Source organism: Staphylococcus nepalensis (genome assembly GCF_014635045.1).
Classification (GTDB): Bacteria; Bacillota; Bacilli; order Staphylococcales; family Staphylococcaceae; genus Staphylococcus; species Staphylococcus nepalensis.
On sequence record NZ_BMCF01000001.1, the window covers coordinates 1 to 57,671 of the forward strand.

Sequence of the window (57,671 nt, forward strand, 5' to 3'; positions counted from 1 at the left end):
ATGATGTTTGATTAGCTCATAAAATACTAATTTGTGTTATCAATAACACGTTGTTTTTGAATCAACATTTAATGTTGAATTCGGAATTAACGTTGACATATTGCAATTCAGTTTTCAATGTTCATTTATAAATAGTTGCTTTAATAGCTTACCATCTTTGTTTACGTCTTGTCAACAAAGAATTTATTTTTTAAATAATTACTTAACATTACTTTAATAATATTAAATTATTATTTTCTTTTTATCAAGTATATTTTTTACACTTTTTAAAATTATTTTAAATAATGTTATTGTCGTTTTGACGACTTTTTTATATTATCAACTTCTTTAACTAAAGTCAATACTTAATATCATTTTTTGTGATAAATATTATGAGTGCTTGAATCACTCTTTTATCGGTCACAAGAAACTATTCTACCACCATTTATAAAAAATGCAAGAGAAAAAGTGGGTAGAATTAAAATAAATTCTACCCACTTAAATCAAGCGCTTATTTTTCAGTTTTATCGATGATTTGCTGCGCCATTGATTGGTATATTTTTCCAAGTTTATCATCAACTTGATAAATAGATGGTGAGAAGTCTTTTGGGTTCCACGACGGTTGCTCTAATGGTAACTGACCTAAAAGATCCGTTTGCAATTCATCTGCTAACTTTTCACCGCCGCCTTTACCAAACACGTATTCTTTGTTCCCAGTTTCTTTACTTTCAAAATAAGACATATTTTCAATAACACCTAAAATAGAGTGTTCTGTGTGTTTTGCCATTGCACCTGCTCTTGCTGCAACAAACGCTGCAGTTGGATGAGGCGTTGTAACTATTATTTCTTTACTTGAAGGCAACATTGTATGTACGTCTAATGCAACATCACCAGTACCAGGTGGTAAATCTAAAAGAAGATAATCTAAATCTCCCCAACGAACTTCAACAAAGAAGTTTGTTAACATTTTTCCTAACATTGGGCCTCTCCAAATGACAGGAGCGTTTTCCTCTACGAAGAATGCCATAGAAATTACTTTAACGCCATGGCGTTCAACCGGGATAATTTCTTTGCCGTCTACTTCTGGTTTTTTATCAATCCCCATCATATCAGGAACACTGAAACCATAAATATCAGCATCAACTAAACCGACTTTTTTACCCTCTCTTGCTAATGAAACAGCTAAATTAACTGCTATAGTAGATTTACCGACGCCACCCTTACCTGAAGCAATAGCAATAAATTCCACTGGGTTATCTTTTGATAATAAACCTTCTATTGTTTGAGGTTGATCATCACTTTTCCCTCTATATTGTTCAACAACTTCAGATGGTAATTCTTCAAATCTAATTCCAACTGTATTTGCCCCGTTTTCTTTAAGCACTTCCACAATAGCCATTTGTAAATCTAATTGAGGCTGTCCCCCTAATTGAGCCATCGCCACCTTAACACTTACATGATCAATCTCATCTTTTGTTGTTACCTCTACTATTCCATCTGTTTCCTTTAAAGGTACATTGATTATTGGATCTTTAAGTTCTCCAACAAGTTCTTTAACTTGCTCTATCGTTAACACAAAGCGTCCCCCTCTATCTTATAAATATATTTACTTATATTCTAACAAACATAACTTAAATTTGCTTTAAGCACTTTAAAATAAGTTTATATTTAGTATAAATATAATCTTTGTAATACAAAAGAAGTTAGCTCAATGTGTACTAATTCTTAAAAATTGAAACTAACTTCTTTTTTCTTATGATACTTTCCGAGTATTAGCGTTGTTAACATCTCTGTGCTCTTTGATAAACAAGGCTAATATAAAACCGATGACTACAAATATACTTATTACTAAAAATGATAAATCTACGCCTGTTGCTATAGCTTGACGTTGTAATAAATCATTATTTTCTTCGGCGCTCGTTGTCTGAGTATAGGCTTTGGATCCAATTGACATAACAGTAACCATTAAGGCTGTCCCAAGAGAACCTGCCGTCACACGTCCAAAGTTACTAATTGCTGTACCATGTGAAATTTCATTTTTATGTAGTGCATTAATACCTGCGGTGTTTAATGGCATCATTAATAATGAAACAGAGAACATTCTTAACGCGTATACAATAATGAGATACATATATGAAGTATCTGCTTTTAAGAAGCACAACATGATTGAAAATATAGTTAATAAACTAAACCCAGTAATAATTAATGGTCTGGCTCCGTATTTATCATAAAATTTACCTGTAAATATCGACATAACGCCATTGATAATAGCTCCTGGCATTATAACTAATCCTGAAAGAAAAGCCGACAAGCCTAATGCATTTTGAACATACAGTGGTATTAGTAATGCCGGACCTACCATAGACATCATTACAATCATTGATGTAATCGTAGTTAATGTAAACACTCTGTTTTTGAATACAATTAACTTTAACAGAGGATTACTAATGTTAAATTGTCTTTTAATGAAAACCCAAATAATTAGTAAACTAACAACTAATGATATGATAACAATCGGATTACCAAAGCCTAAATTGCCTGCACTACTAAATGCATAAAGCATCATTCCAAATCCAAGTGTTGAATACACTACTGAGCGCTTGTCCAATTTAGTATCTTTTGTTGTGTTGTAACTCTTTATAAAAATGGCTCCAAAGATAAAACCAATTAATGATACACCTACGACAATAATGAATGGCATCCTCCAGCTTGTCACATCAATAACTAAACCTGAAAGCGTTGGGCCTATTGCTGGTGCAAATTGTATAACCAATCCAGCTAATCCCATAGCAAAACCGCGTTCACTCTTTGGAAATAACATAAACAACGTAAACTGCATCAAAGGCATAATAATACCCGCGCCAATTGCTTGAATAACACGTGCTAACATTAAAATGCCAAAAGTTGGAGCTATGGCTGCAATGATAGAACCTAAGAGAAATATACCCATAGCCATCAAATATAATGGTCTCGTCTTAATTCTATCCATTAAGTAAGCGGTAAGCGGTATCATTACACCATTCACTAACATAAATCCAGTAACTAACCATTGAGATTTGCTTTCATTAATATTTAAACCTTTCATTATTTGAGGTAATGCTGTATTTAACAAAGTCTGATTTAATATAGCAATAAAAGCACTAATAATCATTACTGCAACAATCATATTTCTACTTGATTTAGATAAATTTTCTACTGTCATTAAATCACCACTTTTTCATTCATATGCTCGATTATTCACTTTTAATTCAAATCATTAGAGGTAACCAATTATTTATTTTGATTGAGATTTTTACTATCTGGATAAAATACTTCTTTACATATAAATAACATACCCATAATTACAACAATCACCCAAAAATCAATATTTATATAAGTATAATGGATATGCACAATAAAATAGAAAAGTAATGTTGTAACTGTAAACGTAATTAAATGGTACGTGAAGCCTTGAAAATATGCGTTATCTGGTAATTTTTTTCTAAAATAATCCATTAAATTTTCTATAATAAACAAAGTAAAATATCCTAGTACAATGTAACTACCATAATAAATTAAGTTATCGTAAAAACTTTTATTATAACCAAAATATGCTAGATGAAAAAAAATAAGGATTCGACTTAACCCATATAACCCAAATCCTAAAAATGCTAAAAATATAGCCCCTGAAATGATAAAAACCGAAAGTACAATAAGCGTTGTAAATAAATACTTTATATATTTCATTGCTTACTGTCCTCCCTTTCATCTAATCTGCTTCCCATCTCTATGTGTAATGTTTCTCAACTTTATAAAACTATTTCTTATTCTACCATTATAACAACATACAACCAAATGCAAATAAGCAAGTATTAAATTTCACTAAACTTCAATACTTGCTTAATAATTTATATGATTGATGTTTTTCTATTCTAAGATTTAAGTGTATTACCTTGTTGTTTGTAAAGCGTGTTCCATAATACAAATAATATAATTAGAATAACGATACTCAATAATATGACGTTGTGTATTGGTAAATTGATAAACGTAATAGACGCGCCATAGACTGTACCCATAATGGTAGACCCTATTGAGTTCCCCAAACTTTTCGTTAATGTATACAGTGACATCATGCGTTTCATATTTTGCGGAGAGGTTTCTTCTTGTGTAATCACACTGTCTTTAGTATAAACTGTACCGAAACTCACACCAGCTAGCAATAAACTGAAAGCCATAAAAACAGGTGTTTTTGTACCAGCTATTATTAAAATACCACATACCATTAATAGCGTGAAAGCAAAAATATATAATCCTTTTCTGGACATTTTTGCTTCAATTTTATCTAAAGTGAAATTCAATACTAGCCATGCAAATGAAATTGGAAAGATAACAAACCCACTTTGCAATGGAGAAAGACCTAATTCTTCTTGGAGATAAATCGGCATATATAAATTATAACCCATTAACATAATGGCATATAAAAAATCTGTTATAAAAACTAGAATAATTGTTTTATTAAATTCTCTTACAGGGAAAAACGGCGTGCTTACACCTTTTTCATTTTTAATTAAAACAATGCCCATCATAATTGCTATAACAAAGGAAAGTACATTTAAATACCAATAAGATTCGTTCATCACGGCAAACATTAAAAAGAAGACAAATATATAAAACAACATAAGCCCTTTAATGTCCAATTTATGTGAAGCCGTTGTAGTTTCGTGTTCAAAATGAAATGTAAGTATTACTAATATCATTGCCACAATAGCTATAGGAATATTAACAAAGAATAACCAGTGCCACGTAGCAAATTCTAAAATGCCACCGCCTAAAACGGGGCCAATAATACTTGATATACCCCACACGCTACCTACAATTCCCATGATTTTGTAGCGTAATGGAATTTTAAATGCAAGCTTAGGCACAATTTGACTTAGCGCCATCATAATACCTGCACCTAGACCTTGGACGAAACGTGATGCGATTAAAATAGCAAACGTACTACTCATGCCTGAAAAAAGACTTCCTATTGTAAAAAGGACCAATCCTAATAATGTTATGTATATAATCTTAGTACGATCTAATAACTCCCCTACAATAGGATTGGCTATCACAATGGCTATGAAATAAACAGCAAAAATGAGGGATATAGATGCTGTCACATTTAAATCATCTCTTATTGTCGGTAATGCCAATGAAACGATTGACGTTTCAATTGCAGACATAAACATAATTAATATCAATGCAATTACGATGCCTAGCGTTTTTATATTCATAACAAACCTCCTAACATATGATATTTATTTTTAACATGTCCACTAAACCACGCTTCTTCGTTTAGTTCAATAGGTTGTATTCAAATTACGCCTATTGCCCTATAAAAATAATTAAAATTAAAGCGAGAAGTAGAATCAAATTAAAAATTTGATTTCCTTCTCGCCCTCAAAAGTTGACTATATTTTTAATAAATTAAAAACTAAGTCTTTAACCACGCTTCAATTATGCTAACTCAAGTATATAACACGCTTTATTCATTTTTAGTTCTGAAAAACAATCACTTTATAAACGTTTTACATAAAATATAAAATAGCTATAAAATGAAAAACAGAAGCTATTAAAATAAATAAATGCCAAATCATATGAAAATATGGGCGTTCTTTTTGTGCATAAAACCAAGCACCTGCAGTATAAGCTATACCACCCAATAAAATAAATAACATAAAAGTTAAAGTTGTATCAAAAATAATCGTTGGTAAGAATATTACCCCAATCCAACCCATTACAAGATACATCGTCAAACTGAGTTTATGATTCACTTTTTTAGCTATAGATTTATAGAGAATACCCCAAAGTGTAATCCCCCATAACACAATCATTGCGGTCCATCCAATCCAACCACCCACTAACACTAAACATATAGGTGTGTACGTCCCAGCAATAGCGATGTAAATCATACTATGATCAATAATCCTAAGTATAAATTTATGGGAAGAATAATTAGGCATTGTATGGTATACCGTTGAGGATAAAAACATTAGAAAAATACTTATTACATATATTGATACACTCAATGAACCCAACACACCGTGTGTAAAGAAACTTTGTACGGCTGCATATGGCAATATGCATAAAGTAACAAAAGCAGCAACACCATGTGATACTGCGTTACCAATTTCTTCCCCAAACGTTAGAGGTATTATATTTTTAAATGTTTTAGTTACTTTATTATTATTCGCTTCTAATGTTTTAGTCATTAGTGTAACCACCTTTTTCTTAGATCCTATTTAAACGTTTTAAATCAGCTGCAGCAGTTTCTACACTATCTTTTCCTTCTTTGTTTTTCAAAGGTGAAAATTCCTCTTCTCTCGGTACTTGCAATGTCATAAAACTATGAGCATATTGGAAAATATCGAAATAAAACAATTCAAATTTTAACGTAGGTTTTTCAATAACACCAAAATCGTCATCTAATTGTTTAAGTTGTTTAACTGCTAAATGATATGGCAAAGCATTATCTACTACATTATTGATGAATTGCAATTTAAACATATGTATACCTATATTGGCATTGTTTAATTGATTAGCAGTTTCTGGGTCTAGTTCAGAGTATTCAAGCACAGTGTCTTTATGATTCGTTGTAACTAATCTACCTACGCTCTCACCTTCTTTAGGTTGAATTGATTTTGTAGTAACGTCCATGCTATTTTGGAACGCGTAACCTGCAAAGAACAAATCTAGAACTTTGACTAACACATTATCAATATTGTTTAAAAAGACGTATTCAACTCCATTTTCAGTCATATCTTCAAGGTAACCAGCTTTTTTAAGAGATTTAAATACGCCACCGTTACCGTTAGGCGTTTCTAAAATATTGCTATCTACATCTAGAACTAATTTACCCTCTTCTGATAACGCCACAATATTATCTTGGATAAAGAAATGTACATGTGCTTTATCGTAACCAAAGTAATTCTTTTCCTCAAAAAATATTTGTGTTTGCTTGTCGTTTATTTTGCTAGTCATAATATACCAATCAATATAAACGCCCGTTTTAGCTTGCAAATCTAATAATTGGCGTGCTTGCAGTTCAAATAAACTTACACCTTCGATTTCGAATGCACCTTTAGGACCTTTATAACCTAAGCGTGTGCCTTGACCACCAGCCATAAGTACAACTGCAAATCTTCCATTTTGGATTGCTTCTAACCCAACTTTTTCATATTGAGTAATATCCTTTTCAGAAAAAGCTTCTTTTACATCATATTTAACTTCGTTTACTGAAGACACATCATCAATGATTTGTTTATTTACATATAAATCGTTATACAAATCTTGAATGTAAGATAAATCTAGTGCATCGATTTGATTTTCTAATTGTTCTTTTTCATTGTTGCTCATTAATTTTTCAAATTCAATTAGATGTTCTTGATTAAACTTCTCTAATTCTTTCTTATCTAGCATGTCCTCTCTCCTTTATATTCATAATAGATAAAAATAATATCTTATATCTAATAAGAATATATAAATTCACTATGTGTACTTTATATTATTATAATTATAATCACAACCATAACTGCTATAAATTCAAAAATAGGTTGTTAAAAAATGATTGGAATAATACGTAAATAGCGCCTGTAGTAAGCGCACCTGCCAACGACAAATCTACTAATCCTCCGGTTCTAAAAACTAAGGGGAATTTAATTGTCAATGGTATAGGGTATAATAATTTTACACCTCTAGGCGTTAACATATCTAGTATAACATGGGAAAGCAAACCAAAGATAATTGAAACTAAATAATAATCTGGTGTTTGAATAAAATATAATAGGATAATAATTAAAGAAATAAATAATAACGAATGTGTAAACGTCCTGTGGCCGAACAGCGTTCGTACCAATAAACTCAATATTTTAAACCTCCTACCTATTTTACTTTGTGTGTGACAAATATCAGGTAATAAACTTGAAATAACTGCAAGTGTTATAATTGTAATAGATGTAAATAAATCAGTTTGAAAGTATTCTATTGTCATTGCACCTACTAATAAACCGCATGAAGCGTGGGTTTTACCAGTCATTTTCATTTCTCCTTTTCTCGGATAAATTTTACCACAATATCACTACGAACGCGAACATACTTTCGCAAAAATTAAATAGTATGACATAATACAAAAAAGTATCACATAATCTCTTGAAAACGATTGCATTTTATTGTATGCTAAACTTACAAATTATTTAAAGGATGTGTTCGTAATATGGCAATGACAGTAAAAAAAGATAACAATGAAGTAAGAATTCAATGGAGAGTTGCTGACATCAAGATTCCAACTAATGAAATTAAGAATGTTTCACAAGATCAAAATATCCATGCGGTACCTAAGCTAGATAGAGATAAAGTTTCACGCATTGGGTCTACATTTGGAAAAACGAATCGTGTTATCATCGATACTGATGACCATGAATACATTATTTATACACAAAATGACCAAAAAGTATATGACGAAATCACAAAATAATTATTATTTTAAACCTATCGTTGCGCATACAAACAACTAATTAAATAGACGTTAAACATCAGTCTATTGAAAATCATTAAATGTTCTTATCTGATTAGACATACTTGGCTACATTTCAAAATGCTTTGCTATCGCCATATTTTGAAATTCAGTCAGTAAGTTGCCAACAAGAAAAAACCTGAGACCTCACTTTAAGTCTCAGGTTTTTTCTTGTTTGTATAAGTCTATTCAATATATTTTAATAACATCTATCAATGGTATATACTAAATTTATAATTTGAAAGGTGTGTGAATACCATGTATGTTGTAACAAATAGAATAGATGTCAAAAAAGGATTCGCTGAAAAGTTGGCTCCTAGGTTTACACAGGGTGGTAAAATCCAAGATTTAGAGGGCTTCCATCGCATTGAAGTATGGTTAATAGATGATGAGGAAGATTACGATCAAATGTACGTTAATACTTGGTGGCAATCTGAAGAAGCTTTTAAAGGATGGCTAAAAAGTGATGCTTTCAAAGAGGCACATAATAATCAAAATAAATCTGATAATGAAACATCACCCATTTTAGGTAATAAAATTGTTAAGGCAAACGTATTATCCGAACTTAATTAATTAAAATCTCAATATAAACAAACACACATTTACTAATATAGGGAGTTATTTAAACAAACTCTGTTTAAATGTTGACCGTTGCCACAATAACTCCAAATAGTAAAAATGTGTGTTTTTTATTATTAATTAAAGTACAGATGTGCCATTAAAGTAATAATTGGTAAAGCAATAATTGTTCTAATCAAGAATATAACAAAAAGTTTAAAAATACTTACTGGTATTTTTGAACCTAAAATGACGCCGCCTACTTCTGATAAATAAATCAGCTGCGTAATACTTAAAGCACCGATGACAAATAACGTAATATCATTTCCCACACCTTCAATTAAAATGGAAGGTAAGAACATATCAGCAAAGCCAATTAAAACTGTTTCAGAAGCTTGTGTAGCTTCAGGAACTTGCAATAATTCTAAATATGGTACAAAAGGTTTGCCAATAATAGCAAAAATTGGTGTATACGTTGCAATAATTGTCGCTAACGTACCTACACTCATAACAACTGGTAAAATGACAAACCACATATCCATCACTGTTTTAAAACCTGATTTAAAAAATGCTTTAAATCCTGGTGCTTTAATACCAGTTTCTGTAGCCATATCAAATCCGTGGCTTAATGCAGTTTTGTTATCAGGTAATTTTTCTGTTCTCATTTCTTCGGATACTTCTTTTGAATATTCGTCTTTAATCGATCTAAGCGGCCAAATTCTTGGTAAAATCAATGCACAAACAATACATGAAATAATTACTGACAAGTAAAAATAAAAGAAATGGTTTTGCATGTGTACAGTCTCAGCTACTACAATTGCAAATGTTAATGATACAACACTAAATGTCGTCGCTATAACAGTTGCTTCCCGTCTAGAATAAAATCCTTCTTCGTATTGTCTACTTGTGATTAATACGCCTACTGTGCCGTCACCAATAAATGATGCTAAATTGTCTACTGTAGAGCGGCCAGGCAACGTAAATAATGGTCTCATTATTGGTCTGAAAATAGGCCCCAATAATTCTAGTAAACCATATTCCATTAACAATGGTAAAAATAGTGCTGCAAAGAAAAATACAGTCACGAGTGTTGGTAATAAACTTTCAAACACAAGGCCTCCTGTATCAGCAGAGTAAATTGCTTTTGGCCCTATTTTTAAATATGTCATCCACACAAAGATTACAGCTAATATTCTTAAAAGAAGCCATACAATCTTTACATTAAATGCATTGTTCATTAATCCTTCTGGATTTAATTTATTTTTTAAGGCTGTTGAGCATATTAAGGATAGTATACCGGATATTGTAATAATCAATACAATAACTAATGGCATCGCATTACCCAATAAGTCTTTTAATAATCCTGCTAAAAACGCCACAGGTAAAGTCGTTTGCTTTTCTCCATCTTCAGTAACCGTTATAGGAATTAAAAAAAGTATAATACCTAAAACAGACATCAAAATGAATTTTAATCTTCCTCTGATAATTTGTGCTTTATTATATTCATTCATTTCGTTCACCCCTTAGGTGCATATATTTTTATAAACACTTTAAAAAGCAACAGCAATAATTATAACCTATTATGTATAAATATGTAAATCATATTTTTATGTCTTTTTGGTGTCTCTACTTTTTTATAGAAAAAAAGAATTGACCCTAATTTCAATAGAATCAATTCCACTTTATATGAAAGCGCTTACTAAATCAATCTTTTATATGCTTCTTTTATAATCTTCTTAATAAAAATAGGAAATAAGGTACGCCTACTATCGCTACGATGACGCCAACTGGGATATCAATTGGCGGATGAATACCTCGAGCAAGACTATCACTTATCATTAATATTAAGGCACCTAGTAAGCCAGACATAACCGTAATATGTTTGTGTTTATGCCCTACTAACTGCCGCGCTATATGAGGTGCAATGAGTCCTAAAAAACTCAACCCACCAACAACTGATATCGATGCGCCAGCCAATATAACTGCTAAAAACAAAAGGATAGCTTTTACTTTCTTTACTTTTGCGCCTAATGCTATTGCCACATCATCCCCTAATGTTAGGATATCTAGTTGATGGCAATAGTAAAATATAATTGGTAGTGCAATTATAAACCACGGCAATATCACCCAAACGTGCGACATATTATGACCATATAAACTACCAGTAAGCCATACCAATGCTGTATTTGCATCAAGCGGATTTCGAATTAGTAAATATTGGACAATTGCAGTACATATTGCACCGATAGCTAAACCAATTAATGCTAATTTAGACCCTTTTACATTAAATTTGGAAATCAATAAAGTTAAAATCAAGCTAATCATCAATGCACCTATAAATGATCCAAAAGGCAATATAAATAAAGGAGCTGAAGGAAATAGCATGATAATCACGACAGCAAATAAACTGGCGCCTTTTGTAATTCCAATTACATCTGGTGATGCGAGCGCATTCCTTACCACACCTTGTATTAATGCGCCAGAAATTGCAAGACTACTCCCTACAATAAGCGCTAGAAACATTCTAGGTGCTCTATATTCATTAATTATAAAATTATCTTGCATAAAAAGGCTATTCACCGCTTCAATTGGGTTAATTAATACCGCACCAATTGAAAGTGATGCAATTGCCGAAAGTATTAGCAATATTAAAACAAGTATATAGCGAAATGTTACTCCTCCCTTCATAGTCTTTTCACTCCTTTAATCGTGATTGCTAAGAAATAAAACGCACCGATAAACGATGTTACGATGCCAACGGGTGACTCAAAAGGAAAGGCGATTAATCTGCTTAAAACATCGGATAATAATAATAAGTTTGCACCAATTATCATTGTTAATGGAACCATAAATCTATAATCTGTTTTAATATAATATTTAACTATATGAGGCACAATTAGTCCTACAAATCCAATTGGCCCCGCTATGGAAACGGAAGTACCTGCCAATACAATCACTAAGATACCAATCATCACCCGCATCAATTTGACGTTTTGCCCTAATGAAGTAGCCAAATCTTCACCTAATTCCATAATTGTCAGCTGTTTGGATATCAATACTGTGCAGATAAACGCAATGATCAACCAAGGCGTAATACCTAATACTTGTGTCCAAGTAACAGATGATAATGAACCTACTAACCAAAACATAACGGTCGAGGTAGCATCTTCATTTAATAAGATAATCCCTTGCGTCAAGCTTGAAAAGAATAGGTGAATTGCCATGCCGGCAAGTGCTAATTTGACTGGCGTCATACCTCTCGTAGACCCAGATAAAGCATACACAGTTAGCCCTCCAATGAAAGCGCCAATAAACGCTAATATTGTAGCGTACGTAGACAATGCTGGCATAATCATTGTGATGAAAACAATAACAAAAGAAGCCCCTGAATTAACACCAAAAATTTGGGGTGATGCTAATGGGTTTCTAGTCATTGCTTGCATTAGTAAACCAGCTAGTCCGAGCGCTCCTCCGATTAACAATCCAGCTAGCATTCTAGGCATTCGTACATTATGTATTAAAAATGTCTGTTTTGAATCAGAATGTGTTAAAAAATAATCTTTAAAATCATCTAAAGCGATACGAGACGAGCCAATACTTAAGTTAAAATAGATAATGACAAAAAGCGCACACACACTCACAATAAACGTGAGTGCAGTGCGTTTTTTATTTTTCTTATCTTCAGTTCTGGTTTGGTTAATGCTATCTAACTTAGTCATTTACCATTCACCTTACTTTTGTTGTTTATCATTTTGTTCATTTTTTGAGATATCTACTAATTGTTTAGCAATCTCTTCAGAAGAAATAATACCACGCGCACGTGCCCAAGTGTTTCTATCTACAACAGAGACATTATCATTTTTAACAGCATCTAGGCTTTGCCAAACCGGCTCTTCTTCTTGTTTTTTCAAGTTAGGGTCATTTTTGCCCTTATCAACCATGATAAACATACGCCCAGGATTAATATCTGAAAGCACTTCTGAATTCAATTGTACATAAGGGCCTTTTAAATATTTAGATAGATTATCTGTTTCAGTTTTATTAAGCGCATTATTAAAACCAAGTTCTTTTAATAAGTCACCTACATAAGTATTCTCTGGATGTGCTAATAAACCTGATTTTGCAATAACTGTAGCTAATACGGGTTGAGATTTGTCCATAGTAATCTCTTTCTTATACTTATCCATTAATTCATTATGTTCTTTTAATCTATCTTTACCTTTATCTTCTTTACCTACAGCTTTAGAGATTGTTTTAAAAGCTTCTATATTATCTTTATAGTCACTATCGAAACTCGGTAACATGATGGTTGGTGCTATTTTTTCTAAATCCTGTTGTATACCTTTGTGACGATTACTATCGGCAATAATAAGATCTGGTTTTTGATTACTAATTTCTTCTAAGTTTGGTTGCTTACGTGCGCCTACTGATTTATAGTCACCGATTTTATCGCGGATGGGTTTTAATATTCTATCTTTTTTACCATCGTCTGCTACACCCACTGGTTTAATATCCAATGCTGCCAATGCATCAACAAATGAAAATTCAAGTGACACTACACGTTGGGGTTTTTTATCAATATGGGTTGTGCCTCCATCATGTTTAATAGTAACGCTGTCTTTGCTTTTACTTTCTTTGTTGGATTCATCTGAGTCATTACCCCCCACTTTACCACATGCTACTAATAAGAGAGCTGTTAATGTTAAAAATAATAGACCCATCCATTTAGCTTTGTGCTTCATCGTTTTCACTCCTTAGATATGTATCATTACACCTCTAATTTTATTGATAACGATTATCAATGTCAATAAGTTTTTTAATAACATTTGATAAAAACTAAATCTTATTCATTTTTTTTACATTTTTTTCACAGCACATTGCTTCAATCGCTAGATCATTTAAATAAAATCTATTTAAATGCGACATAAACATACTTTGTGCTAAAGCTTTATATCCTAAACTAAATTGTATTTTATCGCCAATCTGATAATGATCATTATTCAGTAGGTCTATCATTAAATGATCACTCGTAGCTCCAAGTACATCGACATTATGATATAAAGGTTTAATGTCGTCTACATTGGTATCTAAATTTCCAATATCCAGAATTGCTTGAAGGTATTGTTGACCATTATTAATATTAATACGTGGTTTGATTTCAACAATTTCTGTATCTAAAATAATAGCGTTTTGATATAGGGTATCTAAATGCTGGTTTGTCGTCGTTTCCACACCCCTAAATAAAGTTTCACCAATTCTTAAATCATTCATTTTACCTAAATCATTATAGAGCATTTGTAATAGCATACTAGAATTGCCACCTGATATTGTTTTGAATTTCAAATGAGAGGCTTTTTCTACCGAATTTACAAACTGGTTAATCATCTCAACATCTTCTTCCGTTGGTGCTATTTCATTAAAACACATAAAGTTAAAAGCTAACCCTTCAAGATGTATGTGATGCATATTAATGATTTCTCTAATATAAGCGAGCACATCATAAGTGAGCACCCCTTCTCTAGAATCTTTCCAATCAACCATTAATAATATCTTGTGTTTTACTTTTTGCTTGCTTGCTATTTCATTAATTTGTCGGATGGTATCCAATTCTGTTTGAATACTCGTATCAACGCATTGCACAATATCTTCTAATTCTTGGTGGTTAGCAGTTCTAATCATCATATAAGTGATATCATCATCTTTACTTTTTAAAATATTATTTATTCTTGCATCAGCAAAATGTGTAAGTCCAACGCTTTTTAATGTTTCTACTATTTTTCTATCTCCAGCTACACATTTGAGAACAGGTGTAAAATGAATGTGATGCTGTTTTAAAAGCGTATTTAAAATGTAAGCATTATATTTAATTTTAGAAAGGTTTACTTTTAATTGCGCCATCATTACACCTCATTACTTATAGGATTATCTAAATCAACTGTTAAATATTTTTTTACTTTGCCTTCCATACGCATACGTAGCAATGCCTTCACATTAATTTTGGGTCCAAACAATGTTTGCCTTAACACTTGCGCATGCGCCTTTTTAGTATCGATTGACTGTTCTATTACTTCACTTACAATCGCAAATAATTCATCTGCATTGACGTTATTATATTGTGAAAAATGATGTATTAATTCTGAAATTTGATTTTGAATCACAGCGTGTTGAAACTTAGCAATAACCGCTTCAATATTCTCAGCAGCTAAACTTTTATTTGTAATCTTAACATTGGGTAATTGTCTTGTTAGAGTCTTTAAATCAATTCTAGAACCCCCTAGATCTCTCACCATAAATTTCATTTGAAAATCTGGTCCTAAACTAACAATAGTATTTTGCATATGTGCTTCTAAAGCAACTCCATAATCTTGTATATAGCCAATTAATGGTTGGATAAGTGTTTCAGCATAGTGACTTATAAATTGTTTAATTGCTTTGTTTGTTACACCTACCCCTAGCCATTCTAAATAACTATCAACGATGACCTGGTTATCTACAGGATTTTTATTTACTAAACTGCCAGTTACTAAAGTAAGTCCATTTGTTGTGGTTTGTGGTTCATAACGCACGATACAAGCTAATTGACGTGCTATATCTTCATTAGTTTGGGCATGTATACCATAAGGTTCCATTGCTACTTTTAACTGTGGGTAAACATTTAACATTTCTTGTAACTCATAACTTAACTTTGGCCCATCCACCGTTGTAACAGGGGAAACAGTTCTTATTGCACTTGTGGCTTGAATATCGACTGGTAACTTAATATGGAATGGCTTATTCATTAACGCCATTGTTCTGAACGATAATGTTGCTTTCGCTTCAACTTCAAATGGTGTAGTTAAAAGACGATGTTCCTCTAACCAGTATACAAATTGTTGTGGAATCACGTTTTCATATTGCCATGGATGCACGAGTATAGCGCGATAATCGTTTAATTCTAAATGATGCGGTTCTAAAAATGCTTTCAATTTATATCTATATTCAGGTATCACGTGGTTTAATATATATTGATCATCTTCTTCCATCGAAGTCGCTACACTATCTTGCTTATGAATAAGCATCACTTTTAATGCAATCGTCTTTTCAAATTCAGGTGCATATAATTTAATTTCTTCATTCGTTAATGGTAATTTCGTTTTGGTTAGTGGATGCGTTGGATGTCCTTCTATGACGAGACTTTCAGAATAACTTAAATCATTAATACCATTATCTTCTTTCATATGCTGTAACCATGTAAAGAAATTAATGGTTACTGGCAATCTTGAAAACTTTAAACTAGCCTGAATCATTGACTGTCTATGGTTAAAATGTTCATAGCTCAATGCAAGTCCTGCACGACTGGACTGTAATTCTTCAGTTAGCCGTTGGCTAATTGGGGTATTAAATTGATTATTTAATACCTCAAGCAATTGTTCTAATGTTTTAATGGAAACAATATTGTCACCTTTTATATAGTGAATTTCACCGTTGAAGACATAACGCATCATCGCACTTTTTCTTAAATAAGATACATTTAACGCTTGCCCTTTATATTGTAATTCTACGTAATTATCAAATTCCTTAAAAAACATTTTTTCTGGAAAAATGTTTTCTTTAAGAACCGCGTTCATTATGCGGTGTTGAATATTCTCATCTGCCAATTTCCAAATATGATGCATCATACAACATTGCCTCCATTTTTTCTTTGTCTATTCATCATGCCAAATACCAATGTGATAATGACAGTACTTAGCCCCATGATGATAAAAGTCTCGATGATACCGATATATTCTGTTAAGAAACTCATTATCATCGCTCCTAATGGAATCATCCCTCTATCCATCATTACAACACTAAGTATCTTCCCTCTATGCTCTGATTTAACACGATGCTGAAAATATATTCTGTTAGTCGTACGTGCCCATTGGCTAAAAAGCCCGATTAAGAATACTGAAATAAAAAATATAATCATATTTGGGCTAATACTTACTAATAGTGAAATACCAAATAATATTGAACTAAAATAATACATTTTTACCATTGATATACTTTCTAGTACTTTAGGCAAAATCATTGTTGCAATAATACCACCAATTGCAGCACAGGTCATTGCAGACCCAAACATGGTTACTTGTTCAGGAAATGTTTTATCTGTTAAAACTGGTAACAATGATGTATATGTAAAACCTGTAGCCATGATAAATAAAGAAGTTAAAAATATTCTAGCCCCGATTTTGTTGTTACTAAAATAGTTGAAGACAAATTTAGTATTCATTGTTTCTTTCTCTTTAACCAAATGCGATGGCTTAAATTTCAAAGGCAAACACATCATCAACGAAATAAAGTAGGCTATAGCTTGGATATTAAAACTTATTTGTGCATTATAACCTGCTATTACAAATCCCGCTATGGCTGGACCAATAGATCGACATATATTGATTATAAATGAATGATATGAGACTGCTTGAGTCGTAGTTAAACGCTCTGTTAAATCTGGCAGAACAGATTGGCGCACTGGTGTTTCTATAGCGCCCATCACACCTCTTCCAAGTGAATATAATAAAAATACTATTATTGGTAACTCCCCATTTAAAAAGATTAAAAAACACAGTAAAGTGGTAAGTAATAAAGAAGTAGAGATGGTTATTTTCAATAATTTTCCTCTATTGCATCTATCTGCTAACGCGCCCGCCCATACACTAATGAGCAAAATAGGTACAAGTCGGAAAAAATTAATGAGTCCAAGGTAAATTGCGTTATGATATAACGTATATACATACCAATTTAAAGTGATATGTCCAATCCAATTTCCTAGAAACAAAAAGAAAGAACTTGGAAAAAAATATCTTGCCATACATTTCACCCGACTTTTTAATTGATAATAATTATCATTATCGATATTATGGATTATACAAATATCTTATACTTTTGTAAAATAATTTTTTTAGAGGTGCTTTATGAATTCAAAAAGTATTAATTATAATTTAATAAATAAAATGACTAATGATGAACAATATGCTTTTGATTATTTATCGTCTATAAATCAAACATGGGCAAATTTATTTCAAGAGGTGTTATTAGAAAGTAGAGATAAAATATCGCAAAGATTGATCTCATCTTTATATCGAGAAAATTTAGTACAGAGTCACCAACACAGCAAAATTATTGATAACAAAGATGTAGGCGCGCCTCAACTATCTGAAGAAAATAAATTATTATCTATTGCTTTCCCTAAAATTAACAAAACCTTGTATGCACCTATAACAGGTACGCACGCTTTTGATCGTCTAGCCGTCACTGGACCGTTTTATTTAGAAGAAGACGACCATGTCGAAAGAGTTTTACATCCAAATGACGTTTTAAACTGTATTTTATCGGTAGCCCCAGAATTAGATAATGCAGCTAGTGCTCAATTCTATGAAGATTTAAATAATAGCGTGGCAAATATGGCGATTGCATTAAGCTACCAAAAATATTTATTAGAGCAGAATAATCAATCCTTAAATGATTTAATCACCAAAGCAAAAGATAGTTATTTAGCCTCTGAACAGTTTGTTATTGAAGGCCACCCGCTCCATCCCGGTGCAAAATTGCGCAAAGGCATGACACCTGAAACAGTTATCAACTATTCAGCAGAATTTGGTCAGTCTATTCCTTTACAATTTATATTAATACATAAATCTATAGCTAAATTTCAGACATGTTCGGGAGATTATAATAATTTAATTTATAATTTATTTAATGGGTTAAAAACTGAAGTTATAAAACAGGTTGGTGCAGAATATATCAATCAATATGTCGTTATGGTTGTACACCCTTGGCAATATGATCATATTCTCTTAAAAGCGTATTCAAAAGAACTAGAACAACAAGAAATCATCCCTATTGAATATCAACAATCGTATTTTGCAGGATTATCTTTTAGAACGTTGATGCCAAAATTTCCTGAAACCTTGCCACATATTAAATTATCAACCAACGTTCACATTACTGGAGAAATTAGAACACTATCTGAGCAAACAACCATAAATGGTCCGCAAGTTACGTGCATACTCAATGATATTATACAAAATGATACATTATTCAACCATATTCAGGCTGATACGATTGACGAACTAGCAGGAATCCACTTTTATAACGTTTCAGATAAAGCAGACCAAACCATTAGAAGTGAACAACTAGGGACCTTATTTAGAACAAACATATATAACTTAATCAAAGAAAATACAATACCTATGGTTCCTTCTGTGTTAGTAGCATCGACAATCTATAATGACGAACCACCCATTGTATCATTAATCACTAAATATCAAGTGGCGAAGAAAATTCATAGCTTTGAGTCAGCTGCTTTAGTTTGGATTAAGCACTATAGTCAAGCGTTAATAGATTTAGTAATACCGCTTTACGTTAAATATGGTATTGCACTTGAAGCCCATCTACAGAATGCTATTGCTACATTTGGAGACGACGGCCTATTAGATATGCTTTATATACGTGATTTTGAAGGTTTACGAATTGATACATCGCATTTAAATAAAATGGGGTACAGTACAGCAGATTTTCATGAAAAATCGTTAATTTTAACCAATCAATCACAAACGGTATTTAATAAAGTCTTTTACTCAAGTATCCAAAACCATCTTGGTGAATTAATTGCTAGTATTGCACAATCAAGTAATCATAAACAATTAGAAAACCAAATTTGGTCAATCGTACGTGACTTATTAACTAAAAAACTAGACGATATTGCGCGTACAATCGATGATCAACAAAGAATAAATCAAATCAAATCAATCTTATTTGCGCCAAAAATAGATTATAAATGTGTAACAACGATGCGTTTAGTGGATGAAGCAGATTACTATACTTATATACAGGTTGACAACCCGTTACATTACAATTAATAAAGCGCCTGAACATTTTATTTCAAATAGCAAAATAAAACTACTGATAAGCATCTGCTTATCAGTAGTTTTATAATTTATATTGATATTAAGAATTATTGTAATCCTTTGTCTTCGTTATTTGAATTTTGGCTTTTTTCATTTTTTTGTGTCCATTCTTTTCTAGTCATCACATCTTCAACACGCATATTTACTTCAACCACTTCAAGACCAGTGATATATTTGACTTGTTCTTTAACTAAGTCAGTAACTTTGCGGAAGATTTTTGGTGCTGATTCACCGTATTCTAAAATAACTTTTAAGTCTACTGCTGCTTGTTTTTCTCCAACTTCAACACTAACGCCTTGTGTCACGTTGCTCGTGCTACCAAATGAACTAGAAATGTTATCAACGAATCCGCCTTTCATTTCTAAAATGCCATTCACTTCACGTGCAGCAATACCAGCAATTTTTTCAATTACTTCGTCAGAGAAAGTTAATTTATTATTGAATTTTGGTTCTTGCTGTTGCTCCTGTTGTTTTTGTTGTTGCTCTTGTTCTTTTTCATTTACTCCTGTTTGGTTATCATATGCTTGTTTAGCTTTGTTATTATCTACTGCCATAATTAATTCTCCTTTGTTTTATAAGATTTTTAATTGCTAAATATTGAATCAATAAGAATTAACTCCATCGATTTAAGAAATTCAGAAAATCTTGTTTACGGTCTTTAGTATACCCGATACCAATTCCAATCAAACATAAAATAATAATTAATATTGTGCTCCAGAAACCTAATGTTAAAAATAATATTGCGATAATCAAGAATGCTAAAAATCCGATTATTCTCCATTTAAATGTTTTAAAAAAATCAACAACTTCTTGTGTAGAATCTTGTCTTTGTTGGTTATTATTGTTAGCCATGATAACCCTCCCTTACAACACACGTTTGCCTGAGGTTTTTTGATCTCTAACATTAACCTCTAATTTTGAAACTGGTAATTCTGTGAAATGCTCAACGTTTTGCTTAATATCATTTCTAATTTCTTCTGTTAATGAACCAACCTGAACATCACCAGGAACAAAGAAATCTGCTTTTAAAGCAATATGCGATTTCTTTTTCTTGTTATATAGTTTAGCTATAACATTAGGTTGTCGAATTTGATCATAATTTACAAGCGTATCGTAAGCAGATTTTTCTACTGCTTTTCTGGATACGTAAATATGTCCATCTTCGTAATCTTTATAAAGTCCAGGTTTTCTATACGTAGGTTTAAACAAGCTAAATACAAGTATGAGACCTATGATAATGAGCAATGCTGCTAAGCCAATAAGTGTTGGTTCAAACCAATTAAATTGATTGAAATAGTTTTGATACTCGCTAATTCTAGAATCTTTAATATACATAAATAGCAAGAACCCAACGATGACTACGATTAATAGGCCAAGTATAAAATTTTTAATTCGTTTCACCTCGTATGACACCTCCTATAGTTAAATTATATGTACATGTCATACATACTTAATACCCCTATTAAAAAACATAGAAACATTTTATATTGAATTTATAATCTATTTGGTAAAATAATTTTTCGTTAGTTGCTATTCTCTGTCTGTGTATTGGTTTGATCGTCTTGATGCGCCTTGCGATATTGTAAATACTTATCATCTGAAATAAACAATTTGTTACTAGGTCTTGGCTTCTCTATAGATAATGATTTAAATAAAGACCAAATCATAAATATGATAACAATAGAAAATGGCAAGGCTGCAATAATTAATAAATTTTGAATGGATTGCGTACCACCAGTATAAATCATAATCATAGCAAATAATGCTAAAATAACACCCCAGCTCACTTTAACAATGCCTGAAGGGTTAATGCTTCCTTTAGAACTCAGCATACCTAACACATAAGTGGCTGAGTCTGCCGAAGTGACAAAAAAGATTATAATAACAACAAGTGTAATGATGCTAAGTAAAAATCCTAATGGGAAATGTTCAAGTGTTGCAAACGTTGCTGTTTCGGTTGCTTCTTTAGCAATATTTGCAATGCCGCTTTGTTGTAAATAAATAGCAGAAGCGCCGAATACTGCAAAGAATAAGAAACAAACAAGCGCGGGTACGAATAACACGCCTAAGATAAATTCTTTAATTGTTCTACCACGAGAGACTCGAGCGATAAATATACCTACAAACGGCGCCCAAGAAACCCACCATGCCCAATAGAAGATCGTCCATTGTTGTAACCATTGAAACTTTTCTCCTCCTGATTGTGGGATACGTAAACTCATATTAAAGAAATTCGCAATATAATCACCAAGTGAATTGGTAAATGTATTTAATATATTTAACGTTGGCCCAACACAGAATAAAATGATTAACACGATGAAAGCTAAGAACATATTGATATTACTTAAACTCTTAATCCCTTTATCAATACCTGACCAAGCTGACCATGTAAATAATATAGTGGCGATAACGATAATTGTAGCTTGTGTCATAAAATTAGAAGGCAAATCAAACAGAAAGTTTAGGCCTTCGTTAATTTGTAGCGCACCAAAACCAAGTGTGGCAGCAACTCCTGTCACCGTAGCAATAATAGCGAGTACATCAATTGCCCCGCCAATGGGTCCCTTCATCATTTTATCTCCTAGTATTGGTCTTAGTGTGGCACTAACCAATCCCGGATATCCTTTATGAAAGTTAAAGTACGCAAATATAAGGCCGACGATGCCATAAACAGCCCAAGCATGTACACCCCAATGGAAAAATGAGAATTGCATCGCTTCATTAATTGCGGTTTGAGAACCAGCTTTATGTATTGGCGTTAATGTGAAGGCATGGCTTATCGGTTCCGCTGTTGTCCAAAACACCAAGCCTATCCCCATACCTGCACTAAATAACATAGCAAACCATGACTTTAATGAAAATTCTGGGTCTTCACCCTCTTCACCTAAAGTTATTGTTGAATATCTAGAAAACAGTAAATAGATTGAAACTACTAATATGGCAAGTACTAATAATAAATAGTACCATCCGAAATGAACTGCGATAAAATTAGTGATATTTTGGGTGATTGTTTCTAATTGTTTAGGTGCAACTGCACCATATATAACAAATAGCGTGCAAATAGTTAATGCTACCCAAAAAACAACTGTTAATTTTTTAAAACGCATATTAAAATGACACTCTCCCTTTGCTTTATGTGACACTTATACCCTCACAATGTTTTATTATTCGTAAATTACATATTTATATACATTTAACGTAATGTTTAAAGTATAATATGCTAGGTTATTTTTTATTTTATCCTATAATTGTGTTTTTACAATTATTAGTGCTTATTCTATTAAATTTAAGCGCATATAATTAATTCATTATTATATAGACTAGAACGCATTTATATTATATTTTCTACACCAATTTCATATCCAAACCTAGGATAACTTAAATAAAAAAAGGCCGAAACACTACTAATGTTTCGGTCACAAATATAATCAGAGAGTAAAATTGAACTTTTTATTCAGATTGAAATAACAAGTTTACCAATCATACTCTGATCTTCTATTTTTTTATGCGCTTGGTAAATATTATCTGCTGTTAAACCATTGATTACTTTATTAACTGTCGGTTTATAAATGCCCGCTTCTATTTTATCAGCAATATCTTTTAAGTATTCCCCATGTATGCCCATATCTTCTGTTTCATTTAATGGACGTGAATACATATACTCATGTGTAAACGTAATACTCTTTGGTTTTAATAAGTTTAAATCTTGTTTATTATTAAATGCTACGATTGTTGCTATGATACCGCGAGGTTTAATTAATTCAATCATTTTTTCATAATACAGGTCTGTATCAAATGTGCAAAAGATATAATCTACTTCACTAATTTCATATTTTTTGAACTCATCTGCTAGATTATTTTTATGATTCAACACAATGTCCGCACCTAATGATTTTGACCAATTATATGTTTCATCACGCGAGGCGGTTGTAATAACATGTAATCCATAATGTTTTGCAATTTGTGTAGCAATACTACCAACGCCACCCGCACCATTGATAATTAATAAAGATTTGCCTTTATTATCTTCAGGGTTATGCGAGATTTTAAAAACATCAAACAATGTTTCAGAAGCTGTTAAACCAGTTAGAGGTAAACTTGCCGCTTCTGTGTCAGAAATATTATTAGGTTTGAACGCTACCAGTTGTTCATCTACAAGTTGGTGTGTTTGATTTGAACCTTGGTAAGCAGGTGAACCCGAATAATAAACTTCATCGCCCGCTTTAAAATATTTCACTGCATCTCCTACTGCTTCTACAACACCTACAGCATCGTAGCCTAAAATCCTAGGTGCTTCATTAAGAGGAGATTGTCTAATTTTAGTATCTACAGGATTGACACTGATAGCCTTTAAACGGACTAATAGCTCACGTTGTTTAGGCTGTGGCATCTCTTGTTCCATTTCATAAAATTGGTTACCTTCATTTAATTTAAATGGTTTGTCTGCACCTACTGCTTTCATACGAGCATCTCCTTCAATTATAAATTATTTGATACTTGAACAACTTGTTTACCAAAATTATCACCAGTAAATAAATTTCTAAAAGCATTAGGCAAATTGTCAAAACCTTCTACAATAGAAGTCTTCGTTTTTATCTTATCTTCGCTTACCCATTGTGCAAGATTTTTACTTGCGTTTGTAAAATCATCGGCGTAATTAGCAACAATAAACCCTTTCATAAGTGCTTGTGATTTTATTAAAATTGGTTGTATACGTGGTCCAAACTCAATTTCTTCGTTATTGTATCCAGAAATAGCGCCACAAACTGGGATTCTAGCAAATTGATTTAAATGTTTCATTACTTCATCTGCTACATCGCCACCAACATTTTCAAAGTAAACATCTACGCCATCAGGCACAGCTTGAGCTAATTGTTCAGAAAAGTCATCAGCTTTATAATCTACGCTTGCATCAAAACCTAATTGCTCGGTTAAATATTTCGTTTTTGTTGTGCCACCTGCAATGCCAACCACGCGCGCGCCTTTTATTTTAGCAATTTGACCCACGACTGATCCTACAGCTCCTGATGCTGCAGAGACGACAACAGTTTCGCCTTCTTTAGGGTCCCCAATTTTTAACAAGCCATGATAAGCAGTTTGTCCTGTCATTCCTAAAACACTGAGATATAAATAGGAAGGTATATCTGTTTGAGTAATTTTATTTATATTTTGTGCTGATACGTTTGATACTTTTTGCCATGGTAACTGTCCCATTACCATATCACCTTTCTCAAATGAATCAGCTTTTGATTGAACGACTTTTCCGACAATATGTCCTGATAATGGTTCGTCCAATTGAAATGGTTGTACATATGATTCGCTATCATCCATTCTCCCACGCATATATGGGTCTACTGATATATAAATAGCTTCTACTTGAATTTCATCATTGTTTGGCTCATCTAGTTCAACAGTTTCATATCTAAAAACCTCATCTGAAGGTATGCCCTCAGGTCGTTTTGCTAATACAATGCGTTCTGTTTTCATTATTTTGCCTCCATTTCATCTTTGCCCTCATTCTATAGATATGTAGTTATACAATCAATCAAATCGCTTATCTGTATTTTTAATATCATGTTATGCTATCTAAATATAACAATGCGTAATTACCTGTTAAGGAGAGTTGGATATGAGATTAAGTATTTTAGATTACGTTCCGATTTTTGAGGGGCGTAATGCAACTCAAGCTATTAATCATTCAATTGAATTGGCGCAATTAGCCGAATCTTTAGAATTTTATCGCTTCTGGATTGCAGAACATCATAAAGTATTTTCAGTAGCTTCTAGTGCTCCTGAAATGCTTATGATGACCCTCTTAGAAAATACTAAAACAATGCATATTGGCAGCGGTGGGGTTATGTTGCCTCACTATAGTGCCTACAAGATAGCAGAAATTTTTAAAATAATGGAAGCACGTCATTCTGACAGAGTTGATTTAGGTATTGGGCGTTCATATAGTTTTAAAAATGTAAATCACGCGTTAAATGAAAATAAAACGGCTCATGTTGATTTTAATACACAAATTAAAGATTTAATAGATTACTTTAATGATAACAGTGAACATCAACGATTTACCGGATTATATGCAACGCCATTCATTCAAACACAGCCTACCATGTATTTGTTAGGCACCAGTCAACAAAGCGCTAAGCTTGCTGCACAACAAGGCTTACCCTTTGTTACAACATTAATGGGACAGAATAAAGATAAAATCAATACTTCTATAAGCTACTATCGCCAGTTATTTAAAACATTATATCCAAAGCAATCACCCTACGTCATTATTTCAACCTTTGTTATCACTGCTGATAATATGCAAAAAGTAAAAGATTTGGAGCGAGCTTTTCATCTTTGGTTACTCCGTATTAGTTATTTAAATCAACCAAAAACTTACCCTTCAATTGCTTATGCAAAACAAAGACAGTCTTCGAATAGAGAATTAGAAAAAATAAAACAAAACGAAAAGCGTGTTATAAGTGGTTTACCAGGTGAAGTATTTTTAAAACTACAAGAAATCGCTACGTATTATAATGCGGATGAAATAATGATTCAACCACATGTATTCGCTGAACAAAATCGAAAAAACTTATTGTACTTATTAGCATCTGAAAAAGATAAATTTGAATCAACATAATGTTTTGTTTCTTAACATCTAATAAATACGATGAAAAAGTGTAGCACAGAAATGAATACAAGCACTGAAGCACTTATATAAACCACTGTTGTTTTCTTAAAATGGGCTCGCCTAAGGTAAACTTATGTATCAATCCCACTCATTCAATACTTTTAGGAGTGGGACTTTACTATTTTTGTTCTATTTAATCTTTGTTATGAATATGAGTAGCGCGGATATTAATGAATACCTCAGCTAAATTGAAATTTATCTTATTTATCGTTCCATAAAAATTCATTTACTCTATCTATCACTTGTACGTTATGAGGTAATTCACTGTGCTTGGCTTTAGGGCCATTAACTTTATATTCTGTATAACCGTCATGTTGGTTTGGTAATAAATATTTGAGTGATTTAGAGGATACATTAGTCACTTTACCATCAGAATTTGTCCCATCTTTCAGATCTCCATAAATATTTAAAACTTTTGAATTTCTAGGATAATGATCTTTCATTGTTAATAAATTTCTATATTTTTCTAACATTTTATTAGGCTTTCCCCTCTTATCTATTTCTATATCCAAATCTAACCCATTGATATCAACTTCACCGTTAAAGTTCCCAGCTAGGCTTACTTGTTTATTTAATTTAGGTAATTGTTGGTTATCACCATAATTTAACATATAGTAACTAAAAGACTGATTTCCCATTGAATGTGCTACGAAATTAAACTTTTCAAAATGGTACATCGCATTAAAGGTATAAATGACATTTTTAATCCATCGCGCATTTTCATACACGTTCTTATTCTTATTATCTTCTAGTATGATTTTAATCATAGGGCGTTTGGCGTTAGGATCTATTATCCCTTCAAATGTCACCTTTCCATTTGGCTTAACTTTTGCTTCAATGATTTCGTTTGTATCGCCTTTTTGAACAGCGGAATTCACCATATAATTCTCTGAATACTTTGCTCCTCCAAAACCATGTAAATAAAAAGTGGGGATTGATTCACTGTCATTTATGTTTTTAATAATTGGTTTATTGAGTACTTGATCTCTTAAGAGAACCATACTGCTAGATAAAATAATTAGCATCATTACTATTAAACATTTTTCTAATATCATACGTTGCTTATTGAATGACATACGCATTACCTCTAATACATTTTTCATTTGTTATACCCGTCATATTGTGACTTATTCAATTTAATCGCTAATAAATAGTTATATGATTAATACACATTAATTGTATAGAATAAAAAAACTTCCCATACAATGATGGGAAGTTCAAAAAATATTAGATATGATACTAGTACACACAATGTATGAACAAAATGTCTTTAATTAAACGCAAATTGCTGAGGCAGTTTACGTACCGAGACTGTATGCGAATACTTTCGCAATAGTTCGGACAAATTAACGTTTTGAGAATTGTGGTGAACGACGAGCTTTTTTAAGACCTGGTTTTTTACGTTCTTTCATACGTGGGTCACGAGTAAGTAATCCAGCGCGTTTTAAAGAACTTCTATACTCAGGATCAGCTTCTAATAATGCACGTGCAATTCCGTGACGGATAGCTTGTGCTTGTCCAGTAAAGCCACCACCGTGAACGTTAACTAATACATCATAGTTACCTTTAGTTTCTGTAACATCGAATGGTTGGTTTAAGTCTAAGATTAATGATTCGAATGGTAAGTAGCTACGTACATCATTGTTATTAACAGTAATGTTACCTTCGCCAGGTACTAAACGTACACGTGCTACTGAGTTTTTACGACGGCCTGTGCCTTTATATTCAACTTGTGCCAATGTAATTTCCTCCTTTTAATTAACCACGTAACTCGTAGTTTTCTGGTTGTTGTGCAGCGTGTGGATGTTCAGCGCCACCATAAACAAATAATTTCTTGCCTTGTTTTTCGCCTAAACGAGTGCTTGGTAACATACCTTTAATTGAAGTTTCAAGTAAACGTTCTGGGTTTTTAGCTTTTAATTCACCAGCAGAAACTGATTTGATTCCGCCTGGATGATTACTATGACGATAATACATTTTATCTTGTTCTTTATTACCAGTGAATTGGATTTTAGCAGCGTTGATGATAATTACATAATCACCTGAATCAACGTGTGGTGTATAAGTTACTTTATTTTTACCGCGTAGAATAGCAGCTACTTCTGATGATAAACGACCAAGTGTTTTACCTTCAGCATCAATAACATACCATTTGCGCTCAATGTTTGCTTCATTAGCCATAAATGTTTGACGCATATAATTGTCCTCCTAGAATAAATAAATGGTTCTTGTCTAATTAAAATGATATTTAAACTTAAATTCATTTATTTTGTTAATTTATTATTTCTACGTGCTTCTATATCTTGTTACACAATAAGATTCCGGGGCTTATCGTGGGGTGATATAAAACAATACCGTTAGTTATCGTATAATTTTTATGCCGTTTTGTCAATGTAATTTACCTATTTTGTGTAGATTTTTTTCGGTGAATTTTAATGTTTTCACCAAAGTCATTCATAAGCGATTGAGGTGATAGATAAATATGTTCTAAATACAATCCTTCAGCAGGGGCAGTGAATGGTACTTTATTACGATTCTTCTCTTCTAATAGTTGAGGGACGCTTTCTGGATTATACTTCCCTTTTCCTACACCAATTAAAAATGCTACTAGTACACGTACCATATTATATAGAAAACCTGAACCCGTGACCACATAATCAAAACCGTATGTAGTTTTTTCTATTCTGCTCTCATACAGGGTACGCACTTTGCTTTCAACTTCTGTTTTTTGAGAACAAAAACCAGTAAAATCATGGGTTCCTATAAACAGCTGTGCAGCTTGTATCATCTTGTCAAAATCTAAATTATCATAGACATAGGCTTTTAAACCACATTCAAACGGATCTTTATGTGCTGATTGATATATCTTATAGCGATAAGTTTTTCCTACACAATCATACCGACAATGGAAAGACTCATCTACAAATGCCACTGAGTTGACATAAACGTCATCAGGTAGCGCACGATTCATAGCGTATTGCCATTGATCGGCTGAAATATTAAGTTCGGAATCAAAATGAAAATACTGCTCAAATGCATGTACGCCACGATCTGTTCTGCTAGTAGGATGTATTCTAACGTGACGTTTATGCATACGTTTAAGTATTTTTTCGAATTGCTGTTGTACTGTTCTGCCATTATCTTGAATTTGGAAACCCAAGAATTGACTACCTTGATATGAAATATTTACTAAAACACGAACCATCCTTTACACTCCTATATGCTTTAATATGAATAATATTATTGCTATTGGTACGATTAACATTAATAACAGACTATCAGCCCATCGCCAGTATAATTTACGATAACTTGTGCGCTTTTTATGCGTTTCATATCCTCTGACTTCCATGGCTATTGCTAAATCTTCAGCTCTTTGAAATGCTGAAATAAATAAAGGAACCAATAATGGGATGAAGGCTTTAACTCTGTTGATTAAGCCACCAGAACTAATTTCTGAACCTCTTGATTTTTGTGCTAATATAATTTTATCTAATTCATTCATTAATGTCGGAATGAAGCGTAAAGCAATGGACATCATCATACTCAATTGATGAACTGGTATTTTAATAATTTTTAATGGCGATAATAATCTTTCAAATGCATCTGTAAGGTCTAAAGGACTTGTTGTTAAAGTCATGATGGTAGATATCATAATAATAAACATTAATCTTAAAACAATATAGATCCCTTCTAATATGCCGTTTGTATCGATAGAAAGGAAGCCGAGTTCAAATATACGCACGCCGCCTTTTGTTAAAAATAAATGCATTAAAAATGTAAAAATGAGAAAAATCCATATTGGTGTTAAGCCCTTAATAAGAAACCATGATTTTATGCGAGAAGCTTTCATTATAATAAAAATGATTAAGAACAACCACAAATAAGTGGCAAATGAATGGGCAAAAAATATTAATATGATAAATAGAAATACAAATATTAATTTTGCACGTGGGTCACGTCGATGAATAATAGTATCTAATGGAAGATATCGTCCTATTATGAACTTATCCCTCATCTGCTTGCCACTCCTTATACATATCAGTAAATTCTGATTCTGTTAATGCGACGTGACCAAATTCAAATTGATATTTTGCTTCCACATCTCTTTGCAATTTAACAATATCTGGCACATCTAAATGCATTTCATTAACATATTCATCAGCACTAAATAATTTTCTTGGGGAACAACTTTCGATTAATTTACCATGTTTAATGATTTTCACTTCATCCACATATTTCGCTACATCATTCATTTCATGTGTAACTAATATGATTGTTTTATTTTGCTCAGTTTGAAGTTGCTTTATCATTTCCATAATTTGTGTTCTACTTTTTGGATCCAAACCAGCCGTAGGTTCATCTAAAATAACGATATCCGGATCCATAGCTAATATAGAAGTGATTGCTATTTTTCTCATTTGCCCACCTGACATTTGAAATGGGGATTGTTCAAGGATATCTCTATTAAAACCAAATTCTAATAATAATTGAAATGCGCGTACTTTAACTTCATCCATATTCATATTAAAATTCTTAGGACCAAATAAAATTTCTCTCTCGACCGAATCTTCAAAAAGCTGTGATTCAGGAAATTGGAAAACGACGCCTACACGCTTACGAATTTGTTTCAAAAACTTATCCTTTGTTTTATGTGTGATTGTAATGTCATCGACCTCTAATGCGCCATCAGAAGGTTTTAACAATCCATTAATATGTTGTATCAATGTGGATTTACCTGAGCCCGTTTGGCCTATAACAGCGTAATACTTTCCTTGCTCAAATGTAGTTACAATATCTGCAAGCGCAAGATGCTCATAAGGTGTTCCTTTTTGGTAAACATAAGTCACTTGATTAAATTTAACAGTCATAATTTGTCTACCAACCCCTCATACGAAATGTAGTCAGTAACACCTAACAGTTGCTTATTCATTCTCATCGCAAATGGTAAATCTAAACCAATTTCCGTAAGCGCATCACCTTGGCTAAAAATGGCTTGTGGCGAACCCGTTTGATATAATGAGCCTTTATTTAAAACAATTAAATGATCAGCACCAACGGCTTCTGACAAATCATGTGTAATAGATATAATCGTTACATCTTTTTCTTCTTTTAAGCGATGTATTAATGAGAGTAATTCTTTTCTACCTTCAGGGTCTAACATAGAAGTGGCTTCATCTAAAACAATAATATCTGTATTCAATGCTAAAACACCTGCTATCGCAACACGTTGTTTTTGCCCTCCAGAAAGCGACTGTGGTTCATAAGTAGCTCTATCTAACATATCAACATCCATTAACGCGTTAGGCACAATGGCTTGCATATCCTCATATGACACGCCATTGTTCTCTAACCCAAACGCCACATCGAATTCTACAGTTGAACCAACAAATTGATTTTCTGGATTTTGAAATACAATCCCTATATGTCGTCTTAGTTCATTTAAATTCTCATCATTAATACAAACGTCGTTTAAGTATATTTGACCTTCAAATGGCTTTTCAATACCAATCATCAATTTAGCTATAGTAGATTTACCCGAACCGTTATGGCCTACTATAGATGTCCATTTGCCTTTAGGGATACGAAATGATACATCATTTAACGCAAGTGGTTCATCGCTATTATATTTAAATGATACATGATTAAATATAATCATGCCTTCTTCTTGCGTCATCATATCAATTGCCTCCTAAATCTATACTTTCTCATCATATATTATCTTATTTTACATGAAAAATTAAAAAGAATCACTGTTTCTTCTCTAATTATTTTTAATTTTCATATTAAATTATACTCCTTCGTCTATATCAATGTACTGTCTTATATAAGTCAAAGTGCTTTATTAAATGCAGGATAGATTTAACATAATACTTTCGTGTTTTTCACAAATATATGCAAGTAATACACTAAACTTATTTTGCTAGTACTGCTTATGTATTTGCTTTAGCAAATTTAATTGTCATTCACAGAACACAAAAAAAACAAATTTTTCAGTTCGCTATTGCATAAGTCTAAAGCAGCACGCTAAACTTTCTTTAGCTAGCACTGCTTATGCATTCGCTTATCGAATGTATTCCTTTTTTATTCTGAAGAATTAAGGTTCTGCAGTTCGCTATTGCTTCGCAATTGCATAAGTCCCCCTAAATTCTGAAGAATTAAGGTTCTGCAGTTCGCTATTGCTTCGCAATTGCATAAGTCCCCCTAAATTCTGAAGAATTAAGGGGGACTAAATAAAAAAGCGCGCACCCCATCTATTTGAGTTCACGCTTTAAAGTTTATTAAGTTTGATGGGGTACTCTGAGCTAGACAATATCTGTATGTGGCAAACATTATCGTTGCACTCATTTGCTTTATATATAGTAGTACGTATATTTAAATTAAACTAATTCTATAATTACTGATTCAGCACCGTCACCACGACGTGGGCCTACTTTAAGGATACGAGTGTAGCCACCTTGACGTTCTGTATAACGTTCAGCAACTTCACCAAATAATTTTTGAAGTGCAGTTTGTGTTGTTTCATCTTCATTTAAGATTTCAACGTTACGCAAAGTCTTAGCTGCTTGACGACGAGATGCTAAATCTCCTTTTTTACCTAAAGTGATTAATTTTTCAACAACACTACGTAATTCTTTTGCACGTGCTTCTGTAGTTTCAACACGTTCACTTATGATAAGTGAAGTAGCTAAGTCACGTAACATCGCTTTACGTTGATCAGAAGTACGACCTAATTTTCTGTAACCCATGAGTTAACCTCCTTTTTTATTAATCTTCTTTTCTTAGACCTAGACCTAAATCTTCGAGTTTATATTTAACTTCTTCTAATGATTTACGACCTAAATTGCGGACTTTCATCATGTCAGCTTCAGATTTATCAGCTAATTCTTGAACAGAATTAATACCCGCGCGTTTTAAGCAGTTATATGAACGTACAGATAAATCCAATTCTTCGATAGACATTTCAAGTACTTTTTCTTTTTGGTCTTCTTCTTTTTCAATCATGATTTCAGCATTTTGTGCTTCATCAGTCAATCCAACGAAGATGTTTAAATGTTCAGTTAAGATTTTTGCCGCTAGAGAAACAGACTCTTGTGGCGTGATTGAACCGTTAGTCCAAACATCTAAAGTTAATTTATCAAAATCACTACTTTGACCTACACGTGTATTTTCTACTGTATAGTTAACACGTTCTACTGGTGAATAAAGTGAATCCACTGGAATTACACCAATTGGTAAATCACTAGTGTTATTTTGTTCTGCTAATGCGTAACCTCTACCCTTATTAGCAACAAGACGGATTTTTAAATGTCCACCTTTAGAAACTGTTGCGATTTTAATCTCAGGATTTAAAATCTCTACATCACTATCATGAGTAATGTCACTTGCAGTTACTTCGCCTTCATCTTTTACATCAATTTCTAATGTTTTGTCTTCTTCAGAATAAATTTTTAATGCTAGTTTTTTGATGTTCATAATAATTGTCGAAACATCTTCTACAACATTATCTATTGCTGAGAATTCATGTAACACACCTTCGATTTCGATGTACTTAACGGCTGCACCTGGTAATGAAGATAGTAGGATACGACGTAAGGAGTTTCCTAGTGTAGTACCGTAGCCACGTTCTAGTGGTTCAACAACGAACTTACCGAATTTAGCATCTTCACTAATTTCAATTGTTTCAATTCTAGGTTTTTCGATTTCAATCATTTACAAATATCCTCCTTGATTACGTCGACTTAAATTATACTGTATTTCTCAGTGACCTGCGACAATAACGATAATATTATACGCGACGACGTTTTGGTGGACGACAACCATTATGTGGTACTGGAGTAACGTCACGGATTGCAGTTACATCTAATCCAGCTGATTGTAATGCACGGATTGCTGATTCACGACCAGGACCTGGTCCTTTAACAGTCACTTCAACCGTTTTTAAGCCATGTTCCATAGCTGCTTTCGATGCAGTTTCTGAAGCCATTTGAGCTGCAAAAGGTGTTGATTTTTTTGATCCTTTGAATCCAAGTGCACCTGCTGATGACCATGATAAAGCATTACCAAATTCATCAGTAATAGTTACGATTGTATTATTGAATGTTGAGCGGATGTGTGCTACACCATTCTCAATATTCTTTTTCACTCTACGTTTACGAGATACTTGTTTACGTGCCATTTAAAATTTGCCTCCTTTACCTATTATTTTTTCTTGTTAGCTACAGTTTTAACTGGACCTTTACGAGTACGAGCATTGTTTTTTGTCTTTTGTCCGCGTACTGGTAATCCGCGACGGTGACGAATACCACGGTATGATGAGATTTCCATTAAACGTTTAATGTTTAAGTTTTGCTCACGACGTAAGTCACCTTCTACTTTATAGTTGTCAACTACTTCACGGATACGACCTAATTCGTCATCAGTTAATTCGTTAACGCGTGTATCTGGTGATACATTAGCTTCTTCCACAATCTTTTTAGCTGTAGTAGTGCCGATACCATATACATAAGTTAAAGAAATAACAATACGTTTTTCACGTGGAATATCTACTCCTGCAATACGTGCCATAATTATTTACACCTCTCTTTTATTAGCCTTGTCTTTGTTTATGTTTTGGGTTGCTACAAATTACCATTACTTTACCTTTACGTTTAATGACTTTACATTTTTCGCAAATTGGTTTTACTGATGGTCTTACTTTCATTTTAATACCTCCCTATATTATGGAGTGACGATTATTTATAACGATACGTAATTCTGCCGCGTGTTAAATCATACGGAGACATTTCTACTGTTACTTTGTCGCCAGGTAGAATACGAATATAATTCATTCTGATTTTGCCACTCACGTGAGCTAAAATCTCATGACCATTTTCTAATTCTACTTTAAACATTGCATTTGGTAAAGTATCTAATACTGTACCTTCTAATTCAATAACATCTTGCTTAGCCATTTATTAACTTCCCCCTTTTTACAATAGTTGGTTATCGTCTAAGATCAACTCTAACCATACGAGTCTATAAGTGTTGTTAATAAGTTCAACAAAAATAAAATGAATTACTATATCGCATTGTCACTCTTTCGTTTATACTCTTGGCATTACATAGACCGTACAAAGTTGATACTATTTTAGATTCTCAAGAATTTCGATTACGTCTGAAGTAACCTCTTTAATATCTTTTGAACCGTCAATGTTTTTCAATACATTTTCATTATCATAGTATTCTAAGATAGGCTTAGATTGTTTAACATTGACATTTAAACGATTTGCAACTGTCTCTGGGTTGTCATCTTCACGTTGGTATAATTTACCGCCGTCAATATCACAAATGCCGTCAACTTTTGGAGGATTGAATACAAGATGATAAGTGGTTCCGCATTTTTCGCAAATTCTACGACCAGTAAGGCGGTTCATTAATTCTTCTTCAGGGACCTCTATATTGATAACAGCGTCAATTGTTCTATCTAATTCTTGCATGATTTCACTTAATGCTTTAGCTTGTTCAATAGTACGAGGAAAGCCGTCAAGTAAGAATCCTTTTTTTGCATCGTCTTCTGAAATTCTATCTTTAACGATGCCCACAGTAACTTCATCAGGGACTAATTCTCCACGATCCATGTACGATTTAGCTTCTTTGCCTAAATCCGTTTCATCTTTAATCGCTTTTCTGAACATGTCTCCAGTAGATATGTGTGGAATCGGGAATTTCTTAACAATTTCACTCGCTTGAGTTCCTTTACCTGCGCCAGGTAAACCCATTAAAATGATATTCATAAGTGCCCTCCTACAATTTATCTACCACCAAAGCCTCTATAATCTTTTTGACTCACTTGAGCTTCAAGACTCTTCATTGTTTCAATCGCAACACCAATTACGATAAGTAGACTTGTACCACCAACTTGAATACTTTGTGGTAAATCCATCACCTTAGTGGCAATGATTGGAAGAATAGCAACGACTGCTAAGAATATTGATCCTACAAAGGTCAATCTGTAGAGAACTTTAGTAATATATTTTTTGGTTTGTTCGCCAGGTCTGATCCCTGGGACATAGCTTCCTTGTTTTTTAAGGTTATCAGACATCTTTTCAGGATTGACTTGTACAAATGCATAGAAATAAGTGAAAGCAATGATGAGTACTACGTAAACGATCATTCCGATATTATTCGATGGATTTGCAACGTCAGATATTTTTTGCGCCCAACTAGCATCAGGAAAGAACAATGTTAATGTTCTTGGTAATAAGAAGAACGCCATTGCAAAGATGACTGGTATAACCCCTGCAGAGTTAACTTTCAAAGGTAAATATGTTGCTTGTGAACCTAATCGTTGTGCTGATTGTTTTTTCGCATATTGAATTGGTATTTTACGAATAGCTTGTAGTACAAATATTGCACCAACTGTTAATAATATCATTCCAACAATTAATCCAATAACTTTTAACCATGCTAATGTTGTATCATCTTGCCCCACAAAGGATTGTTGGTAGAACTGGATTAATGATGAAGGTAATGAAGATAAAATACCACCAAAGATTATAATGGAAATACCATTACCAACACCGAATTGAGTGATTTGTTCACCTATCCAAATTAAGAATGCGGTACCCGCTGTTAACACAACAGCTATCGTTAAATAACTAATTACTGATTGGTCTATAATAAGTTGTCCTTGTAAATAATTATTAAACTGGAACGCCATACCTATAGATTGGATAAATGCAAGTACAATTGCAAAATAACGTGTTACATTATTAAGTTTCTTTCTACCTGCATCACCTTGTTTTGCCCACTCAGAAAACTTCGGAACAATATCCATTTGTAATAACTGCATCACAATAGATGCAGTGATATAAGGCATTATACCCATGGCAAAGATAGAAAAGTTCTGCAAGGCTCCGCCACCAAATGTGTTTAACAAGTCAGTGACACCTTGAGAACCTTGTTGACTGTCAAATGCAGCTGGATTTACACCAGGTGCAGGAATATAAGTACCTATTTTAAAAATAACTAACATTGCGAGAGTAAAAAAGATCTTGTTACGAACTTCTTTTGTAGTAAAGAAGCTCACAAGCGTTTGAAACATTAGATCACCTCGTGTGCTCCGCCTTTAGCATCAATAGCTTCTGCTGCAGATGCAGAGAATTTGTTAGCTTTCACTGTTAACTTCTTGTCAAGTGAACCTTTACCTAATACTTTAATACCAGATTTTTCACTTTTAACTACACCAGATTCTACTAATAAAGCAGGAGTTACTTCAGTACCATCCTCAAATTTATTAAGTTGGTCTAAGTTAACAATAGCATATTCTTTGCGGTTAATGTTAGTAAAGCCTCGTTTTGGTAAACGACGGAATAAAGGTAATTGTCCACCTTCGAAACCTGGTCTTAAACTACCACCTGAACGCGCTTTTTGTCCTTTTTGTCCACGGCCACTAGTTTTACCGTTACCAGTAGCTGCACCACGACCTACGCGGTTACGAACTTTGCGAGAACCTTCTGCTGGTTTTAACTCATGTAATTTCATTTCGGCACCTCCTTAATTATTGTTTTTCTACTGTCACTAAGTGACTTACTTTGTTGATTTGCCCACGAATAGCAGGGTTATCTTCAACAACTACTGAAGAGTTTGTTTTTTTCAAACCTAAAGCTTCAACAGTTTTACGTTGTGTTTCTGGACGACCTATAACACTACGAGTGAGGGTAATTTGTAATTTAGCCATAACTTATTTTCCCTCCTTAATTATATAATTCTTCTACTGACTTGCCACGTAATTTCGCAACTTGTTCAGCATTTTTAAGGTTTTGTAATCCATTAAGTGTTGCACGCACCATGTTGATTGGTGTGTTTGATCCTAAAGATTTACTTAAGATATCAGTGATACCTGCTAATTCTAATACTGCACGAACAGGGCCACCCGCAATAACACCAGTACCAGGAGCTGCTGGTTTCATTAATACACTACCTGAACTGAATTGTCCAGTAATCGTGTGAGGCGTTGTACCTTCGACACGTGGAACTTCAACTAAGTTTTTCTTAGCTGCTTCTACTGCTTTTTTGATTGCTTCAGGTACCTCTTGTGCTTTACCAGTACCGAATCCAACGCGACCGTTTTTGTCTCCAACTACTACTAAAGCGCTAAAACGGAAACTACGACCACCTTTTACAACTTTTGCAACACGGTTAATTGTAACAACGCGTTCTTCAAATTCTTTCGCTTCTTCTCTACGAGCCATGTAAATGTCCCTCCTTTAAATTAAAATTCTAAACCATTTTCACGAGCTGCATCTGCTAACGCTTTAACACGTCCGTGATATAAATATCCTCCACGGTCAAAAACAATTGTTTTCACACCATTTTCGCTAGCTCTTTTAGCAACAGTTTCGCCGACTTTAGCTGACAAATCAACTTTTGATCCAGTTTCGTTAGCTAGATCTTTATCTTGAGTTGAAGCTTGTGCTAATGTTCTGCCATTAACATCATCGATAACTTGTGCATAAATGTGTTTATTTGAACGATAAACATTTAAACGTGGTTTTTCAGCAGTGCCAGCTAGTTTGCTACGGACACGTGCATGTCTTTTTAAACGCACTTTATTTTTATCAATTTTGCTGATCATTTTATTACTCCTTTCTTCTGAAAGTTATTTATTATTTACCAGTTTTACCTTCTTTACGGCGAACATATTCACCTTGGTAACGAATTCCTTTACCTTTATAAGGTTCTGGAGGTCTTACTGAACGAATGTTTGAAGCGATAGCTCCAACTTGTTCTTTAGAGATACCTTCTACAGTTACTGTAGTGTTCTTCTCAACGCCGAACGTGATACCGTCTTCAGCTTTAAACTCAACTGGGTGAGAGTAGCCAACGTTTAATAATAGGTCATTACCTTGCATTTGCGCACGGTAACCTACACCTACAAGTTCAAGTGTTTTTTTGTAACCATCTTTAACACCTTGAATCATATTATTGATTAAAGCACGCGTTGTACCATGAACTGTTCTATCATCTTGAGAATCAGTTGGTCTTACAACTTCTAATGTGTTTTCATCTTGTTTATATGTCATTCTTTCATTCATTGTTTGTGATAATTCACCTTTAGGACCTTTAACAGAAACTGTATTTCCTTCGATAGTTACTGTAACGTCACTAGGGATGTCAATAATTTTTTTACCAACACGACTCATGTTATCGCACCTCCTTATTATTAATAATTACCAAACGTAACCTAAGATTTCTCCACCAATATTACGTTTTCTTGCTTCTTTATCAGTGATAACACCTTCAGAAGTTGAAACTAATGCAATACCTAAACCATTAAGTACTCTTGGTACTTCATTCGCTTTAGCATACACACGTAAACCTGGTTTTGAGATACGTTTTAATCCAGTGATAACACGTTCATTATTTTGACCATATTTAAGGAATAAACGGATAACCCCTTGTTTATCGTCTTCAACATATTCTACGTTTTTAATGAAACCTTCACTTTTTAATATTTCAGCAATTTCTTTTTTAATATTTGAAGCAGGTAATTCTAACTTGTCATGACGCACCATGTTTGCGTTTCTTACTCGAGTTAGCATATCTGCAATTGGATCGTTGATTGTCATTGAATGTTGCCTCCTTTCAGACTTTTTTCTATTACCAGCTAGCTTTACGAACGCCAGGGATTTGGCCTTTATAAGCTAATTCACGGAAACAAATACGGCATAATTTAAATTTACGATATACAGAATGTGGACGACCACAGCGTTGACAACGCGTATATTCACGTACTTGGAACTTTTGTTTTTTTTGTTGCTTAGCAACCATTGAACTTTTAGCCACTTAATTAGCCTCCTTTAGAGATTATTTTTGAAATGGCATACCGAATTGTGTTAACAATTCACGAGCTTCCTCGTCAGTGTTAGCAGTCGTTACGATAACGATATCCATTCCTCTTATTTTGCTTACGCGATCATAGTCGATTTCAGGGAAAATTAATTGTTCTTTAACACCTAATGTGTAGTTACCTCTACCGTCGAATGCTGATTTTGAAACACCACGGAAGTCACGTACACGTGGAAGTGATACAGATATTAATTTATCTAAAAAGTCATACATTCTTTCACCACGAAGTGTTACTTTAGCTCCAATTGGCATACCTTCACGTAAACGGAATGTAGCGACAGATTTTTTTGCTTTAGTTACTAATGGTTTTTGCCCAGTGATTGCTTGTAATTCTTCTACAGCATCATCTAATACTTTAGCGTTTTGTACAGCATCACCAACACCCATGTTTACTACAATTTTTTCTATTTTTGGTACTTCCATTACAGAACTATAGTTGAATTTTTTCACTAAGTCGGATGTAACTTCGGTATTGAATTTTTCTTTTAAACGATTCACAGTGGATCCTCCTTTCAACTAGTTATTAATTATTAGATTTGATTTCTTCGCCAGATTTTTTAGCTACACGAACTTTTTTGCCATCTTCGAATTTATAACCTACACGAGTCGGTTCATTCGTTTTTGGATCTAATAATTGTACATTAGAAACATGGATTGCTGCCTCTGTTTCTAAGATTCCACCTTCAGGATTAAATTGAGTTGGTTTTTGGTGTTTTTTGATAGTGTTAACACCTTCCACAACGACACGGTCTTTTTTAGGTTCAGTAGCTACTACTTTACCTTCTTTACCTTTGTCTTTACCTGCGATAACTTTTACGTTGTCACCTTTTTTGATATGCATGTGTGGCACCTCCTTAAATTTATATATTTATAAATAGTTTATTATAGTACTTCTGGAGCTAATGATACGATTTTCATGAAATTACCTTCACGTAATTCACGCGCAACTGGTCCAAAAATACGAGTACCACGTGGGCCTTTGTCGTCACGAATGATGACACATGCATTTTCATCAAATTTGATATATGAACCGTCATTACGACGTACACCTGATTTAGTACGTACAACAACAGCTTTAACTACTTCACCTTTTTTGACAACGCCGCCTGGTGTAGCATGTTTAACAGTAACGACGATAACGTCACCAATGTTCGCTGTTTTACGACCAGATCCACCTAATACTTTGACTGTAAGTACTTCACGTGCACCAGAGTTATCTGCTACTTTTAATCGTGTTTCTTGTTGGATCATGAGTTAAACCTCCTTTATCTTCACTGTTTATTAAATAATTACTGATTCTTCAACAATATCTACTAAACGGAAACGCTTAGTTGCTGATAAAGGACGTGTTTCTTGAATCTTAACGATGTCCCCTAATTTAGCTGAGTTGTTTTCATCATGTGTTTTGTATTTTTTAGAGTATTTTACTCGTTTGCCATATAGTTTGTCGGTCTTGTATGTTTCAACAAGTACAGTTACTGTCTTATCCATTTTATCGGAAACGACTCTACCTACATAAACTTTACGATCATTTCTTTCGCTCACTTTAGTAACCTCCTCTTTCAATTAAATTATTGATTAGCCTTACCTTGTTCAATTTCTCTTTCACGAGCAACAGTTTTTAGACGTGCAATCGTTTTTCTTACTGTACGAATACGTGCAGTTTCCTCTAATTGACCTGTAGCTAACTGAAAGCGTAGGTTAAAAAGCTCCTCTTTTGAAGATTTGATTTGTGCTTCGATTTCAGAAGTGGTTAAGTCTCTAATTTCCTTAGCTTTCATTTGTTTCACCACCCAATTCTTCACGTTTTACAAACTTAGTTTTAACTGGAAGTTTGTGACTTGCTAAACGTAATGCTTCACGCGCAACTTCTTCGTTTACGCCTGCAACTTCAAATAAAATTCTACCTGGTTTTGCAACAGCAATCCAGCCTTCAACGGCACCTTTACCAGCACCCATACGAACTTCTAAAGGTTTTTTAGTGTAAGGTGTATGTGGGAAGATTTTGATCCAAACTTTCCCGCCACGTTTCATATAACGAGTCATTGCAATACGAGCTGATTCGATTTGACGAGATGTAATCCAAGACGTTGTAGTAGCTTGTAAACCATACTCACCAAATGTTACATAGTTACCGCCTTTAGAACGACCAGTTGTTTTAGGACGATGTTGACGACGATATTTAACACGTTTTGGTAGTAACATTATTATTTTCCTCCTTCACTAGTGTTCTTAGTAGGAAGAACTTCTCCACGATAAATCCACACTTTGACACCTAACTTACCATAAGTTGTGTCTGCTTCTGCGTGTGCATAGCCTATGTCAGCACGTAGTGTATGAAGTGGAACAGTTCCTTCTGAATATTGTTCTGCACGAGCGATATCAGCACCAGCTAAACGGCCAGATACTTGTGTTTTGATACCTTTAGCACCTTGTTTCATCGCTCTTGTAATTGCTTGTTTTTGTACACGACGGAATGATGCACGGTTTTCTAATTGACGTGCAATGTTTTCTGCTACTAATTTAGCATCTAAATCAACTTTTTTGATTTCAATTACGTTGATGTGTACTTTTTTGTTTGTTAATGAATTTAATTTGTTACGAAGTTTTTCAATTTCTGAACCGCCTTTACCGATTACCATACCTGGCTTACCAGTGTGAATAGCGATGTTGATACGATTAGCAGCACGTTCAATTTCTACATGAGAAACTGAAGCTTCTTTTAATGCGTTATCAATAAACTTACGGATTTTTAAATCTTCGTGTAATAATGATGCGAAGTCTTTTTCTGCATACCATTTAGCTTCCCAATCACGGATTACACCGACACGAAGTCCAATTGGATTAATTTTTTGACCCACAGTGTTCCCTCCTTAAGAATTTATTAAGCTTCTTTCGCTTCTTCTTTACCGTCACTCACGACGATTGTAATGTGGCTTGTACGTTTGTTGATCGCACTTGCACTACCTTGTGCACGTGGACGGAAACGTTTTAATGTTGGTCCTTCATTAGCATAAGCTTCTTTAACTACTAATTCATCTGTATTCATGTCGTAGTTATGTTCAGCATTCGCTAAAGCGGACATTAATAATTTTTCAATTACTGGCGATGAAGCCTTGTTTGTTAATTTTAAGATCGCAATCGCTTCACCAGCGCTTTTGCCTCTAATTAGATCTAATACTAATCTAACTTTACGAGGTGCGATTCTTATTGTTTTAGCAACCGCTTTTGCTTCCATTCCAATTTCCTCCTCTACCTGTTAGATACTATCTTCTTGTTTTTTTATCGTCTGCTACGTGACCTTTAAATGTACGTGTTGGTGCAAACTCTCCTAGTTTATGACCAACCATATCTTCTGTTACGAATACAGGTACATGCTTACGTCCATCATAAACAGCGAATGTATGTCCGATGAAATCAGGGAAAACAGTTGAACGACGTGACCAAGTTTTGATTACTTGTTTTTTCTCACTTCCGCTTTGAGCTTCAACCTTTTTCATTAAGTGATCGTCAACGAAAGGTCCTTTTTTAATACTACGAGCCATAGTGGCGCCTCCCTTCTTATTATGTGCGTGCAGCGTTTAAGCCGCACACCCAAATAAGTTATTTTTATTTTTTCTTCTTACGTCCACGAACGATAAGTTTATCAGATGATTTTTTACCGCGACGTGTTTTCTTACCAAGTGTTGGTTTGCCCCATGGTGACATTGGAGAAGGCATACCGATTGGTGCGCGTCCTTCACCACCACCGTGTGGGTGATCGTTAGGGTTCATAACAGAACCACGAACTGTTGGGCGAAGACCTTTCCATCTTGAACGGCCAGCTTTACCAACATTAACAAGTTCATGTTGAATATTGCCAACTTGACCTATTGTCGCACGGCAAGTTGAAAGAATCATACGTACTTCGCCAGATCTTAATCTGATTAATACATATTTACCTTCTTTACCTAATACTTGCGCACTAGCGCCAGCAGAACGAGCAATTTGTCCACCTTTACCAGGTTTCAACTCGATATTATGAATAATTGTACCTACTGGAATGTTTTGTAATGGTAATGCATTACCAACTTTAATATCTGCATTTTCACCGTTTTCAAGTATTTGACCTACTTTTAAGTTTTTAGGCGCAATAATGTAACGTTTTTCTCCATCAGCATAAAATAACAATGCGATGTTTGCTGAACGGTTTGGATCATATTGAATTGAATCAACTTTTGCTTGGATACCATCTTTGTTACGTTTGAAATCAATTACACGGTATTGACGTTTATGCCCTCCACCATGGTGGCGAACAGTCAATTTACCTTGGTGATTTCGTCCCGCTCTTTTCGGTAGCGGTTGTAATAATGACTTTTCTGGAGTAGTTTTCGTAATTTCTGCGAAATCTAAACTAGTCATATTACGACGACCGTTAGTAATTGGCTTATATTTTTTTAGAGCCATTGTCGTTTACCTCCTTATTGGTAATTTATTAGTTAAATAGATCGATTGATCCTTCTTTTAGTTTAACGATTGCTACGCGTCGTTTGTTTGTATAGCCTTGGTAACGGCCCATACGTTTTTTCTTCGGTTTGTAGTTGATGATGTTTACACTATCAACTTTAACATCGAAGATTTCTTCTACAGCAATTTTTACTTGTGTTTTATTAGCACGAGTATCAACATCGAATGTATATTTGTCTTCAGCCATTGCAACTGATGATTTTTCAGTAATTACGGGGCGCTTAAGAACGTCTCTTGCTTCCATTATCCGAGCACCTCCTCAACTTTTTTAGCAGCTGCTTCTGTGATTACTACACTGTCAGCGCTTGTTAAATCTAGAACGTTTAAACCTTGTGCTGTTGTCACTTGAACGCCAGGGATGTTACGAGCTGATAATGCCACGTTCACATCTTCAGATTCTGTGATTACTAACACTTTTTCAGGTTGTTCTAAGTTAGAAAGTACAGTTTTGAATTCTTTCGTTTTCGGAGCTTCAAAACTTAATGTATCTACAACTGTTAAGCTATTTTCTTGTGCTTTAAATGATAATGCTGAACGCAATGCTAAACGGCGCATTTTTTTAGGCATTTTATAAGCATAGCTTCTTGGTGTTGGTCCGAATACGATACCACCACCACGCCATTGTGGAGCACGAATTGTACCTTGACGCGCACGTCCTGTACCTTTTTGTCTCCATGGTTTACGTCCACCACCACGTACTGCTGAACGGTTCTTAACAGCATGAGTACCTTGGCGTAATGAAGCACGTTGTAAGTTAATTGCTTCAAAAAGAACATTGTTGTTTGGTTCGATTGCAAATACTGCATCGCTTAATTCAACTGAACCTGATTTAGTTCCATCTACTTTTAATACATCATAATTTGCCATTATGCATTTCCTCCTTTCGCTCTATTTTATTTATTACCTTTAATTGATGAAGAAATTTCTAAGAATCCTTTTTTAGGACCTGGCACGTTACCTTTTACTAAAATAACATTATTTTCAGTATCAACTTGAACTACTTCTAAGTTTTGGACTGTTACAGTGTTTCCACCCATACGTCCAGGCATCTTTTGTCCTTTGAAAACTTTTGAAGCGTCTGACGCCATACCTACTGAACCAGGTGATCTATGGAAATGAGAACCATGTGACATTGGTCCGCGTGCTTGATTATGACGCTTAATGGCACCTTGGAAACCTTTACCTTTAGATACGCCAGTTACATCAATGATTTCACCGGCTTCAAATGTATCAACTGAGACTTCTTGACCTACTTCGTATTCATCAACGTTAACGTTTCTGAATTCACGAATGAAGCGCTTAGGTGCTGAATCTGCTTTTTTAGCATGTCCTTCAGCTGGCTTATTAGCATATTTGCTTGATTTGCTTCCTTTTTTGTAAGCTTCTTTATCAGCATAGCCTACTTGGATTGCATTATAGCCATCTACTTCTTCAGTTTTCTTTTGTAATACTACGTTTTTACTAGCTTCTACTACTGTTACTGGGATTAAATCACCATTTTCACCGAAAACTTGTGTCATCCCGATTTTTCTTCCTAAGATTCCTTTGGTCATCGAAAGTCCACCTCCTAATTTTTTTATAATTTAATTTCGATGTCTACACCGGATGGTAAGTTTAAGCCCATAAGAGCGTCTACTGTTTTTGGTGTAGGGTTAACAATATCGATTAAGCGTTTATGTGTACGTTGTTCGAATTGTTCACGTGAATCTTTGTACTTATGCACGGCACGAATTACAGTGTAAACTGATCTTTCAGTTGGTAACGGAATTGGTCCAGAAACGTCTGCACCAGAACGTTTTGCTGTTTCAACAATTTTTTCTGCAGATTGATCGATAACTCTGTGATCATAAGCTTTTAATCTGATTCTGATTTTTTGTTTTGCCATAATTTTCCCTCCTTATACGTCTACATTTAAGTGATAGACTTCTCCACGAAAACTATCTCACACAGCGCCATGGCAAAGCGGCCGGGTGTGTCAGTAACCTTTCGCTTCATCGCGTGTTCTTAAAGTCCAACATTAGATATGTTACATGAAAAGCAGTGAGTTTTCAAGCTTTTCTGCAAAACTTTTTTACTTTTTGCCTAACACATACCTTGTTATTATACTTGAATAAAATATTCAGTTCAACCTCTTTTGAAAAATTTTTATACTTTTATTTTATGATAGTCATCGAATGACTAAATGTTATTTTTCTTTTTTAATTTCGTTTATACTATACAATGTCAGGTGGTGAATATTTATGAAAAGTGGTATTCGTACAACGCTTATCGTATTAAGTCTCATTTTAATTATTGGAGAATTTATATATGGCGTTCCCTTTTTAGGAGGCAGTATTATCTTTAGTTTTGGTTGGCAGCCATTGCTTTTGAATGCATTGCTGTATTTTATAATTGTTATTATATTAGTTGCAGATAAGCAAAATACTATTAAACCAATGTTATTAATTCCATTATTAGGTGTGATTGGTTCATTTATAGCATTTGTACCGTTTATCGGTATGATCATCCATTGGATTTTATTCTTTTTAATGTTGTTCTTTATTTTAATTGTATTTTCTACGCCACTATATATCCCAAATAAGCATGCAAAAGTTGTTTATACTCAAGAAAAACAGGAAGAAAAAAATTAGTTATCATATTATTCATACTTTCTAGTTAGGTGAAACATTATAATGTAGAAACTGGTTTTAATACGTCGTTATGTAACTTATATATAAATAAAAAATCCCTTTGCATTCGAATTATCTCGAAGCAATGGGATTTTATTTTTAACCATGAACAAATACAAAATATAATATAAACAATATCATCAAACCGTACATAATGGGATGTACTTCTTTATGTCTTTTAGAAATTAACATTGTAATAGGATAAAAAATGAAACCACATGCAATACCTGTAGCGATTGAATACGACAACGGCATCATGATAATCGTAATAAACGCGGGCACCGCAACTTCAAATTTTTTCCAATCAATTTCTGCAAAGTTAGCCGCCATTAAAACCCCTACTACAACTAATGCTGGCGTAGTAACTGCGCTTGTTACTACTTCCATAAGCGGACTGAAGAATATCGCTAACAAAAAACAGAAGCCTGTAACTACACTGGCAAATCCTGTTCGCGCACCAACAGCTACACCAGAACTAGACTCTATATAGGATGTTGTCGTAGTTGTACCAAAAATGGCGCCCACAATCGTGGCTAATGAATCAGAGAAAAGCGCACGTCCGGCTCTTGGTAATTTATTATCTTTCATGATACCTGCTTGTGTAGCTACGGCAACAAGTGTCCCCGCAGTATCAAAGAAATCTATAAACAAGAAAGTTAAAATAACGATTAAAAATTGAACCGTAAATAGTTGCGCTGGATCTTTAAATGCTTCAAATGCAGCACCAAAGGTTGGTTCAATACTTGGTATCTTACCTACGATTCCACTCGGCGTATGTATTAAGCCAGTTAACATACCTGAGATAGAAGTGATAACCATACCTATAAATATGGCACCTGGAACTCTTACTGCATAAAGTATCACTGTAACCACGATACCAAATATTGTTAGCAATACTGGACCATCTGTAATATTTCCTAGTGTTACTAATGTAGAATCATTATTAACAATAATTCCTGAACTTTGTAATCCTACAAATGTAATGAAGAGCCCTATACCTGCAGATACTGCCATTTTCATTTGAAAAGGTATTGCATTAATAATTGTTTCCCTAAGACCTGTCATAGTTAGAAATGCGAAAACGACACCAGAAAATAGTACGCCTGTTAATCCAATTTCCCATGGTATACCCATAGTTAATACAACAGTAAAAGCGAAGAATGCATTTAATCCCATACCTGGCGCTAAGCCTATAGGATATCTAGCTATTAGTCCCATAAATAGCGAACCAACAAATGCTGCTAGCGCAGTGGCAACAAAAATGGCGCCTTGGTCCATCTTCATGCTTTCGGATACCCCGTCTACACCTGCTAAACTAAGTACTTGAGGGTTAACAGCTAAAATATATGCCATTGATAAGAAAGTTGTTAAACCACCAAGTATTTCTTTTTTATAATTAGTCTCATGTTTATCAAACTTGAAATACTTTTTCACAGTAAGTTCTCCTTTTTTTAAAATACCTACATATTCTAATACCAAACTTACTAATTTACAATAGCAAACACGAACTTTGATATATTTTTATATCTTTTTGTTCGATAAAACTAAAATTTAAGTCCTTTTAATGCGTCTTGGAATGGATTATTTTCTATACCTTCATCATTATTCATATATTTTTTTAGATCTTTTTTATTTACTTTATCAGACTTTTTATTTTTATGGCGTTTATCCATTTGTGCCTGTGTTTCAGTATGGCCACATACACAACGATAAACTGCTTCTTTACCTTTACCAAATAACATCATTTTTTTATGACAATTAGGACAACGTGCGTTCGTTTTTCTTTGGACATTTTTCTTAGTCTTACATTTAGGGTCCTGACAAACAAGCATTTGTCCATTTTTTGTTTTAACTTTAATCATAAATTTTCCACACGTTGGACATTCAGTTGTTGTTAGGTTATCGTGTTTATAATTTTGCTTACTTTCTTTAATTTCATTAACGACTTCATGCGTAAAAGACTTCATCTCAGATATAAATTGATTTGCATTATATTTTCCTTGTTCAATTAATGAAAGTTTTTCTTCCCATTCTGCTGTTAATAATGGGGAAGTTAATTTTTGTGGCGCTAATTCTAAAATTTGCTTACCTTTGGAAGTAACTTTTATTTTTCCATCACGTGATTCAATCGCATTCATATTAAATAGCTTATCGATGATATCTGCTCTAGTCGCAACTGTGCCAATACCGCCTGTTTCTTTCAATGTTTCATTGTGCTTTTTATTATTCAATTTAAAGAATTTTTGTGGGCTTTCCATCGCTTTTAATAAAGTTCCTTCATTAAAGTACGATGGAGGTGTTGTTTCTTGTTGTTCGATTTTGTATTGTGTAATTTTTAATTTGGAGCCTTCCGATAATTGCTCGACTTGATTATTAACCGCTTCCTTATTTTCATAAATCGCTTTGAAACCTAATTTTGTTGTAATTTTATCTTTTAATACAAATTGATAGTTTCCTATTAATAAATTAATAGCTACAACTTCATATTCATGAGGAGGCATAAGATTTTCTAAAAATCTTTGAGCAATCATCATATATATTTTTGATTCACGTTGCGTTAACTGTTGCATATCAGGACGCACTTCTGTTGGTATAATTGCATGATGGTCTGATACTTTTTGGTTATTTATAAATTTTTGATTTTTTGAAAATGATTGTGCTATTTGTAATTTTGCAATTTCCTTTAAAGAAGTACCCATAATTGCTTGAACGCGATCTTTAAGTGTGTTTACCATGTCATCAGTTAAATAATTCGAATCTGTACGTGGATACGTTACAAGTTTATGTCTTTCATACAAAGCTTGTAAGACATTCAATGTTTCTTTTGGCCCGAAGTGATAACGTTTATAAGCCTCCTGTTGTAAATCTGTTAGATTAAATAGTCTAGGCGCGTATGATTTCTTATGCGTTTTATTTATTTTTTCCACTAACGCTGGTTTGTTGTTTATTTCATTTTTAATGTTTTCAAACACAGTTTTATCAGTTGCTGATTGTGGATTCACACTTTGGAATGTAAGGCCATCAGCAATAACTTTCATTGTAAAATACATCTGTGGTGCGAAATGATTAATTTCGTTTTGTCTCATTTGAACAAGTTGTATTGTCGGCGTTTGAACTCTTCCAAGTGATAGTTGAGCATCATATTTCGTAGTTAATGCACGTGTTGCATTAATTCCAACAATCCAATCTGCTTCGCTTCGAGCTAACGCTGCATAATATAAATTATTAAATTTGCGTCCATCTTGTAACTTTGAAAAACCATTTTTAATAGCTTTATTCGTTACTGAGCTGATCCATAACCTTTGAATAGGTTTTTTATTATGGGCTTTATCCAATATTAATCGAGCAACCAGTTCGCCTTCTCTCCCAGCATCTGTTGCTATAATAATGTCTTTTACATTTTTATTATTGATTAAAGATTGTACTATAGAAAATTGTTTTTTTGTCTTGCTAATGACAACCGTCTTCATATGTTTAGGTATAATCGGCAGGTCATCCAGCTTCCATTCTTTATAATTATTATCGTATTGTTCTGGCGTCGCATTTGTGACTAAATGTCCTAGCGCCCAAGTCACGATATATTTACTATTTTCGAAATAGCCATTACGTTTTTCATTTATATTTAGTGCTTTGGCAATGTCTCTGCCTACTGAAGGTTTTTCAGCAATAATAAGTGATTTCATAATTTCGTCCTTTCAAATTCAATATAATATTTATTGTAACATGTATATAGCACATCAAAACTTCCATTTACATGAAAAAGTTCTTATAATTAACTTAATAGTTCATCATATGGAGGGAATGATATGAAAACAACAAATCCGAAAGATGTCGATCAAATTCTAGAATTTCTAAATAGTGCTAACTACCAATTTGCTTCTTATTTATATAAACTACCTCAAATGCACAATGATATTAGAACTGTTATTTCAGACGCTATAAAAGATCCAGGTGTATTTGCAAGTGTCAATGAGCAAAACCAAATAACGATGTTAATCTTAGCACTAAAATATGAGCATAATAAATATAAAGTGATTGGGCCTTTCTTAGCTGAAAATATAAAACCATCTATTGAAGATATGAATCATCTTTTTGAAAGTTTGGCAAAGAGCAAACCTGATTTTGCAAATTTCAATTTCTCTTTCGAAGAAAACGAACAAGACTATTTACCATTCATGAAATCTTTAGGTGCGTCTTATAACTTTACTGACTATCATCTCATTACTACGAAAGATATGGGCGAAGTCAATAACACCCAAAATATTATTGAATATCAACCTGCTTTTTACCGTTATTTTAGTAAACTTCACAATGAAACGTTTAAACATGATGTCATGACTGCTGATGAAATCGTCGAATCATTGGATGACTGTCATCGCTTATTTATATTTATGTCAGAGGGATTGCTTAAAGGTTATCTATTCCTTGAAATCTATGAAAATAATCATATTGCTGAAATTAAGTATTTTTCTTCTCATTCTGATTATAGATTAATGGGTATCGCTTTTGATTTACTTTCATATTCATTACATTTTGCATTCACATCTTATAATATCAACAAAATTTATTTTAAAATTCGTAGCAAAAATTCAACTTTAGTTGAGCGGTTCAACGAACTAGGTTTCAATATTAATTATGAATATAAAAAATTCAAATATGTAGCTGCATATATTTAATTGTAAGCGTTTTATAAGTTTCTTGTTTAAGTTATATATTCATATTAATTTTATAAATAAAAAGGCTGCACTATAATCTAATATTTTTACTATCCGATAACTTTACTTTAGAATATATATCTAGGGCGATCAAAAATGATTGTTTTATATAGAAGGAAAGTAAAATTAAATAGAGAGTGAGTGAAGCTTAATTATGGATTTATTAATTGCCCTACTCCCTGCGTTGTTTTGGGGGAGTGTTGTTTTAATTAATGTGCTCGTTGGTGGAGGCCCTTACAATCAAATTAGAGGTACTACTTTCGGTGCGCTTATTATTGGTATTTTACTCTTACTTACTGGCAATACAAAATTCGACGACCCCATCGTTATTATTGTAGGTTTAATTTCTGGTGCTTTTTGGGCATTAGGACAAGGATATCAATTAAAATCAGTGAGTTTAATTGGTGTATCTAAAACCATGCCAATTTCTACAGGTTTGCAACTTGTCGGCACAACTTTATTTAGTGCCATTTTCTTAGGTGAGTGGAGTACTGGAACTCAAGTTGCACTCGGCTTAGTAGCAATGGTTTTACTTGTTGGCGGTATTGCGCTTACATCTATTAAAGGAAAAAATGAAGCATCAGAGAATACCAAAAACTTTGGTAAAGCGATTCCTATTTTATTAATTTCTACAGTAGGCTATGTCGTCTATGTGGTAGTTGCTCAAATATTTGGTGTAGATGGCATGAATGCCCTCTTCTTCCAATCTATAGGTATGGCAATTGGCGGATTAATTTTATCTGCTAAACATGAAACTTCAATAAAAAGTACAGTTTGGAATTTAATCCCAGGTGTAATTTGGGGAATAGGTAACTTGTTTATGTTCTATTCACAACCTAAAGTAGGCGTAGCAACTAGCTTTTCATTTTCACAATTATTAGTAATCGTCTCTACACTTGGAGGAATATTCTTATTAGGTGAAAGAAAAGACAAACGTCAAATGATTGGCATATGGACAGGTATAGTACTAATCGTTATAGCTGCCTTTGTCTTAGGTAATATTAAAGGTTAATATAGAAGCGTTACAACAAAGCATTATCAATCAATATACTTTATTATATGATCTAAACTTTTAAAGTATGCCGAATAACAAGGAGGAATTTTAAATGTTTAAAGATTTAGAAGGTAAAGTCGTTGTTATTACTGGGTCTGGCAGTGGTATAGGAAAAGCAATGGCAGAACAATTTGGTGAAGAAAAAGCCAATGTCATATTAAACTATCGTTCTGAACGTCATATGGATGCTATCGAGTCCTCAATTAAATTCATAGAGGACGCTGGTGGTAAAGCTATTAAAGTTCAAGCAGATATCTCAAAAGAAGATGATGTTAATCATCTTGTCCAATCTGCCGTTAAACGTTTTGGTACGCTTGACATTATGATTAATAACGCTGGGTTCGAAAAACCTATACCAACTCACGAGATGCCTTTAGAAGAATGGCAAAAAGTGATTGATGTCAACCTAACTGGTGCTTTTTTAGGTTCAAAAGCTGCAGTTAATCAATTTCTTAAAGAAGATAAACAAGGTATTATTATTAATACATCAAGCGTTCACGACAAAATTCCTTGGCCAAACTATGTCAATTATGCCGCGAGTAAAGGCGGGTTAAAATTAATGATGGAAACAATGTCTATGGAATACGCGCAATACGGCATTCGCATTAATAATATCTCACCAGGCGCAATTGTAACTGAACATACAAGAGAAAAATTCTCAGATCCTAAAACACGCGAAGAAACCTTAGAAATGATTCCAGCTAAAGCAATCGGCGAAGCTGATGAAGTAGCTAACGTTGCAAGATTCCTCGCATCTGATTTAGCAAGCTATATTCACGGAACTACCATTTATGTGGATGGCGGAATGACAAACTATCCAGCATTTATGGGAGGTAAAGGTTAACATACCTCCTCGTCTATAACAAACCAACTTATTTAGATTGGCTCAAAAAATAGACAAATCTTACGCAAACATTTGATTTGCGCTAGGTTTGTCTATTTTTGTTTGTATAACATTAATGTGAGGTTGATGAATAGATTTATTAAGTTGTTAAATGATGTAATTTATCTAAAAACGACATCCTAAATATGAGCAGTAGTTACATTAATTTTGTCCCAATGATCGCTTATCTCATCGACTTTATTCCAAAAATTTTTTGAAATAGCAATATTTTCACTAAAATCATAGCATTTGTTAATTACTTTACTATATTTATGCAACCTATAAACTCGCTTGCTATATAATTTCATATATTTTATTGCTTTCATTTTAAATGCAGCAGTAATTGGATACGATGCCTGCAAATACACTAACCGAAAACGACGAGCTATAGCAATGCCTACGGAAAGTATGCATAAAAAACTGCCAACAAAGTCGGAAACTTTGTCGACAGTTAGAACTAACCTATCCAGATTAGTTTAGAAATATTATCTATTTTAATGATTTATACAAATAAAGCTTGATAGATATACAAAATAATAATACTAATTACAATCGTCAAGTTACTGACCATACCTACCAATGGCAACGTCTTATATTTAAACTGAATAGAATAAGGTATGATAGCTACACCAATCGGTAATAACCAAGCAACTTGTAATGTTGTCTTAATCATTTGGTCGTCTACAGGTAACAAGAAATAAACTAATAATCCTGCTAATATGCCTAGACCATAATGCAAGCCTAAATATTTTAAAGCAATAGGTAAAAAGCGCTTATCAATACTAAAATTTAGCATTAAACCAAGTAAAATCATAGATAATGGCATATTAGCGCCTGATAAAACAGAGAAGAAGTTAATTACAGGTTCTGGGAAATGAATATTAAGCATATTTAAAATAAACATGATGATATATGTCATTAAAGGAACAGATTTAAGCAAATTTTTACCTAAATATTTGAAATCAAAATTATCACCAGCACTGCTGAAGTAACTCCCAACAAAATAAGTCACCCCAAACATAATGATGGCACCACCGATATCAGCCATGCCGAAATATATCATACCTGTTTTAGGCCAAATAGCCTCTACAAGAGGATAAGCAAATAAACCAATATTGAGTGATGCCGTCATCATCCCAACAGTGCCACGTATATGATTATCGTATTTTAAGAAAAACCAAATCACAATGACTTTTGCAATAACACCGTATAGTATCATCATAATAGGCAATATAGAAAGCGATAAATCTAAGCTTGCCCCATTTAAATTGACGATTACTAAAGAAGGTAACGTGACATTTAAGACTAAGGTTGAAAAGACTTGACTATCATTAGCTTTAAAGTATTTTATGCGTTTAAGTGTATAGCCTAAGGCAATAAGTAAAATAATAATAATAAATTGTTGGGTCACATAAATCCTTCTTTCATTCAATCATATCATTTTCATTCTATTTTCATACTTTAACATAAGTTACATCTATTTTAGAAGCTTTCGAATCCATGTTATAATTCTAACTATATACTGAAAGCCTATACAAGATAGTGAAGGAGGTAATTAAATGGATTTAAATGATAAGCTAGCAGAACTAAAACATGATTACGTTCGATTACAAGGTGATCTTGAAAAAAGAGAATCCGTTAGTCAATCTGTAGATCCTTTAATTCGACAACTTGAACAAATAGAACAAGAAATGGCAGAAGTACGTTCAGAAATTAGACAAAAAGAAAATAAATAACATCCTAGTAAATAAATATTTTACATGCTAAGATTAAGGACGAACATAGAAAGGATGTAATATATGCAACTGTATCTTATATTTTTGCCCGTGTTATATTTAATCGTAAGCTACATAAGTATATTTAAGATGAACACAATTATTACACGTATTTTACGTATCATTATGGCTTTACTTTTGTTATTCGTTGTAGCTATTACAACATTATCATTCCCCGCTGTAAATTGGTGGGTATTTATCGTGCTATTACTTATCGTAGGTAATGTAGAAATTACAGGCTTTAAAAATAGTAAGAACGACCAGAAAGCTGTACAAATTTTAAATATAATGAGTATTGTTTTATTTGTAATCTATGTCATTTTGACGTTAGTTTTATATTAAAAACACCCATTTTAATGCTGATGTAGCTAAGCTATTTCAGCATTTTTTATTAAATTAAAAGACGGGCGTACGGTATCTACAACTTGATACGGTACGCCCGATTCATATTTTATTAGTTCAATAATTATAATGCATTTCTATGTTGTCCTGCATCAGTTATTTTGATTTATTTTCTTTTTTTAATATTTTGGCTTTTAAAGTAAACAATATTTCATAAATAACTGGCACAACAATTAATGTCAGTAATGTCGAAGATATTAAACCGCCTACAACTGTTGCAGCCATACCTTTGGAAATAATAATAGAACTATCTTCACCAAATAACATTGGTGTTAATGCACCAATCGTTGCTAATGCAGTCATCAGGATTGGTCTGATACGCGTGCCCCCTGCTTCTAATAGCGCTGCTTTCATTTCCATGCCTTGTTGTTGCTTATTGATTACTCTATCGATTAACACAATTGCATTTGTTACCACGATACCAATCAACATTAGCATACCAATCATACTTGGTACAGAAACTGTTTCACCAGTTACAATTAGTGCAACAACAACGCCGATAACTGTATAAGGTAATGAGAATAATATTGTAAATGGTGCCAATGCGCCTTTAAACGTCAACACTAATACTAAATAAACAATAATAATTGCTGCGAGCATTGCCATAGTTAGTTGCGTTACTGCATTATTAATATCTTCATTAGCGCCCCCTACATTAATATCTACATTATCAGGTTTCTCTATTTCATTGACTTTTGAAAGTATTTTTTGAGATGTACCACCAACATCATCACTTGTTACTTTACCGGAAACTTTTGAAGTATAGTCCCCTGCTTTTGTTTCTATTTTGTTCGGTGTGCTTGTCTTCTCTAATTCAGCTATATCACTTAATTCAATTGATTGACCTGTTGGTGTCTGAAGCTCAGTGTTGTTAAGTTTTGCTTCTGTCCAGTCAGTCTCTTTATCTTCTTTAATCTTTACGTCAATCTCTTTACCGCTTTCTTTAACTGTGGTTACACTTTGTTCTGGTGTGTTTTGGTTTAATGTCATAGCTAATTGTGACGCAGATAAACCATAATTTGAAGCTTTATTCTGATCTACTTTGATATTATATTGTTCGTATGTTTTTGTTAAATCAGATTTTACATTTGCCA

70 protein-coding genes (1 of these 70 running past the window's edge) are annotated in these 57,671 nt (G+C 33.4%); 10 read left to right on the top strand and 60 right to left on the bottom strand.

Annotation, left to right across the window (positions count from 1 at the left end; all coding sequences use genetic code 11):
* Nucleotides 1-490: 490 nt before the first annotated feature.
* The 7 genes from salA to IEU88_RS00035 form a co-directional block, all read right to left on the bottom strand.
* On the bottom strand, nt 491-1,555 hold the full coding sequence (salA, locus tag IEU88_RS00005; protein WP_096808730.1) for an iron-sulfur carrier protein/transcriptional regulator SalA: 1,065 nt from the start codon (nt 1,553-1,555) through the stop codon (nt 491-493).
* A gap of 177 nt (nt 1,556-1,732) precedes the next feature.
* Entirely contained in the window at nt 1,733-3,181 is a 1,449-nt protein-coding gene (locus IEU88_RS00010; protein ID WP_096808729.1) for an MDR family MFS transporter, read from the bottom strand.
* Nucleotides 3,182-3,249: 68 nt separating this feature from the next.
* Nucleotides 3,250-3,705 (bottom strand): SepA family multidrug efflux transporter, encoded by a 456-nt coding sequence (locus IEU88_RS00015; RefSeq protein ID WP_096808728.1) that lies wholly within the window; start codon nt 3,703-3,705, stop codon nt 3,250-3,252.
* Between the two features lie 185 nt (nt 3,706-3,890).
* The gene (gene sdrM / locus IEU88_RS00020) at nt 3,891-5,234 is read right to left on the bottom strand and encodes a multidrug efflux MFS transporter SdrM (protein WP_103372760.1); all 1,344 of its coding nucleotides are present in this window, start codon (nt 5,232-5,234) and stop codon (nt 3,891-3,893) included.
* 294 nt (nt 5,235-5,528) lie between these two features.
* A complete protein-coding gene (gene trhA, locus IEU88_RS00025; RefSeq protein ID WP_096808726.1) occupies nt 5,529-6,212 on the bottom strand; it encodes a PAQR family membrane homeostasis protein TrhA in 684 nt (227 codons plus the stop codon).
* 19 nt (nt 6,213-6,231) lie between these two features.
* The gene (locus IEU88_RS00030; RefSeq protein ID WP_096808725.1) at nt 6,232-7,419 is read right to left on the bottom strand and encodes a UTP--glucose-1-phosphate uridylyltransferase; all 1,188 of its coding nucleotides are present in this window, start codon (nt 7,417-7,419) and stop codon (nt 6,232-6,234) included.
* Nucleotides 7,420-7,534: 115 nt separating this feature from the next.
* Nucleotides 7,535-8,035 (bottom strand): metal-dependent hydrolase, encoded by a 501-nt coding sequence (locus IEU88_RS00035; protein ID WP_096808724.1) that lies wholly within the window; start codon nt 8,033-8,035, stop codon nt 7,535-7,537.
* 177 nt (nt 8,036-8,212) lie between these two features.
* Here IEU88_RS00035 and IEU88_RS00040 point away from each other — a divergent pair, with 177 nt between their 5' ends.
* A complete protein-coding gene (locus IEU88_RS00040; protein ID WP_103372761.1) occupies nt 8,213-8,473 on the top strand; it encodes a SunI/YnzG family protein in 261 nt (86 codons plus the stop codon).
* A gap of 297 nt (nt 8,474-8,770) precedes the next feature.
* Nucleotides 8,771-9,085 (top strand): heme oxygenase, encoded by a 315-nt coding sequence (locus tag IEU88_RS00045; RefSeq protein ID WP_096808722.1) that lies wholly within the window; start codon nt 8,771-8,773, stop codon nt 9,083-9,085.
* Nucleotides 9,086-9,207: 122 nt separating this feature from the next.
* Here the strand turns inward: IEU88_RS00045 and IEU88_RS00050 are convergent, their stop codons facing one another.
* From IEU88_RS00050 to IEU88_RS00080, 7 genes are all read right to left on the bottom strand, one after another.
* Nucleotides 9,208-10,581, bottom strand: a complete 1,374-nt coding sequence (locus IEU88_RS00050) for a YjiH family protein (protein WP_103372762.1) — start codon at nt 10,579-10,581, stop codon at nt 9,208-9,210.
* Between the two features lie 214 nt (nt 10,582-10,795).
* Nucleotides 10,796-11,758: a FecCD family ABC transporter permease gene (locus tag IEU88_RS00055; RefSeq protein ID WP_096808720.1), complete on the bottom strand. Its 963-nt coding sequence runs from the start codon at nt 11,756-11,758 to the stop codon at nt 10,796-10,798.
* A complete protein-coding gene (locus IEU88_RS00060) occupies nt 11,755-12,789 on the bottom strand; it encodes a FecCD family ABC transporter permease (RefSeq protein ID WP_096808719.1) in 1,035 nt (344 codons plus the stop codon). Before IEU88_RS00060 ends, IEU88_RS00055 begins: the two co-directional genes overlap by 4 nt.
* 12 nt (nt 12,790-12,801) lie before the next feature.
* Entirely contained in the window at nt 12,802-13,812 is a 1,011-nt protein-coding gene (locus tag IEU88_RS00065; protein ID WP_103372763.1) for an ABC transporter substrate-binding protein, read from the bottom strand.
* Nucleotides 13,813-13,906: 94 nt separating this feature from the next.
* Nucleotides 13,907-14,968: an alanine racemase gene (locus IEU88_RS00070; RefSeq protein ID WP_103372764.1), complete on the bottom strand. Its 1,062-nt coding sequence runs from the start codon at nt 14,966-14,968 to the stop codon at nt 13,907-13,909.
* 2 nt (nt 14,969-14,970) lie between these two features.
* A complete protein-coding gene (locus IEU88_RS00075) occupies nt 14,971-16,728 on the bottom strand; it encodes an IucA/IucC family protein (RefSeq protein WP_103372765.1) in 1,758 nt (585 codons plus the stop codon).
* The gene (locus IEU88_RS00080; protein ID WP_103372766.1) at nt 16,725-17,900 is read right to left on the bottom strand and encodes an MFS transporter; all 1,176 of its coding nucleotides are present in this window, start codon (nt 17,898-17,900) and stop codon (nt 16,725-16,727) included. The genes IEU88_RS00075 and IEU88_RS00080 overlap by 4 nt, the downstream gene beginning before the upstream one ends.
* Nucleotides 17,901-18,018: 118 nt before the next feature.
* Between IEU88_RS00080 and IEU88_RS00085 the strand changes: the two genes are divergently transcribed.
* On the top strand, nt 18,019-19,950 hold the full coding sequence (locus tag IEU88_RS00085) for an IucA/IucC family protein (RefSeq protein WP_371871910.1): 1,932 nt from the start codon (nt 18,019-18,021) through the stop codon (nt 19,948-19,950).
* A gap of 95 nt (nt 19,951-20,045) precedes the next feature.
* On the opposite strand, the gene IEU88_RS00090 is transcribed toward IEU88_RS00085, so the two are convergent.
* The 6 genes from IEU88_RS00090 to IEU88_RS00115 form a co-directional block, all read right to left on the bottom strand.
* Complete coding sequence (locus IEU88_RS00090) at nt 20,046-20,552, bottom strand: Asp23/Gls24 family envelope stress response protein (RefSeq protein ID WP_103372767.1); 507 nt, start codon at nt 20,550-20,552, stop codon at nt 20,046-20,048.
* Between the two features lie 58 nt (nt 20,553-20,610).
* Nucleotides 20,611-20,850 (bottom strand): DUF2273 domain-containing protein, encoded by a 240-nt coding sequence (locus IEU88_RS00095; RefSeq protein WP_096808712.1) that lies wholly within the window; start codon nt 20,848-20,850, stop codon nt 20,611-20,613.
* Between the two features lie 12 nt (nt 20,851-20,862).
* Nucleotides 20,863-21,399: an alkaline shock response membrane anchor protein AmaP gene (gene amaP, locus IEU88_RS00100; protein ID WP_096808711.1), complete on the bottom strand. Its 537-nt coding sequence runs from the start codon at nt 21,397-21,399 to the stop codon at nt 20,863-20,865.
* A 122-nt stretch (nt 21,400-21,521) separates the two neighbouring features.
* Nucleotides 21,522-23,105 (bottom strand): BCCT family transporter, encoded by a 1,584-nt coding sequence (locus IEU88_RS00105; protein ID WP_096808710.1) that lies wholly within the window; start codon nt 23,103-23,105, stop codon nt 21,522-21,524.
* 347 nt (nt 23,106-23,452) lie between these two features.
* Nucleotides 23,453-24,460: a zinc-binding alcohol dehydrogenase family protein gene (locus IEU88_RS00110; protein WP_103372768.1), complete on the bottom strand. Its 1,008-nt coding sequence runs from the start codon at nt 24,458-24,460 to the stop codon at nt 23,453-23,455.
* A gap of 17 nt (nt 24,461-24,477) precedes the next feature.
* Nucleotides 24,478-25,485, bottom strand: a complete 1,008-nt coding sequence (locus IEU88_RS00115; protein ID WP_103372769.1) for an NADP-dependent oxidoreductase — start codon at nt 25,483-25,485, stop codon at nt 24,478-24,480.
* A gap of 142 nt (nt 25,486-25,627) precedes the next feature.
* On the opposite strand from IEU88_RS00115, the gene IEU88_RS00120 reads away from it, so the two are divergent.
* Nucleotides 25,628-26,632 (top strand): MsnO8 family LLM class oxidoreductase, encoded by a 1,005-nt coding sequence (locus tag IEU88_RS00120; RefSeq protein ID WP_096808707.1) that lies wholly within the window; start codon nt 25,628-25,630, stop codon nt 26,630-26,632.
* 251 nt (nt 26,633-26,883) lie between these two features.
* Here IEU88_RS00120 and IEU88_RS00125 read toward each other — a convergent pair whose 3' ends face one another.
* The 36 genes from IEU88_RS00125 to rpsJ all read right to left on the bottom strand — a co-directional run bounded on the left by IEU88_RS00125 (nt 26,884) and on the right by rpsJ (nt 46,964).
* On the bottom strand, nt 26,884-27,786 hold the full coding sequence (locus tag IEU88_RS00125) for an alpha/beta hydrolase (RefSeq protein WP_229718969.1): 903 nt from the start codon (nt 27,784-27,786) through the stop codon (nt 26,884-26,886).
* A 243-nt stretch (nt 27,787-28,029) separates the two neighbouring features.
* Nucleotides 28,030-28,422, bottom strand: a complete 393-nt coding sequence (gene rpsI, locus IEU88_RS00130; RefSeq protein ID WP_217983399.1) for a 30S ribosomal protein S9 — start codon at nt 28,420-28,422, stop codon at nt 28,030-28,032.
* A gap of 19 nt (nt 28,423-28,441) precedes the next feature.
* Nucleotides 28,442-28,879 carry a 50S ribosomal protein L13 gene (gene rplM / locus IEU88_RS00135; RefSeq protein WP_096808705.1) on the bottom strand — a complete coding sequence of 146 codons (438 nt, stop codon included), beginning with the start codon at nt 28,877-28,879 and terminating at the stop codon, nt 28,442-28,444.
* Between the two features lie 202 nt (nt 28,880-29,081).
* Complete coding sequence (gene truA / locus IEU88_RS00140; RefSeq protein ID WP_103372770.1) at nt 29,082-29,888, bottom strand: tRNA pseudouridine(38-40) synthase TruA; 807 nt, start codon at nt 29,886-29,888, stop codon at nt 29,082-29,084.
* Between the two features lie 3 nt (nt 29,889-29,891).
* The gene (locus IEU88_RS00145; protein ID WP_096808703.1) at nt 29,892-30,698 is read right to left on the bottom strand and encodes an energy-coupling factor transporter transmembrane component T family protein; all 807 of its coding nucleotides are present in this window, start codon (nt 30,696-30,698) and stop codon (nt 29,892-29,894) included.
* Nucleotides 30,688-31,551: an energy-coupling factor transporter ATPase gene (locus IEU88_RS00150; protein WP_096808702.1), complete on the bottom strand. Its 864-nt coding sequence runs from the start codon at nt 31,549-31,551 to the stop codon at nt 30,688-30,690. Before IEU88_RS00150 ends, IEU88_RS00145 begins: the two co-directional genes overlap by 11 nt.
* Entirely contained in the window at nt 31,548-32,357 is an 810-nt protein-coding gene (locus IEU88_RS00155; protein WP_096811200.1) for an energy-coupling factor transporter ATPase, read from the bottom strand. The genes IEU88_RS00150 and IEU88_RS00155 overlap by 4 nt, the downstream gene beginning before the upstream one ends.
* A 703-nt stretch (nt 32,358-33,060) precedes the next feature.
* Complete coding sequence (rplQ, locus tag IEU88_RS00160) at nt 33,061-33,429, bottom strand: 50S ribosomal protein L17 (RefSeq protein WP_096808701.1); 369 nt, start codon at nt 33,427-33,429, stop codon at nt 33,061-33,063.
* 19 nt (nt 33,430-33,448) lie between these two features.
* Nucleotides 33,449-34,393: a DNA-directed RNA polymerase subunit alpha gene (locus IEU88_RS00165; RefSeq protein WP_019468661.1), complete on the bottom strand. Its 945-nt coding sequence runs from the start codon at nt 34,391-34,393 to the stop codon at nt 33,449-33,451.
* 76 nt (nt 34,394-34,469) lie between these two features.
* The gene (rpsK, locus tag IEU88_RS00170) at nt 34,470-34,859 is read right to left on the bottom strand and encodes a 30S ribosomal protein S11 (protein WP_096808700.1); all 390 of its coding nucleotides are present in this window, start codon (nt 34,857-34,859) and stop codon (nt 34,470-34,472) included.
* A gap of 23 nt (nt 34,860-34,882) precedes the next feature.
* A complete protein-coding gene (gene rpsM / locus IEU88_RS00175; RefSeq protein ID WP_096808699.1) occupies nt 34,883-35,248 on the bottom strand; it encodes a 30S ribosomal protein S13 in 366 nt (121 codons plus the stop codon).
* Nucleotides 35,249-35,270: 22 nt separating this feature from the next.
* A complete protein-coding gene (gene rpmJ / locus IEU88_RS00180) occupies nt 35,271-35,384 on the bottom strand; it encodes a 50S ribosomal protein L36 (RefSeq protein WP_002482634.1) in 114 nt (37 codons plus the stop codon).
* A 31-nt stretch (nt 35,385-35,415) separates the two neighbouring features.
* Entirely contained in the window at nt 35,416-35,634 is a 219-nt protein-coding gene (infA, locus tag IEU88_RS00185) for a translation initiation factor IF-1 (RefSeq protein ID WP_001118443.1), read from the bottom strand.
* 171 nt (nt 35,635-35,805) lie between these two features.
* Nucleotides 35,806-36,456, bottom strand: a complete 651-nt coding sequence (locus IEU88_RS00190; protein WP_096808698.1) for an adenylate kinase — start codon at nt 36,454-36,456, stop codon at nt 35,806-35,808.
* A gap of 17 nt (nt 36,457-36,473) precedes the next feature.
* The gene (gene secY, locus IEU88_RS00195) at nt 36,474-37,766 is read right to left on the bottom strand and encodes a preprotein translocase subunit SecY (RefSeq protein ID WP_096808697.1); all 1,293 of its coding nucleotides are present in this window, start codon (nt 37,764-37,766) and stop codon (nt 36,474-36,476) included.
* Complete coding sequence (rplO, locus tag IEU88_RS00200; RefSeq protein WP_096808696.1) at nt 37,766-38,206, bottom strand: 50S ribosomal protein L15; 441 nt, start codon at nt 38,204-38,206, stop codon at nt 37,766-37,768. The genes secY and rplO overlap by 1 nt, the downstream gene beginning before the upstream one ends.
* Nucleotides 38,207-38,222: 16 nt before the next feature.
* Nucleotides 38,223-38,402 carry a 50S ribosomal protein L30 gene (gene rpmD / locus IEU88_RS00205; RefSeq protein ID WP_096808695.1) on the bottom strand — a complete coding sequence of 60 codons (180 nt, stop codon included), beginning with the start codon at nt 38,400-38,402 and terminating at the stop codon, nt 38,223-38,225.
* A gap of 16 nt (nt 38,403-38,418) precedes the next feature.
* Nucleotides 38,419-38,916 (bottom strand): 30S ribosomal protein S5, encoded by a 498-nt coding sequence (gene rpsE / locus IEU88_RS00210; RefSeq protein WP_096808694.1) that lies wholly within the window; start codon nt 38,914-38,916, stop codon nt 38,419-38,421.
* Nucleotides 38,917-38,936: 20 nt separating this feature from the next.
* The gene (gene rplR, locus IEU88_RS00215) at nt 38,937-39,299 is read right to left on the bottom strand and encodes a 50S ribosomal protein L18 (RefSeq protein WP_096808693.1); all 363 of its coding nucleotides are present in this window, start codon (nt 39,297-39,299) and stop codon (nt 38,937-38,939) included.
* A 31-nt stretch (nt 39,300-39,330) separates the two neighbouring features.
* Complete coding sequence (rplF, locus tag IEU88_RS00220; protein WP_096808692.1) at nt 39,331-39,867, bottom strand: 50S ribosomal protein L6; 537 nt, start codon at nt 39,865-39,867, stop codon at nt 39,331-39,333.
* 27 nt (nt 39,868-39,894) lie between these two features.
* Nucleotides 39,895-40,293, bottom strand: coding sequence for a 30S ribosomal protein S8 (gene rpsH, locus IEU88_RS00225; protein ID WP_096808691.1), 399 nt, complete (start codon nt 40,291-40,293; stop codon nt 39,895-39,897).
* A gap of 31 nt (nt 40,294-40,324) precedes the next feature.
* The gene (locus IEU88_RS00230; RefSeq protein ID WP_096808690.1) at nt 40,325-40,510 is read right to left on the bottom strand and encodes a type Z 30S ribosomal protein S14; all 186 of its coding nucleotides are present in this window, start codon (nt 40,508-40,510) and stop codon (nt 40,325-40,327) included.
* A 21-nt stretch (nt 40,511-40,531) separates the two neighbouring features.
* A complete protein-coding gene (rplE, locus tag IEU88_RS00235) occupies nt 40,532-41,071 on the bottom strand; it encodes a 50S ribosomal protein L5 (protein ID WP_096808689.1) in 540 nt (179 codons plus the stop codon).
* Nucleotides 41,072-41,096: 25 nt separating this feature from the next.
* On the bottom strand, nt 41,097-41,414 hold the full coding sequence (gene rplX, locus IEU88_RS00240; protein WP_096808688.1) for a 50S ribosomal protein L24: 318 nt from the start codon (nt 41,412-41,414) through the stop codon (nt 41,097-41,099).
* Nucleotides 41,415-41,455: 41 nt separating this feature from the next.
* Nucleotides 41,456-41,824, bottom strand: a complete 369-nt coding sequence (gene rplN, locus IEU88_RS00245) for a 50S ribosomal protein L14 (protein ID WP_019468649.1) — start codon at nt 41,822-41,824, stop codon at nt 41,456-41,458.
* Between the two features lie 30 nt (nt 41,825-41,854).
* Nucleotides 41,855-42,118, bottom strand: coding sequence for a 30S ribosomal protein S17 (rpsQ, locus tag IEU88_RS00250; RefSeq protein WP_096808687.1), 264 nt, complete (start codon nt 42,116-42,118; stop codon nt 41,855-41,857).
* Nucleotides 42,119-42,144: 26 nt separating this feature from the next.
* Nucleotides 42,145-42,354 carry a 50S ribosomal protein L29 gene (rpmC, locus tag IEU88_RS00255; RefSeq protein ID WP_002509269.1) on the bottom strand — a complete coding sequence of 70 codons (210 nt, stop codon included), beginning with the start codon at nt 42,352-42,354 and terminating at the stop codon, nt 42,145-42,147.
* Entirely contained in the window at nt 42,344-42,778 is a 435-nt protein-coding gene (gene rplP, locus IEU88_RS00260) for a 50S ribosomal protein L16 (RefSeq protein ID WP_019468647.1), read from the bottom strand. Before rplP ends, rpmC begins: the two co-directional genes overlap by 11 nt.
* A 2-nt stretch (nt 42,779-42,780) precedes the next feature.
* Nucleotides 42,781-43,434, bottom strand: a complete 654-nt coding sequence (gene rpsC / locus IEU88_RS00265) for a 30S ribosomal protein S3 (RefSeq protein WP_096808686.1) — start codon at nt 43,432-43,434, stop codon at nt 42,781-42,783.
* Nucleotides 43,435-43,457: 23 nt separating this feature from the next.
* Nucleotides 43,458-43,811 (bottom strand): 50S ribosomal protein L22, encoded by a 354-nt coding sequence (rplV, locus tag IEU88_RS00270; protein ID WP_096808685.1) that lies wholly within the window; start codon nt 43,809-43,811, stop codon nt 43,458-43,460.
* A 28-nt stretch (nt 43,812-43,839) separates the two neighbouring features.
* Nucleotides 43,840-44,118: a 30S ribosomal protein S19 gene (gene rpsS / locus IEU88_RS00275; protein WP_096808684.1), complete on the bottom strand. Its 279-nt coding sequence runs from the start codon at nt 44,116-44,118 to the stop codon at nt 43,840-43,842.
* A 64-nt stretch (nt 44,119-44,182) separates the two neighbouring features.
* A complete protein-coding gene (rplB, locus tag IEU88_RS00280; protein ID WP_096808683.1) occupies nt 44,183-45,019 on the bottom strand; it encodes a 50S ribosomal protein L2 in 837 nt (278 codons plus the stop codon).
* Between the two features lie 28 nt (nt 45,020-45,047).
* Nucleotides 45,048-45,323 carry a 50S ribosomal protein L23 gene (gene rplW, locus IEU88_RS00285; RefSeq protein ID WP_019468642.1) on the bottom strand — a complete coding sequence of 92 codons (276 nt, stop codon included), beginning with the start codon at nt 45,321-45,323 and terminating at the stop codon, nt 45,048-45,050.
* Nucleotides 45,323-45,946 carry a 50S ribosomal protein L4 gene (gene rplD, locus IEU88_RS00290; protein ID WP_096808682.1) on the bottom strand — a complete coding sequence of 208 codons (624 nt, stop codon included), beginning with the start codon at nt 45,944-45,946 and terminating at the stop codon, nt 45,323-45,325. Before rplD ends, rplW begins: the two co-directional genes overlap by 1 nt.
* Before the next feature lie 26 nt (nt 45,947-45,972).
* A complete protein-coding gene (rplC, locus tag IEU88_RS00295; protein ID WP_096808681.1) occupies nt 45,973-46,632 on the bottom strand; it encodes a 50S ribosomal protein L3 in 660 nt (219 codons plus the stop codon).
* 23 nt (nt 46,633-46,655) lie between these two features.
* Nucleotides 46,656-46,964, bottom strand: coding sequence for a 30S ribosomal protein S10 (gene rpsJ, locus IEU88_RS00300; protein ID WP_002482611.1), 309 nt, complete (start codon nt 46,962-46,964; stop codon nt 46,656-46,658).
* Between the two features lie 355 nt (nt 46,965-47,319).
* On the opposite strand from rpsJ, the gene IEU88_RS00305 reads away from it, so the two are divergent.
* Nucleotides 47,320-47,709, top strand: coding sequence for a hypothetical protein (locus tag IEU88_RS00305; RefSeq protein ID WP_096808680.1), 390 nt, complete (start codon nt 47,320-47,322; stop codon nt 47,707-47,709).
* Nucleotides 47,710-47,847: 138 nt separating this feature from the next.
* On the opposite strand, the gene IEU88_RS00310 is transcribed toward IEU88_RS00305, so the two are convergent.
* Together IEU88_RS00310 and IEU88_RS00315 are read right to left on the bottom strand one after the other, a co-directional pair.
* Complete coding sequence (locus IEU88_RS00310; protein WP_096808679.1) at nt 47,848-49,182, bottom strand: NCS2 family permease; 1,335 nt, start codon at nt 49,180-49,182, stop codon at nt 47,848-47,850.
* Between the two features lie 110 nt (nt 49,183-49,292).
* Nucleotides 49,293-51,431 carry a DNA topoisomerase III gene (locus tag IEU88_RS00315; protein WP_103372771.1) on the bottom strand — a complete coding sequence of 713 codons (2,139 nt, stop codon included), beginning with the start codon at nt 51,429-51,431 and terminating at the stop codon, nt 49,293-49,295.
* A gap of 123 nt (nt 51,432-51,554) precedes the next feature.
* Between IEU88_RS00315 and IEU88_RS00320 the strand changes: the two genes are divergently transcribed.
* The 3 genes from IEU88_RS00320 (at nt 51,555) to IEU88_RS00330 (ending at nt 54,361) form a co-directional block, all read left to right on the top strand.
* On the top strand, nt 51,555-52,424 hold the full coding sequence (locus tag IEU88_RS00320) for a GNAT family N-acetyltransferase (protein WP_115359560.1): 870 nt from the start codon (nt 51,555-51,557) through the stop codon (nt 52,422-52,424).
* Between the two features lie 193 nt (nt 52,425-52,617).
* Complete coding sequence (locus tag IEU88_RS00325; protein WP_103372525.1) at nt 52,618-53,475, top strand: RhaT/GlcU family sugar-proton symporter; 858 nt, start codon at nt 52,618-52,620, stop codon at nt 53,473-53,475.
* A gap of 94 nt (nt 53,476-53,569) precedes the next feature.
* Nucleotides 53,570-54,361: a glucose 1-dehydrogenase gene (locus IEU88_RS00330; RefSeq protein ID WP_103372524.1), complete on the top strand. Its 792-nt coding sequence runs from the start codon at nt 53,570-53,572 to the stop codon at nt 54,359-54,361.
* Between the two features lie 541 nt (nt 54,362-54,902).
* Here the strand turns inward: IEU88_RS00330 and IEU88_RS00335 are convergent.
* Nucleotides 54,903-55,811: an AEC family transporter gene (locus tag IEU88_RS00335; RefSeq protein ID WP_103372522.1), complete on the bottom strand. Its 909-nt coding sequence runs from the start codon at nt 55,809-55,811 to the stop codon at nt 54,903-54,905.
* Between the two features lie 148 nt (nt 55,812-55,959).
* On the opposite strand from IEU88_RS00335, the gene IEU88_RS00340 reads away from it, so the two are divergent.
* The gene (locus IEU88_RS00340; RefSeq protein ID WP_096808672.1) at nt 55,960-56,136 is read left to right on the top strand and encodes an SE1832 family protein; all 177 of its coding nucleotides are present in this window, start codon (nt 55,960-55,962) and stop codon (nt 56,134-56,136) included.
* 63 nt (nt 56,137-56,199) lie between these two features.
* Nucleotides 56,200-56,517, top strand: coding sequence for a membrane stabilizing protein MspA (gene mspA / locus IEU88_RS00345; RefSeq protein WP_096808671.1), 318 nt, complete (start codon nt 56,200-56,202; stop codon nt 56,515-56,517).
* 156 nt (nt 56,518-56,673) lie between these two features.
* Here the strand turns inward: mspA and IEU88_RS00350 are convergent, their stop codons facing one another.
* Nucleotides 56,674-57,671, bottom strand: partial view of an efflux RND transporter permease subunit gene (locus IEU88_RS00350; protein ID WP_103372521.1) — the 3' end only. Its footprint extends 2,182 nt past the window's final position; 998 of the gene's 3,180 nt are visible here — the last part of the coding sequence; its start codon lies off the right edge, out of view — the gene reads right to left on this strand; the stop codon is at nt 56,674-56,676.

Bases quoted from the DNA above. Each gene is read 5' to 3' on its own strand.
- IEU88_RS00010 (WP_096808729.1), bottom strand. From the start codon at position 3,181: ATGACAGTAGAAAATTTATCTAAATCAAGTAGAAATATGATTGTTGCA.
- IEU88_RS00015 (WP_096808728.1), bottom strand. From the start codon at position 3,705: ATGAAATATATAAAGTATTTATTTACAACGCTTATTGTACTTTCGGTT.
- sdrM (WP_103372760.1), bottom strand. From the start codon at position 5,234: ATGAATATAAAAACGCTAGGCATCGTAATTGCATTGATATTAATTATG.
- trhA (WP_096808726.1), bottom strand. From the start codon at position 6,212: ATGACTAAAACATTAGAAGCGAATAATAATAAAGTAACTAAAACATTT.
- IEU88_RS00030 (WP_096808725.1), bottom strand. From the start codon at position 7,419: ATGCTAGATAAGAAAGAATTAGAGAAGTTTAATCAAGAACATCTAATT.
- IEU88_RS00035 (WP_096808724.1), bottom strand. From the start codon at position 8,035: ATGACTGGTAAAACCCACGCTTCATGCGGTTTATTAGTAGGTGCAATG.
- IEU88_RS00040 (WP_103372761.1), top strand. From the start codon at position 8,213: ATGGCAATGACAGTAAAAAAAGATAACAATGAAGTAAGAATTCAATGG.
- IEU88_RS00045 (WP_096808722.1), top strand. From the start codon at position 8,771: ATGTATGTTGTAACAAATAGAATAGATGTCAAAAAAGGATTCGCTGAA.
- IEU88_RS00050 (WP_103372762.1), bottom strand. From the start codon at position 10,581: ATGAATGAATATAATAAAGCACAAATTATCAGAGGAAGATTAAAATTC.
- IEU88_RS00055 (WP_096808720.1), bottom strand. From the start codon at position 11,758: ATGAAGGGAGGAGTAACATTTCGCTATATACTTGTTTTAATATTGCTA.
- IEU88_RS00060 (WP_096808719.1), bottom strand. From the start codon at position 12,789: ATGACTAAGTTAGATAGCATTAACCAAACCAGAACTGAAGATAAGAAA.
- IEU88_RS00065 (WP_103372763.1), bottom strand. From the start codon at position 13,812: ATGAAGCACAAAGCTAAATGGATGGGTCTATTATTTTTAACATTAACA.
- IEU88_RS00070 (WP_103372764.1), bottom strand. From the start codon at position 14,968: ATGGCGCAATTAAAAGTAAACCTTTCTAAAATTAAATATAATGCTTAC.
- IEU88_RS00075 (WP_103372765.1), bottom strand. From the start codon at position 16,728: ATGATGCATCATATTTGGAAATTGGCAGATGAGAATATTCAACACCGC.
- IEU88_RS00080 (WP_103372766.1), bottom strand. From the start codon at position 17,900: ATGGCAAGATATTTTTTTCCAAGTTCTTTCTTTTTGTTTCTAGGAAAT.
- IEU88_RS00090 (WP_103372767.1), bottom strand. From the start codon at position 20,552: ATGGCAGTAGATAATAACAAAGCTAAACAAGCATATGATAACCAAACA.
- IEU88_RS00095 (WP_096808712.1), bottom strand. From the start codon at position 20,850: ATGGCTAACAATAATAACCAACAAAGACAAGATTCTACACAAGAAGTT.
- IEU88_RS00105 (WP_096808710.1), bottom strand. From the start codon at position 23,105: ATGCGTTTTAAAAAATTAACAGTTGTTTTTTGGGTAGCATTAACTATT.
- IEU88_RS00110 (WP_103372768.1), bottom strand. From the start codon at position 24,460: ATGAAAGCAGTAGGTGCAGACAAACCATTTAAATTAAATGAAGGTAAC.
- IEU88_RS00115 (WP_103372769.1), bottom strand. From the start codon at position 25,485: ATGAAAACAGAACGCATTGTATTAGCAAAACGACCTGAGGGCATACCT.
- IEU88_RS00120 (WP_096808707.1), top strand. From the start codon at position 25,628: ATGAGATTAAGTATTTTAGATTACGTTCCGATTTTTGAGGGGCGTAAT.
- IEU88_RS00125 (WP_229718969.1), bottom strand. From the start codon at position 27,786: ATGAAAAATGTATTAGAGGTAATGCGTATGTCATTCAATAAGCAACGT.
- rplM (WP_096808705.1), bottom strand. From the start codon at position 28,879: ATGCGTCAAACATTTATGGCTAATGAAGCAAACATTGAGCGCAAATGG.
- truA (WP_103372770.1), bottom strand. From the start codon at position 29,888: ATGGTTCGTGTTTTAGTAAATATTTCATATCAAGGTAGTCAATTCTTG.
- IEU88_RS00145 (WP_096808703.1), bottom strand. From the start codon at position 30,698: ATGAGGGATAAGTTCATAATAGGACGATATCTTCCATTAGATACTATT.
- IEU88_RS00150 (WP_096808702.1), bottom strand. From the start codon at position 31,551: ATGACTGTTAAATTTAATCAAGTGACTTATGTTTACCAAAAAGGAACA.
- IEU88_RS00155 (WP_096811200.1), bottom strand. From the start codon at position 32,357: ATGACGCAAGAAGAAGGCATGATTATATTTAATCATGTATCATTTAAA.
- rplQ (WP_096808701.1), bottom strand. From the start codon at position 33,429: ATGGGTTACAGAAAATTAGGTCGTACTTCTGATCAACGTAAAGCGATG.
- IEU88_RS00165 (WP_019468661.1), bottom strand. From the start codon at position 34,393: ATGATTGAAATCGAAAAACCTAGAATTGAAACAATTGAAATTAGTGAA.
- rpsK (WP_096808700.1), bottom strand. From the start codon at position 34,859: ATGGCACGTAAACAAGTATCTCGTAAACGTAGAGTGAAAAAGAATATT.
- rpsM (WP_096808699.1), bottom strand. From the start codon at position 35,248: ATGGCACGTATTGCAGGAGTAGATATTCCACGTGAAAAACGTATTGTT.
- rpmJ (WP_002482634.1), bottom strand. From the start codon at position 35,384: ATGAAAGTAAGACCATCAGTAAAACCAATTTGCGAAAAATGTAAAGTC.
- infA (WP_001118443.1), bottom strand. From the start codon at position 35,634: ATGGCTAAGCAAGATGTTATTGAATTAGAAGGTACAGTATTAGATACT.
- IEU88_RS00190 (WP_096808698.1), bottom strand. From the start codon at position 36,456: ATGAATATCATTTTAATGGGTTTACCTGGCGCAGGTAAAGGAACTCAA.
- secY (WP_096808697.1), bottom strand. From the start codon at position 37,766: ATGTTTCAAACGCTTGTGAGCTTCTTTACTACAAAAGAAGTTCGTAAC.
- rplO (WP_096808696.1), bottom strand. From the start codon at position 38,206: ATGAAATTACATGAGTTAAAACCAGCAGAAGGTTCTCGCAAAGTTCGT.
- rpmD (WP_096808695.1), bottom strand. From the start codon at position 38,402: ATGGCTAAATTACAAATTACCCTCACTCGTAGTGTTATAGGTCGTCCA.
- rpsE (WP_096808694.1), bottom strand. From the start codon at position 38,916: ATGGCTCGTAGAGAAGAAGCGAAAGAATTTGAAGAACGCGTTGTTACA.
- rplR (WP_096808693.1), bottom strand. From the start codon at position 39,299: ATGATCAGCAAAATTGATAAAAATAAAGTGCGTTTAAAAAGACATGCA.
- rplF (WP_096808692.1), bottom strand. From the start codon at position 39,867: ATGAGTCGTGTTGGTAAAAAAATTATTGACATCCCTAGTGACGTTACA.
- rpsH (WP_096808691.1), bottom strand. From the start codon at position 40,293: ATGACAATCAACGATCCAATTGCAGATATGCTAACTCGAGTAAGAAAC.
- rplX (WP_096808688.1), bottom strand. From the start codon at position 41,414: ATGCATATCAAAAAAGGTGACAACGTAAAAGTTATCGCAGGTAAAGAC.
- rplN (WP_019468649.1), bottom strand. From the start codon at position 41,824: ATGATCCAACAAGAAACACGATTAAAAGTAGCAGATAACTCTGGTGCA.
- rpmC (WP_002509269.1), bottom strand. From the start codon at position 42,354: ATGAAAGCTAAGGAAATTAGAGACTTAACCACTTCTGAAATCGAAGCA.
- rplP (WP_019468647.1), bottom strand. From the start codon at position 42,778: ATGTTACTACCAAAACGTGTTAAATATCGTCGTCAACATCGTCCTAAA.
- rplV (WP_096808685.1), bottom strand. From the start codon at position 43,811: ATGGAAGCAAAAGCGGTTGCTAAAACAATAAGAATCGCACCTCGTAAA.
- rpsS (WP_096808684.1), bottom strand. From the start codon at position 44,118: ATGGCTCGTAGTATTAAAAAAGGACCTTTCGTTGACGATCACTTAATG.
- rplB (WP_096808683.1), bottom strand. From the start codon at position 45,019: ATGGCTCTAAAAAAATATAAGCCAATTACTAACGGTCGTCGTAATATG.
- rplW (WP_019468642.1), bottom strand. From the start codon at position 45,323: ATGGAAGCAAGAGACGTTCTTAAGCGCCCCGTAATTACTGAAAAATCA.
- rplD (WP_096808682.1), bottom strand. From the start codon at position 45,946: ATGGCAAATTATGATGTATTAAAAGTAGATGGAACTAAATCAGGTTCA.
- rplC (WP_096808681.1), bottom strand. From the start codon at position 46,632: ATGACCAAAGGAATCTTAGGAAGAAAAATCGGGATGACACAAGTTTTC.
- rpsJ (WP_002482611.1), bottom strand. From the start codon at position 46,964: ATGGCAAAACAAAAAATCAGAATCAGATTAAAAGCTTATGATCACAGA.
- IEU88_RS00305 (WP_096808680.1), top strand. From the start codon at position 47,320: ATGAAAAGTGGTATTCGTACAACGCTTATCGTATTAAGTCTCATTTTA.
- IEU88_RS00315 (WP_103372771.1), bottom strand. From the start codon at position 51,431: ATGAAATCACTTATTATTGCTGAAAAACCTTCAGTAGGCAGAGACATT.
- IEU88_RS00320 (WP_115359560.1), top strand. From the start codon at position 51,555: ATGAAAACAACAAATCCGAAAGATGTCGATCAAATTCTAGAATTTCTA.
- IEU88_RS00325 (WP_103372525.1), top strand. From the start codon at position 52,618: ATGGATTTATTAATTGCCCTACTCCCTGCGTTGTTTTGGGGGAGTGTT.
- IEU88_RS00330 (WP_103372524.1), top strand. From the start codon at position 53,570: ATGTTTAAAGATTTAGAAGGTAAAGTCGTTGTTATTACTGGGTCTGGC.
- IEU88_RS00340 (WP_096808672.1), top strand. From the start codon at position 55,960: ATGGATTTAAATGATAAGCTAGCAGAACTAAAACATGATTACGTTCGA.
- mspA (WP_096808671.1), top strand. From the start codon at position 56,200: ATGCAACTGTATCTTATATTTTTGCCCGTGTTATATTTAATCGTAAGC.